The 56,644-nt window shown below is 58.3% G+C and carries 58 protein-coding genes and 1 pseudogene (1 of these 59 cut by a window edge); 40 read left to right on the forward strand and 19 right to left on the reverse strand.

Translation table 11 applies throughout. The features are described from left to right. Positions 1-202, reverse strand: a 202-nt coding sequence (locus tag PH547_RS27585; RefSeq protein ID WP_285169951.1) for a transposase, incomplete at its 3' end; no start/stop codon positions are given. A gap of 17 nt (positions 203-219) precedes the next feature. On the opposite strand from PH547_RS27585, the gene PH547_RS27590 reads away from it, so the two are divergent. The 3 genes from PH547_RS27590 to PH547_RS27600 all read left to right on the forward strand — a co-directional run bounded on the left by PH547_RS27590 (position 220) and on the right by PH547_RS27600 (position 2,138). Beyond that, positions 220-423: a hypothetical protein gene (locus tag PH547_RS27590; protein ID WP_285170020.1), complete on the forward strand. Its 204-nt coding sequence runs from the start codon at positions 220-222 to the stop codon at positions 421-423. 298 nt (positions 424-721) lie between these two features. Beyond that, a complete protein-coding gene (locus PH547_RS27595; protein ID WP_283053868.1) occupies positions 722-1,120 on the forward strand; it encodes a DUF1236 domain-containing protein in 399 nt (132 codons plus the stop codon). Between the two features lie 340 nt (positions 1,121-1,460). Further along, entirely contained in the window at positions 1,461-2,138 is a 678-nt protein-coding gene (locus tag PH547_RS27600) for a DUF1236 domain-containing protein (RefSeq protein ID WP_285169952.1), read from the forward strand. A gap of 83 nt (positions 2,139-2,221) precedes the next feature. Here the strand turns inward: PH547_RS27600 and PH547_RS27605 are convergent, their stop codons facing one another. Both PH547_RS27605 and PH547_RS27610 read right to left on the reverse strand, forming a co-directional pair. Next, on the reverse strand, positions 2,222-2,872 hold the full coding sequence (locus PH547_RS27605; protein WP_285169953.1) for a hypothetical protein: 651 nt from the start codon (positions 2,870-2,872) through the stop codon (positions 2,222-2,224). A gap of 339 nt (positions 2,873-3,211) precedes the next feature. Further along, positions 3,212-3,709: a sigma-70 family RNA polymerase sigma factor gene (locus tag PH547_RS27610; RefSeq protein WP_283053865.1), complete on the reverse strand. Its 498-nt coding sequence runs from the start codon at positions 3,707-3,709 to the stop codon at positions 3,212-3,214. A gap of 476 nt (positions 3,710-4,185) precedes the next feature. On the opposite strand from PH547_RS27610, the gene PH547_RS27615 reads away from it, so the two are divergent. The 3 genes from PH547_RS27615 to PH547_RS27625 all read left to right on the forward strand — a co-directional run bounded on the left by PH547_RS27615 (position 4,186) and on the right by PH547_RS27625 (position 9,323). Continuing rightward, on the forward strand, positions 4,186-5,241 hold the full coding sequence (locus PH547_RS27615) for a chemotaxis protein CheB (RefSeq protein WP_285169954.1): 1,056 nt from the start codon (positions 4,186-4,188) through the stop codon (positions 5,239-5,241). A gap of 39 nt (positions 5,242-5,280) precedes the next feature. Then, a complete protein-coding gene (locus PH547_RS27620; protein ID WP_285169955.1) occupies positions 5,281-8,877 on the forward strand; it encodes a CheR family methyltransferase in 3,597 nt (1,198 codons plus the stop codon). 62 nt (positions 8,878-8,939) lie between these two features. Continuing rightward, positions 8,940-9,323: a response regulator gene (locus tag PH547_RS27625; RefSeq protein ID WP_260304005.1), complete on the forward strand. Its 384-nt coding sequence runs from the start codon at positions 8,940-8,942 to the stop codon at positions 9,321-9,323. Positions 9,324-9,362: 39 nt separating this feature from the next. Here PH547_RS27625 and PH547_RS27630 read toward each other — a convergent pair whose 3' ends face one another. The 3 genes from PH547_RS27630 to PH547_RS27640 all read right to left on the reverse strand — a co-directional run bounded on the left by PH547_RS27630 (position 9,363) and on the right by PH547_RS27640 (position 10,404). Next, entirely contained in the window at positions 9,363-9,758 is a 396-nt protein-coding gene (locus PH547_RS27630; protein WP_285169956.1) for a response regulator, read from the reverse strand. Further along, positions 9,755-10,012: a hypothetical protein gene (locus PH547_RS27635; RefSeq protein WP_260304007.1), complete on the reverse strand. Its 258-nt coding sequence runs from the start codon at positions 10,010-10,012 to the stop codon at positions 9,755-9,757. The genes PH547_RS27630 and PH547_RS27635 overlap by 4 nt, the downstream gene beginning before the upstream one ends. 203 nt (positions 10,013-10,215) lie before the next feature. Next, the gene (locus PH547_RS27640) at positions 10,216-10,404 is read right to left on the reverse strand and encodes a sigma factor (protein WP_285169957.1); all 189 of its coding nucleotides are present in this window, start codon (positions 10,402-10,404) and stop codon (positions 10,216-10,218) included. Positions 10,405-10,742: 338 nt separating this feature from the next. Between PH547_RS27640 and PH547_RS27645 the strand changes: the two genes are divergently transcribed. From PH547_RS27645 to PH547_RS27665, 5 genes are all read left to right on the forward strand, one after another. Beyond that, on the forward strand, positions 10,743-11,168 hold the full coding sequence (locus PH547_RS27645; RefSeq protein WP_285169958.1) for an HD domain-containing protein: 426 nt from the start codon (positions 10,743-10,745) through the stop codon (positions 11,166-11,168). 37 nt (positions 11,169-11,205) lie between these two features. After that, positions 11,206-11,679, forward strand: coding sequence for a gamma-glutamylcyclotransferase family protein (locus tag PH547_RS27650; RefSeq protein ID WP_283053859.1), 474 nt, complete (start codon positions 11,206-11,208; stop codon positions 11,677-11,679). Positions 11,680-11,868: 189 nt separating this feature from the next. Continuing rightward, positions 11,869-13,533: an alpha-amylase family protein gene (locus tag PH547_RS27655; RefSeq protein ID WP_483315586.1), complete on the forward strand. Its 1,665-nt coding sequence runs from the start codon at positions 11,869-11,871 to the stop codon at positions 13,531-13,533. 145 nt (positions 13,534-13,678) lie between these two features. Continuing rightward, positions 13,679-15,328 (forward strand): glycoside hydrolase family 13 protein, encoded by a 1,650-nt coding sequence (locus tag PH547_RS27660; RefSeq protein ID WP_285169960.1) that lies wholly within the window; start codon positions 13,679-13,681, stop codon positions 15,326-15,328. Between the two features lie 254 nt (positions 15,329-15,582). After that, positions 15,583-15,792 (forward strand): hypothetical protein, encoded by a 210-nt coding sequence (locus tag PH547_RS27665; protein WP_285169961.1) that lies wholly within the window; start codon positions 15,583-15,585, stop codon positions 15,790-15,792. Positions 15,793-15,837: 45 nt separating this feature from the next. Here PH547_RS27665 and PH547_RS27670 read toward each other — a convergent pair whose 3' ends face one another. Continuing rightward, positions 15,838-16,572, reverse strand: coding sequence for an endonuclease/exonuclease/phosphatase family protein (locus PH547_RS27670; protein WP_285169962.1), 735 nt, complete (start codon positions 16,570-16,572; stop codon positions 15,838-15,840). A 77-nt stretch (positions 16,573-16,649) separates the two neighbouring features. Between PH547_RS27670 and PH547_RS27675 the strand changes: the two genes are divergently transcribed. Further along, positions 16,650-17,642: a lysylphosphatidylglycerol synthase domain-containing protein gene (locus tag PH547_RS27675; protein WP_285169963.1), complete on the forward strand. Its 993-nt coding sequence runs from the start codon at positions 16,650-16,652 to the stop codon at positions 17,640-17,642. Here PH547_RS27675 and PH547_RS27680 read toward each other — a convergent pair. After that, entirely contained in the window at positions 17,559-18,980 is a 1,422-nt protein-coding gene (locus PH547_RS27680) for a phospholipase D-like domain-containing protein (RefSeq protein ID WP_285169964.1), read from the reverse strand. The genes PH547_RS27675 and PH547_RS27680 overlap by 84 nt on opposite strands. 182 nt (positions 18,981-19,162) lie before the next feature. Here PH547_RS27680 and PH547_RS27685 point away from each other — a divergent pair, with 182 nt between their 5' ends. Together PH547_RS27685 and PH547_RS27690 are read left to right on the forward strand one after the other, a co-directional pair. Next, positions 19,163-20,083, forward strand: coding sequence for a DUF72 domain-containing protein (locus PH547_RS27685; protein ID WP_285169965.1), 921 nt, complete (start codon positions 19,163-19,165; stop codon positions 20,081-20,083). A gap of 91 nt (positions 20,084-20,174) precedes the next feature. Beyond that, positions 20,175-20,459, forward strand: coding sequence for a DUF1236 domain-containing protein (locus PH547_RS27690; protein WP_285169966.1), 285 nt, complete (start codon positions 20,175-20,177; stop codon positions 20,457-20,459). 126 nt (positions 20,460-20,585) lie between these two features. Here PH547_RS27690 and PH547_RS27695 read toward each other — a convergent pair whose 3' ends face one another. Together PH547_RS27695 and PH547_RS27700 are read right to left on the reverse strand one after the other, a co-directional pair. Further along, positions 20,586-20,831, reverse strand: coding sequence for a hypothetical protein (locus tag PH547_RS27695; RefSeq protein ID WP_285169967.1), 246 nt, complete (start codon positions 20,829-20,831; stop codon positions 20,586-20,588). 130 nt (positions 20,832-20,961) lie between these two features. Then, complete coding sequence (locus tag PH547_RS27700; RefSeq protein WP_285169968.1) at positions 20,962-21,819, reverse strand: SDR family oxidoreductase; 858 nt, start codon at positions 21,817-21,819, stop codon at positions 20,962-20,964. A 221-nt stretch (positions 21,820-22,040) separates the two neighbouring features. Here PH547_RS27700 and PH547_RS27705 point away from each other — a divergent pair, with 221 nt between their 5' ends. Further along, complete coding sequence (locus tag PH547_RS27705) at positions 22,041-22,478, forward strand: PPC domain-containing DNA-binding protein (protein ID WP_285169969.1); 438 nt, start codon at positions 22,041-22,043, stop codon at positions 22,476-22,478. Between the two features lie 110 nt (positions 22,479-22,588). On the opposite strand, the gene PH547_RS27710 is transcribed toward PH547_RS27705, so the two are convergent. The 5 genes from PH547_RS27710 to PH547_RS27730 all read right to left on the reverse strand — a co-directional run bounded on the left by PH547_RS27710 (position 22,589) and on the right by PH547_RS27730 (position 28,066). Further along, entirely contained in the window at positions 22,589-23,335 is a 747-nt protein-coding gene (locus PH547_RS27710; protein WP_285169970.1) for an ATP-binding cassette domain-containing protein, read from the reverse strand. Beyond that, positions 23,328-24,392, reverse strand: a complete 1,065-nt coding sequence (locus PH547_RS27715) for an ABC transporter permease subunit (RefSeq protein ID WP_260304021.1) — start codon at positions 24,390-24,392, stop codon at positions 23,328-23,330. The genes PH547_RS27710 and PH547_RS27715 overlap by 8 nt, the downstream gene beginning before the upstream one ends. A gap of 107 nt (positions 24,393-24,499) precedes the next feature. Further along, positions 24,500-25,489, reverse strand: coding sequence for an ABC transporter substrate-binding protein (locus PH547_RS27720; RefSeq protein WP_285169971.1), 990 nt, complete (start codon positions 25,487-25,489; stop codon positions 24,500-24,502). Positions 25,490-25,719: 230 nt separating this feature from the next. Beyond that, positions 25,720-27,132, reverse strand: a complete 1,413-nt coding sequence (locus PH547_RS27725; RefSeq protein ID WP_260304023.1) for an ROK family protein — start codon at positions 27,130-27,132, stop codon at positions 25,720-25,722. Then, the gene (locus PH547_RS27730) at positions 27,125-28,066 is read right to left on the reverse strand and encodes a tagatose-bisphosphate aldolase (RefSeq protein WP_260304024.1); all 942 of its coding nucleotides are present in this window, start codon (positions 28,064-28,066) and stop codon (positions 27,125-27,127) included. The genes PH547_RS27725 and PH547_RS27730 overlap by 8 nt, the downstream gene beginning before the upstream one ends. A gap of 227 nt (positions 28,067-28,293) precedes the next feature. Between PH547_RS27730 and PH547_RS27735 the strand changes: the two genes are divergently transcribed. Continuing rightward, positions 28,294-29,208, forward strand: coding sequence for a sugar-binding transcriptional regulator (locus PH547_RS27735; protein WP_285169972.1), 915 nt, complete (start codon positions 28,294-28,296; stop codon positions 29,206-29,208). 184 nt (positions 29,209-29,392) lie between these two features. Then, the gene (locus PH547_RS27740) at positions 29,393-30,427 is read left to right on the forward strand and encodes a LacI family DNA-binding transcriptional regulator (protein WP_285169973.1); all 1,035 of its coding nucleotides are present in this window, start codon (positions 29,393-29,395) and stop codon (positions 30,425-30,427) included. 18 nt (positions 30,428-30,445) lie between these two features. Here the strand turns inward: PH547_RS27740 and PH547_RS27745 are convergent, their stop codons facing one another. Both PH547_RS27745 and PH547_RS27750 read right to left on the reverse strand, forming a co-directional pair. After that, complete coding sequence (locus PH547_RS27745) at positions 30,446-31,399, reverse strand: alpha/beta hydrolase (protein ID WP_260304026.1); 954 nt, start codon at positions 31,397-31,399, stop codon at positions 30,446-30,448. 23 nt (positions 31,400-31,422) lie between these two features. After that, positions 31,423-32,571, reverse strand: coding sequence for a Gfo/Idh/MocA family protein (locus tag PH547_RS27750; protein WP_285169974.1), 1,149 nt, complete (start codon positions 32,569-32,571; stop codon positions 31,423-31,425). A gap of 179 nt (positions 32,572-32,750) precedes the next feature. On the opposite strand from PH547_RS27750, the gene PH547_RS27755 reads away from it, so the two are divergent. From PH547_RS27755 to PH547_RS27850, 20 genes and pseudogenes are all read left to right on the forward strand, one after another. Continuing rightward, entirely contained in the window at positions 32,751-34,085 is a 1,335-nt protein-coding gene (locus PH547_RS27755; RefSeq protein ID WP_283053841.1) for an ABC transporter substrate-binding protein, read from the forward strand. A 91-nt stretch (positions 34,086-34,176) separates the two neighbouring features. Then, on the forward strand, positions 34,177-35,019 hold the full coding sequence (locus PH547_RS27760; RefSeq protein ID WP_483315588.1) for a carbohydrate ABC transporter permease: 843 nt from the start codon (positions 34,177-34,179) through the stop codon (positions 35,017-35,019). Then, a complete protein-coding gene (locus tag PH547_RS27765; RefSeq protein WP_285169976.1) occupies positions 35,016-35,852 on the forward strand; it encodes a carbohydrate ABC transporter permease in 837 nt (278 codons plus the stop codon). Before PH547_RS27760 ends, PH547_RS27765 begins: the two co-directional genes overlap by 4 nt. Before the next feature lie 4 nt (positions 35,853-35,856). After that, complete coding sequence (locus tag PH547_RS27770; RefSeq protein ID WP_285169977.1) at positions 35,857-36,675, forward strand: sugar phosphate isomerase/epimerase family protein; 819 nt, start codon at positions 35,857-35,859, stop codon at positions 36,673-36,675. A 10-nt stretch (positions 36,676-36,685) separates the two neighbouring features. Beyond that, positions 36,686-37,762 carry a Gfo/Idh/MocA family protein gene (locus PH547_RS27775; RefSeq protein WP_285169978.1) on the forward strand — a complete coding sequence of 359 codons (1,077 nt, stop codon included), beginning with the start codon at positions 36,686-36,688 and terminating at the stop codon, positions 37,760-37,762. Further along, positions 37,762-38,580, forward strand: a complete 819-nt coding sequence (locus PH547_RS27780; protein WP_285169979.1) for a sugar phosphate isomerase/epimerase family protein — start codon at positions 37,762-37,764, stop codon at positions 38,578-38,580. Before PH547_RS27775 ends, PH547_RS27780 begins: the two co-directional genes overlap by 1 nt. After that, positions 38,580-39,407 carry an alpha/beta fold hydrolase gene (locus tag PH547_RS27785; protein WP_285169980.1) on the forward strand — a complete coding sequence of 276 codons (828 nt, stop codon included), beginning with the start codon at positions 38,580-38,582 and terminating at the stop codon, positions 39,405-39,407. Before PH547_RS27780 ends, PH547_RS27785 begins: the two co-directional genes overlap by 1 nt. Further along, a complete protein-coding gene (locus PH547_RS27790) occupies positions 39,404-40,129 on the forward strand; it encodes a ribulose-phosphate 3-epimerase (RefSeq protein ID WP_285169981.1) in 726 nt (241 codons plus the stop codon). Before PH547_RS27785 ends, PH547_RS27790 begins: the two co-directional genes overlap by 4 nt. Further along, positions 40,126-41,109, forward strand: a complete 984-nt coding sequence (locus PH547_RS27795; protein ID WP_283053833.1) for an ROK family protein — start codon at positions 40,126-40,128, stop codon at positions 41,107-41,109. The genes PH547_RS27790 and PH547_RS27795 overlap by 4 nt, the downstream gene beginning before the upstream one ends. Before the next feature lie 133 nt (positions 41,110-41,242). Next, positions 41,243-42,127, forward strand: coding sequence for a dihydrodipicolinate synthase family protein (locus PH547_RS27800; protein ID WP_285169982.1), 885 nt, complete (start codon positions 41,243-41,245; stop codon positions 42,125-42,127). Positions 42,128-42,154: 27 nt separating this feature from the next. Then, a pseudogene (locus PH547_RS27805) lies at positions 42,155-42,812 on the forward strand (GntR family transcriptional regulator). 50 nt (positions 42,813-42,862) lie between these two features. Further along, positions 42,863-44,194, forward strand: coding sequence for an ABC transporter substrate-binding protein (locus PH547_RS27810; protein ID WP_104826989.1), 1,332 nt, complete (start codon positions 42,863-42,865; stop codon positions 44,192-44,194). Then, positions 44,194-45,123, forward strand: coding sequence for a carbohydrate ABC transporter permease (locus tag PH547_RS27815; protein WP_285169983.1), 930 nt, complete (start codon positions 44,194-44,196; stop codon positions 45,121-45,123). Before PH547_RS27810 ends, PH547_RS27815 begins: the two co-directional genes overlap by 1 nt. Positions 45,124-45,131: 8 nt before the next feature. Then, the gene (locus tag PH547_RS27820; protein WP_285169984.1) at positions 45,132-45,953 is read left to right on the forward strand and encodes a carbohydrate ABC transporter permease; all 822 of its coding nucleotides are present in this window, start codon (positions 45,132-45,134) and stop codon (positions 45,951-45,953) included. Positions 45,954-46,133: 180 nt separating this feature from the next. Further along, positions 46,134-46,382, forward strand: a complete 249-nt coding sequence (locus PH547_RS27825; protein ID WP_285169985.1) for a hypothetical protein — start codon at positions 46,134-46,136, stop codon at positions 46,380-46,382. 194 nt (positions 46,383-46,576) lie between these two features. Next, positions 46,577-46,861 (forward strand): helix-turn-helix domain-containing protein, encoded by a 285-nt coding sequence (locus PH547_RS27830; protein WP_285170018.1) that lies wholly within the window; start codon positions 46,577-46,579, stop codon positions 46,859-46,861. Then, entirely contained in the window at positions 46,858-48,114 is a 1,257-nt protein-coding gene (locus PH547_RS27835) for a type II toxin-antitoxin system HipA family toxin (RefSeq protein ID WP_285169986.1), read from the forward strand. Before PH547_RS27830 ends, PH547_RS27835 begins: the two co-directional genes overlap by 4 nt. A gap of 341 nt (positions 48,115-48,455) precedes the next feature. Continuing rightward, positions 48,456-49,400, forward strand: a complete 945-nt coding sequence (locus PH547_RS27840; RefSeq protein WP_104826995.1) for a substrate-binding domain-containing protein — start codon at positions 48,456-48,458, stop codon at positions 49,398-49,400. 70 nt (positions 49,401-49,470) lie between these two features. Continuing rightward, positions 49,471-50,454, forward strand: a complete 984-nt coding sequence (locus PH547_RS27845) for an ABC transporter permease (RefSeq protein WP_285169987.1) — start codon at positions 49,471-49,473, stop codon at positions 50,452-50,454. A gap of 3 nt (positions 50,455-50,457) precedes the next feature. Next, positions 50,458-51,225, forward strand: coding sequence for an ATP-binding cassette domain-containing protein (locus PH547_RS27850; RefSeq protein WP_285169988.1), 768 nt, complete (start codon positions 50,458-50,460; stop codon positions 51,223-51,225). 63 nt (positions 51,226-51,288) lie between these two features. On the opposite strand, the gene PH547_RS27855 is transcribed toward PH547_RS27850, so the two are convergent. Together PH547_RS27855 and PH547_RS27860 are read right to left on the reverse strand one after the other, a co-directional pair. After that, positions 51,289-51,636, reverse strand: a complete 348-nt coding sequence (locus tag PH547_RS27855) for a helix-turn-helix domain-containing protein (protein ID WP_483315587.1) — start codon at positions 51,634-51,636, stop codon at positions 51,289-51,291. Between the two features lie 545 nt (positions 51,637-52,181). After that, a complete protein-coding gene (locus PH547_RS27860; protein WP_285169990.1) occupies positions 52,182-53,168 on the reverse strand; it encodes an AraC family transcriptional regulator in 987 nt (328 codons plus the stop codon). Between the two features lie 562 nt (positions 53,169-53,730). On the opposite strand from PH547_RS27860, the gene PH547_RS27865 reads away from it, so the two are divergent. The 3 genes in view from PH547_RS27865 to PH547_RS27875 are tightly spaced (at most 39 nt apart) and all read left to right on the forward strand, a layout consistent with a single transcriptional unit that may run on beyond the window. Next, on the forward strand, positions 53,731-55,227 hold the full coding sequence (locus tag PH547_RS27865; RefSeq protein ID WP_283053822.1) for a sugar ABC transporter ATP-binding protein: 1,497 nt from the start codon (positions 53,731-53,733) through the stop codon (positions 55,225-55,227). 16 nt (positions 55,228-55,243) lie between these two features. Next, the gene (locus tag PH547_RS27870) at positions 55,244-56,314 is read left to right on the forward strand and encodes an ABC transporter permease (protein WP_285169991.1); all 1,071 of its coding nucleotides are present in this window, start codon (positions 55,244-55,246) and stop codon (positions 56,312-56,314) included. A gap of 39 nt (positions 56,315-56,353) precedes the next feature. Then, a protein-coding gene (locus PH547_RS27875) for an ABC transporter substrate-binding protein (RefSeq protein ID WP_260304047.1) crosses the window boundary here: on the forward strand, positions 56,354-56,644 show its start. The gene runs 804 nt beyond the window's last position; the window shows 291 of its 1,095 coding nt (coding positions 1-291); its start codon is at positions 56,354-56,356; its stop codon lies off the right edge, out of view.

Raw genomic sequence — 56,644 nt, forward strand, 5'->3', positions numbered from 1 at the left:
CCCGTGTCTCCCAATCCCGGTCGCGATAGCCGTTACGCTGGGCCAGCCGGAAGCCATTCTTCTCGCCATAGGCCGCGCCGGTCTTCGTGCCGACCTCCAGCGCCATCAGCTTCTCGGCAGCAAAGCCGATCATCTCCCGCAGCAAATCGGCATCAGCGCTCTTCTCAACGAGTGAGCGCAGGTTCATCATGTCGTCGGTCATCGGTGGTGTCCCTCAGGTTGGCTCTAAGCAACCCGACCCTACCGGAAATCACCGATGGCTATGAAATCCAGCTACACCACTCCATGGGACACGATCACTTGCAGGACCTGATCGAACGAACGATCGGCTCCGGCTTCTCGCGTGAGGAGGTGTTGATCGCAATCAGCGAATTGGCGGCCGAGGATTTCGCCGCGGCCACAAAGATCCCGAGCGTCCACTGACCGCCGGCAATGCGGCGGCGAACGTCAGATCCCTATTCGCGGCGGAAGAGCTGCGACGACAGAGCGCTTTGCTGATCTCCAGGATCAGGTGACCGACTGCTTCCAGGAAAGCTCGCCTGCCGCATACAAGTCACGATAGCAGATGTTGAGCGTTTTGAGACCTTAGTCCGTACCCCCAGGGACCAAGGTCTGACCACGCCCCGACTGAAGCCTCAAAACAGGAACAGACGAGGTTCTCAATGGTTTTACCGAAAGCTCCGTTACCCGCGGACAAGTAGGAAAGACAAAGGAGAATCTGATGAAAACCAAAGTATTTAGTATAGCAGCCCTCTCCCTTGCATTGGCGAGCGGGTACGCCTTCGCACAGCAGTCGACCGTCAACGGCGCGGCAGGCGGGGCAGTCACGGGTGCCATCGTAGGTGGTCCAGTAGGTGCCGCAGTCGGTGGTGTTGCAGGCGCTATCGTCGGCACCGCTATCGATCCGCCGCCACAGAAGGTTGTTACCTATGTGCAAGAGCAGCCGATGCCCGAGGACACAGTTGTCGTTAGGGAGAAGGTCGTGATCGGCCAACCGCTGCCGAGAACCATCAGAATCAGAACGATTCCGGAAAATCCGAAATACGCCTATGCGGTGGTCAACCACGAGCGTGTGATCGTCGAGCCATCCTCACGGAAAGTGATCCAAGTGCTCCACTGATCGACCAGAGGAGAGCCTGACGGCTCTCCATCATCCCTCACAGTAAGACGCAGAACCACGGCGCCTTTGGCGCCGCGGCCGGCGTGTGCCCTGAATGGAGAACGAATGAAGACACTCCTTATCGCATATGCGCTCGGATTGGGCGCTTTGACAAGCAGTTCCGACCCACGCCCGGTCGGTTGCGATCACGACCAACGATAGCTCCGGCTATTACAACGAGGGCTATCACTCGGGATCGACGTATCGCGTCCGAGGCGATGTCCACCATCATGGCCGGCTCATCATGAAGCAACAGTGCTTTTGCCGTTGATTGGCATCAGCGCACCAGAAGGAGTTCAAGATGACTCGCAATCTGTTCTACATTCTCTTGGCGTCCGCCGCCCTTAGCCTCTCCCCGGTGGCTCAATCCGTTGCGACCGCTCAAGATTCACAGGATACGACTATCCTACCGAAAACCGGCACCAAGAGCGGATCGGGTGAGACGCAGAAGCAAAAAACGCCCGACACAAAATCCATGACCAAGCAGAGCTCTGGGGAATCCGGATCGTCCGACACTCAGTCAACAGTCAAACCCCCGAAGGCCGAGACGACCCAAAAATCCGGATCGGGCACCGATACCCAGCAATCGACAACATCAAGCAAGACGCAGATGGACACGGATCAGTCCAAGTCCGCCACTGACACCAGCGGTACGGCGAAGACTGGCAGTCAGACGAACATGACCCAGGAAAACACCGCCAAGAGCTCAACCACGAATACCAACATCACCGTTGAGCAGCAAACGCAGGTGCGGCAGGTGATCAAGGAAGTTCACACCACGCCGGTGCGCGAGTCGGAAATCAAGACCGTCTCCGTAGGCGTCAGCATTCCACACTCGATTAGGCTCGAGCCACTTCCGCCGAGAATCGTCAAGATCATACCGCAATACAAGTCGTATCGGTTCTTCGTTCTTGCCGATGGTCGTATCGTAATCGTCGATCCCAATTCGTTTACGATCGTCTATGTCTTGGAGGCCTGATACGGCCAACAGCATCGAGAGTCATCGAACAAGCCACAGGCAAGAGCGATGACTCTTTCGCCATGTCTCATGAACTGCACCTGTTACCACTTGATGCGATAATCGACCCGCACATTGCCCGCCGGCGTCAGCAGCAGCGGATCGGTGAGTGACGCCGTAAGATTGAGATTGGGCGCGATCGCCTGGTTCAAGGCAAACGTACTTGAGAAGGTACCCTTGACGTCCGTCAGCTCTCCCCTCGCCGAGATCGACGTTCCGGTTGAGGGAAAGATCATCTTTACCGCCTGCGAGGCGGTGACAGAGGTTGGCGCGGTCTGCGCCGTAGTCACGTTCAACGATCGCAGCATCTGCATGTCGAGATCTTGTGAGACGATCCAGTTTCGCGAGCGGCCAAGATACAACATTCCGCTTCCCCTCAGCGTATCCACCCGCACGGCGACCTCGCGCCGCGAATTGCTGGCAAAATTGCTGCGATCGTCTACCGCTCGTCCCCATAGCGTGGCGAGTTCGGAACCATTCAGGATCTTTCCACCGGCCGCGCCTGCGAGACCAAGATCGGCACCCGCGCTCATTTCCCAAGCCATGGGCAGCCGAAAGCCAATTGTCGTATGGTAGGTCCGCGGAGCAACCTTAACCGGCGTCCAGATCACCAGATCGCCGGCATAGGCCTTATGCGAGAGCGGCGCAGCACTTACGAGGACACTAAGAAAAATACCCGTTAAAACGAATCTCATTACAAAAGCCCAATTGCATTTGTATCAATGCCAGCGCGCTGAAACGCTGCATCGACAGCCGAACACCATGCGAAAACGCACGTTCAGCCTTGGATTGATTTGGTTGGTTAGAGCCGACCCTACAGTGCGCTGCCTGTTTTTTGGCCTTCGCACCGCCGTCACGCGAGACAAATACTTCGCGCGCCTCAAGCAACTCTCGATGACCAGAGTCCCATTCAAGGGATTGCTTGTAAACCCCTCGGGCCGAAGTTTTTCGCTGCGATGCACATGTGCCGCACCTCTGCCAACTGGCGCTTCGTTATTTTCTGCGTCCTGGGAAAGCAGCAACGGTTTCGGATGTCAGTCCTCGTCGAGCTGAGCGGCGAGCTGCTGGCGAGCCCGGTTGATCCGGCTCTTTACCGTGCCGATCGCACAGCCGAATTTTTCCGCCGCATCGTCGTAAGAGCGGCCCTCGATGACCACATATTCCAGCACCGCCCGATAAGGCTCTGGCAGCCGCTTGCAGGCTCGCTCCAGTTCCTTGGCGCGGATCGTCCATTCCTGCGGCGGCGCTTCCACGCCGAAGCCGGAGACGCATTTCTTGCTGCCGGGCGACTCGCGCTTGGCTATGCGGAACTTCGTGCAGAATGTGTTGCGCATGATGGTGAACAGCCAGGATTTCAGCCGTGTACCGGGGTCAAACTGGCCAAGATTGGCGAGTGCCTTTGTCAAGGTTTCCTGAACCAGGTCGTCGGCATCGGCCGAGTTCCTATGGAAGGTTCTGGCGAAGGCGCGAAGAGCCGGAATGAGATTTACGATTTCAGTCTCTAAATCGGTGGATCGGGACGTATCGTGCACAACGCTCTCCTGATAGCCGCGTCATCGGCGAAATTGATGCGATGTTTGCGTCGCCCCGTAATGCAAACGTCACGAGTACCGGCCCGGCCTCCGTGCGGATGCCGGCTGGATCTTTCCGATGATCTGTATTGAACGAGTTGCCGTGATGAAGCCTGAAGCCCTTCAGACAGACTTTCTCAAGCACTCTTCACATCCCCTAAAAAACGACTCCGTCTCGCGCTTGGTTCCGTGCAGACTCTTAAAATTCTTCGACATCGTCTCATGCAGGTTGTGAGACAGAGGTCATGAATAGCGATGTGAATACGGGCTTGTCACAGTGTCAGAGGAGGGTGGACCGCGCAGGTGGCGACAGGGCCTAGCAGGAAGGGACAAAATCCACGCGATCCAGCTTCCGAACTTACGGCCCGGCCTAAGGTTCCCGTGCGACCAATGGAACAAACTCTGCCCCCGCTGGTTCCTCTTTCATGTGAGGTGTGATGGCCAATCGCGACATCATCGTTATCGGCGGATCGGCGGGATCGTCCGATCCTCTGAGAACCATATTAGCCGCCCTGCCCCACAATCTCAGGGCAGCAGTGATCATCATTGTTCACATTCCCCCAAACAGCGCCGGAATATTAAGGTCAGTCACTTCCGCTTCCAGCAATTTGCCTGTGAAGAATGCTGAAGATGGCGAGGCCATTCTACCCGGCCAAGTCTACCTTGCTCCCTCCGATTACCATCTGCTGGTGATAAAGGACAGGCTGACCCTGGGAAACGGGCCTCGCGAAAATCTCGCGCGTCCCTCGATCGACTCCCTCTTCCGATCAGCCGCTCTTTCCTGTGGTCCAAGAACGATCGGAGTGCTTCTCAGCGGCAAGATGAACGACGGCGCATCCGGCCTGGCGACGATCAAGCAGGCCGGAGGCGTCGCCCTGGTTCAAGCGCCGGAGGATGCGGCGACGCCTGAAATGCCGATTTCGGCATTGGAAGCCACTCCCGTCGATCTCAACGCCACATCGGAAGAATTGGCACAGGCGATCATTCACTTCTCGGCGGAGCCGCCGGGACCAGCGCGGCCATTGCCGGCAGGCGTCAGGATTGAAGTGGAGATTGCGGCAGGCGGCCGCTCGGACACGTCTAAAATCAAGCAACTAGCTGACGCTTCCCCCTTGACATGCCCGGAATGCGGCGGTGTCTTATCGGAAGTGCGGGATTCGCAACCCCTGCGGTTTCGTTGCCAGATCGGGCACGCCTATACCGCCAAGGCATTGATTGCCGAACAGCGCGATTCAGTCGACGTTGCCATGCGCGTGGCGCTTCGAATCGTCGAGGAACGTGCTGCCCTAGTCGGTCGCATGGCCAAGGAAGCCACAAAGGCAAATCGCCCGGGTATGGCGGAAATGCATGAAGAGCGGGCCAGCGAATACCGAAAGCACGTAGATATCTTGCGCACCGCCATTCTTCAGGGCATGGAAGACAAGGCTCCTCACGAGAGCGGGTCGGAGGTCGTTGACCTGGAAATGCGTGCCGGAAGGAAGCCGAAATCGTAATGGGCCGTCTCGGCGGCCCAACACCATGGAACGCCAGACGTGACAAAGAAATCTCGGGTAAAAAAAAGCGACGAGCTTTTGACCGATGCTGGAGTTGAGATCAACGAAGGTGCTGCCTCGCGGTCGCCGATCATCGTGGGGATCGGAGCTTCCGCGGCGGAGACCGGCAGTCTCGAAATCTTCTTCGAGCAGATGCACTCTTCTCCAGGCGCCGCCTTTGTCATCGTGATGCAATATCGCGACGCTTTCGATCAGGAAGCATTCCAGGCCCGTTTGGCGGCGGTGAGCGGCCGCACCGTGCGGCTAGCCTCAAACGGGGAAACGATAGAATCCGAGCGCATCTATATCGTTCCGACCGGCGTGACCGCCACCTTGAAAAATGATCGGCTGCTGACCCATCATGCGTCCGACACATCGGGTGAACGCGGGACCATGGACAGCTTCCTGGTCTCCCTGGCCGAGCAGGAGCAAAAGCGGGCCATCGGGCTCGTCATGGGCGGCTGCGGGACCGACGGAACCCTCGGCATCATTGCCGTCAAGGAGCAAGGCGGGTTGGCGCTTGCCGAAATCAGCCAGGAATCCGTCGATATTTCCCATCCGTCATCGCAGCCCAAGAGCGCGGCTGCGGTGGCGGATCTGGTTTTGCCTGCCGAGGAGCTGGCGACCCGCATCAAGGCTCAGATCCGCAGCCTCCAACGCCAGACGCTGGCGCAGGATTTCGACGAATTGGTCGTCCAAGTCGGCCCGCAATTGACGCGGATCGCCGCCGTGCTTCGCAACAGGACGGGGCACGATTTTCATGGCTACAAGCCCAATACCTTCCTGAGAAGGGTGCAGCGCCGCATCCAGGTAACGCAGACCGATACCATCGAAAATTACCTCGAATATCTGCGTTCCGACGCCGACGAGGCAAATAACCTGTTCAACGACCTGCTGATCGGCGTGACGCATTTCTTCCGGGATACCAAGGAGTTCGAACACCTCGAACGGGAGGTCATTCCCAAGCTTTTCGAAGGCAAGGGCGCGAGCGATCACATCCGTGTCTGGGTGCTTGGCTGCGCCACGGGTGAAGAAGCCTATTCGATCGCCATCCTTTTGCGCGAACAGATGGCACGACTCGACATCGTGCCGCATATCCAGATCTTCGCGACCGATATCGACAATCGCGCGCTGGCGCAGGCGCGTGTCGGGCGATACGCCGCCTCCGCGATCAAGGATGTTACACCCGAGCGGTTGGCGCGCTGGTTCGTCAAAGAGGGCGAAACCTATTCCGTGGTCAAGGAACTGCGGGAAATGTGCTTGTTTTCGCAGCACAATCTCATCAAGGACGCGCCCTTCTCAAGGCTCGACATGGTGTCGTGCCGCAACCTTCTGATTTATCTGGGCGCAGAACTTCAGAACAGGGTCATTCCGCTCTTCCATTTCGCCCTCAGGCCGGGTGGTTATCTTTTCCTTGGCAATTCCGAGAATGTCAGCCGCCATGGGAAGCTTTTTACGCCCGTGGATCGCCGCTTCCGGATATTCCGGCAAATCGAAACCATGACGCGTCTGCTGCCGGATTTTCCATTGTCGGCTACCACCGAACGCAACGCGCCGCCCGGCATGCCGTCCGGAATACGTCCGTCCGTCAACAACGTGTCCGTGCTCACGAAACAGGCCGAGCGGATCATGGAGCGATATGCGCCCGCTTACATGATTGTCGACGAAAACCATGACGTGCTGCATTTTTCCGGGCGCACCGGCAAGTTCATCGATCCGCCATCGGGCCATGCCAGCCTGAATGTCTTCAACCTGATCCATCGTGATCTGCGCATAGATCTGCGCGCAGCGCTCCATAAGGCTGAGACCGACAAGGCAACCGTCAAGGTTAGTGGCTTGAAGGTGGGGCAGAACGGCAGCGCCTTGCTGGTGACCATGTCGATCGAACCGATCGACCCAGCGCCGGGACAGCCGCGTCGTTTCATGGTGATCCTCCAGGATGGTCAGGTGGTTGGCGAGGATGACGCTGGCACGGTCATTCCCTCCGCCGGTCAGGAGGAGCATGTCCGACGCCTGGAGGACGAGCTTCGCCAGGCGCGCGATCGGCTACAGGCAACAGTCGAAGAGCTGGAAAGCACCAATGAAGAGTTGAAGGCCTCGAACGAGGAGTACCAGTCCGTCAACGAAGAACTTCAATCGTCAAACGAGGAATTGGAGACCTCCAAGGAGGAGCTTCAGTCGCTCAACGAAGAGCTCCAGACGGTCAACGGCGAACTGGCTCATCGCGTGGAAGAGCTGGCACGGGCGAATTCCGATCTTAGAAATCTGCTCGACAGCACGCAGATTGCCGCCGTCTTTTTGGACAATGATCTGCGCATCAAGAGTTTCACGCCCGCAATCACCGACATATTCCACCTGATCGATACCGATCTAGGCAGGCCGATCCATCATATCGCCGCCAGAATTGCCTATGACGATCTCGAGCAGGATGCGCGGCGCGTTATCCGGACGCTGAGCAGCATGGAACGGGAGACGAAAAACCCGCAGACCGGCTCGCAGTATCTGATCCGCGTGCTCCCCTATCGCAGCGTCGACAACGTCATTGAGGGCGCCGTTTTGACCTTCATGGACGTAACCGCGCTCGTCCGAGCAGAGGAGCGCCTGCGGGATCGCGAAGCGCTTCTGCGCTCTGTTGTCGAAGGCATTCCGCAGCTTGTCTGGCGCGCGGCGGCGGAGGGCAATTGGACCTGGAGCAGCCCGCAATGGACGGCTTATACCGGCCAGACCGAGATTGCATCGCTGGGCAGAGGCTGGCTTGATCCCATACATCCCGATGATCGCAAGAAGGTCCTGGAAGCCTGGAAGGATGCCGAAAAAACCGGACTGCTCGAATTGGAGCATCGCCTCTTCAATGCCGAAACGAACGAATACAGGACCGTGCATCTTCGTGCCCGACCGGTGAAGAACGATGCCGGCAAGGTGGTCGAATGGTTTGGAACAGCGACCGATGTGCACGAAATGCAGCTTCTTCAGGAGCATCAGCAAATCTTGCTGCACGAGCTTCAGCACCGGGTCCGCAATACGCTTGCGATCGTCCGCTCGATTGCCGCCCATACCGCGGAAACGAGCGACACGGTCGCAGACTACGCCCGTCATCTGGAAGGCCGCATCAACGCAATGGCCAGAACGCAGACCTTGCTGACGAGCGCGCCCGATGCCGCCATGGACCTGAAAGACCTGATCAAAAGCGAAATATCCGCGCAGACCGGTAAAGATGAAAATCCGGTGACGATAACCGGCCCAAATGCGGCTTTGTTCGGCAAAGCGGCGGAGAACATGAGTCTCGCGATCCATGAATTGACAAGCAATGCCGTTAAATACGGCGCATTGTCGCAAGACGGCGGAGAATTGCACATCTCCTTCCATAATCACGGTGACGGCAAGAAGCCCTCTCTGAAGCTGGTCTGGCAAGAGACAGGGCTGACTGGATTGCCGAAGAGGCCGGCCCGGCGCGGATTTGGGTCCGAACTGATCGAAAATGTCGTGCCGTATCAGTTCGGTGGTAGCGGACGAATGGAGTTCACGCCGGAAGGATTGATCTGTACCATCGAACTTCCTCTTTCCGAAAAGATCAAACTGCATGAGCCAAGTCATTGAGAGTAATGCGCTGCAGAGGCCACACTCGCGAAACTTCCCCACCGTTTGTTCGGTCTGACGAGATGAGCCAGCGCTACAGCCACCTCTTTTCCGGCCGACGGATTTTGATCGTGGAAGATGAGTATCTTCTTGCAAACGAGGCGCGCCGCCAGTTGCTAAAGCTCGGGGCTATCGTCATCGGGCCAACGGCAAGGGTCGACCAGGCTCTCGAACTGATCCAGGATGAAGATGTCGATGCGGCGATCCTCGACGTCCACCTCGACGGTGAAATGGTGTTTCCCGTGGCGGAGAGACTGGATGAACTGAAGATCCCTTATGTCTTTGCGACCGGTTATGATCCGTCGATCATTCCCGCCCGTTTCACCGGTTTTGTTCTTTGCGAGAAGCCGATCGAAATCGAGCATATTGCACGAGGCCTTTTTGGCCCTCGGCAGCAGGATACGTGACGAACGTCTTGCCAGGCATTTCCCGAGAACCAGACCGCTTTACGCATGCCCGCGCTTGACGCAGTGATCATGCGCCAAAGTGGAGATTTCCGTCGTAAGGCGTTCGATATCGAGCGGCTTCGAATAGACCTCGATGTCCGTGAACTGTTCGCCAAAAACGGATTTTTCATAGCCGGTCGTAAATACGAACGGTATTCCTCGCTTCGAGAGCGCCTCGGCTACGGGAAAGACCATTTCACCTCTGATGCTGACATCGAGGATGGCGCAATCGATCTCATCGGTCGCAGCGATAAGAGACAAAGCCTGAGCGATTGTCGGCGCAGGCCCAAGAACAGCAAGATCGCGATCGCCGAGTGAAGCCGCAAGGTCGAAGGCGAGCAGATATTCATCCTCCACGACCAAAACGATTGGTTGCTCTGCCGGTTCTTTACTCATGAGATTCTGGACGTCCTAGATCGATTAACGATGGCCTTGGCCCAGGCTCGACGCGCCAGCTTTTCAAGACGTTCCGCGTCGATTTCATCTTCAATGATATGCAGGTGGCCTCTCATCAGATCCAGGGTGACGTTGAAGGTGTTCAACAATTCTACAGCCTGCGCACTCGGGTGACCGCCGGCCTCCAACCGGCCGATGAGCGCCTCTTGCTTCAGAACGCGTTTTTCACCGTCGCGAACATGGCCTACAGCCATTGCAAGTTCCTCGCGTCTGTGCACGGTCGCCTCCTCAAGGAGATTCCTGCACATCATGAACTCAGTTATGCCTCAAATCCAGCCACTTCCATTGTAGGAACGCTGGATACGCCATTCCGTCAGGTTCGAGGACGGAGTTTACTCAATCCTCCGAAGTTTGTGGGATCTCCTTCCTGCAAACGGCTTCTATTTCCTCCTGGATCTTACAGGGAAATGTCGAACTTTCGCCGATAGATGTCGTGCATATTCGCAAACATCCAAGATTCGAGTGACATCTCGTCGGTGAACTGATCGAGGCTTGCAACGGCCCTCGCCACGGTCTCCTGCACCAGATCGTCCGCATCGGCCGGGTTCCTGCAGAACGCTTCCGCCAATGATCGAAATGTCGGCATAAGTTCCTCCATTTCAGCCTGCAATCGGTGGTGTCGGGAAATATCAGTCACGATATTCTCTTTTCACTAACTCACGATTGTTCCGTCCATTTCCATTCGGAGGCATCCGCGCCTGTCCGATATTTTTTAACGGGTATGATCCTCGGCTTGTTCCTGATTGCCCCAAGAAATCTGGAGATCCTGCATCCTCCGCGACGTCGCGGCCACCGCAAACCTTCCAACAACCGAGCGACGCCACTGGCCGCGGCGGGAACTTCCGGCCGTCTCCACCGTTGGGCTTGATTATTCCAGATACGAACCGGCAATGCTCAATTTTGAGGTCGCCGACGAGGGCTCAGATGTCATCAATCGACCCGCAAAACCGTGCCATGGAAATTGCGACCGAAGCGCATGCGGACCAGACCGATAAACTCGGCAATCCCTATGTCGAGCATTGCCGTCGCGTAGCATCGGCGGTTTCGGGTGAGGATCAGAAAATTGTGGCATATCTGCATGATGTCGTGGAAAAAGGGCCCGGCTGGACCATCGAACGTCTCCGTCAGCAAGGCTTTTCTCGTTCAGTGCTCGCAGCCGTCGATGCCCTCACCAAACGCGTTGGCGAGGATGACGATGCCTTTGTCCGCCGCGCGATCGCAAATGCCATGGCAAGGCCGGTCAAGAAGGCAGATCTCGAAGACAATCTTTGGCAGCAGCAGCGGATTGGCGGTGACACCGGCAAGTATCGGCGTGGCCTCGATATCATGCGGGAACAAGATGATCGCTGAAGGTGGAATACTCTGACCGATTTCTGAAAGGACGACGATGTCGGCGACTATTCGTCTATTTGTATTCGGGACGCTGAAAAGGGGTTTTGCCTTGCATGAGCGGGGACTAGCGCGAGCGCACTACCGCGGTCTCTTCAAAACCCGCAAGCCCTATCCCATGCTGATCGCCGGTCGCTGGTTTGCACCCATGATGTTCGACGAGCCAGGAAACGGCACGACCGTGAAAGGCGAGCTCTATGAAGTCGACGATCGGACTCTGCGACATCTCGATCTGTTGGAATCGATCGGTAAGCCGGGACATTTCCGCGGATTGATCGAACTGGAACGGGTAGCCGGCGGCGATCCCTGCATTGCATTCGCCTATTTCAAGTCGCGAAGCTTAGCAAAGCCCATGCATTCGGACTATCTTTCCACATATGACGATCGCCGTTTCATCCCACCGGAACAACGCGTCGAAAGAGCGCCGGACCAGAGCCGCAGGACATATTCCAAAGATGCCGGGCTCCGATGAAGCCTTTCTGTTCCGACACGGACCAAACGATCGCTCTTCCGTAAGCTCCCCGGAACATTTGCCATTCGATACGGTTTACATCAACGACCTCAGCATATGCCGGCGGTCGAATGGCGCATAGCGCGACCAGCAATCCCGGGACCACGAGCGTGGTCAAAGAGAGCTGGCATCGGGTGCCCGCTCAGCGGCATGTTGCCCAATGTCGGACGCCCGAACGTGATTGATCTCTGGTACAAGAATTCTGTCATCTACAGCCTCAACGTCGGCACCTTCAAGGACAGTGACGGTGACGGAATTGGCGACTTCAAGGGCCTGACCGATCAGCTCGACTATATCGCACGGCTCGGCGTCACCTGCCTGTGGTTGCTGCCATTTTATCCCAGCCCGGGAATGGACTATGGCTACGATGTTACCGACTATTATAACATCGCTCCGGAGCTCGGAACGCTTGGCGATTTCGTGGAGTTCAGCCATCAGGCGCGGTTGCGCGGCCTGAAACTTATCATCGATCTGCCGATCAATCATACGTCCGAGCAGCATCCCTGGTTTCAACAGGCGCGGACCGATCCTCGCTCGCCCTTCCGCGACTACTACAACTGGTCGAGATCCAAGCCAGCAAACGTCAATCACGGCATGGCCTTTCCCGGCCACCAATCAAGCGTATGGACCTTTGATCCGCTGGCGACGGCCTGGTACTATCATCGCTTCTATCCGCATCAGCCGGACCTCAACATCAGCAACCCGGCGGTCCGGGAAGAGATTTTCAAGATCGTCGGCTTTTGGCTCGAGCTCGGCGTATCAGGATTCCGGATAGATGCAGCACCATTCCTGGTCGAGGAAATCAGCCCCAACCGCCCCTCGTCGCGGCACTATGAGTTTTTCGGCGAGTTGCGCGACTTTCTATCCTGGCGGCGCGGCGACGCCGTCCTAATCGCCGAAGCAAACGTGCCTCCAAAAGAGATGCCGCAGTTCTTCGGCGGCGGTTCCCGCCTTCACATGCTATTTGCCTTTCTTGCAAACCAGTATCTGTTTCTGGCGCTCGCCACCAATTCCGCCGCCCCCCTTGCGCGGGGTCTCGCCCGGCTTCCGAAATTGCCTCAGCTTTGCCAATGGGTGCAGTTCCTGCGCAATCACGATGAGCTCGATCTCGGCCGCCTGACGGAGAAGGAGCGGAATGAGGTCTACACGGTCTTTGCTCCCGACGCCGATATGCGCCTTTATGCCCGCGGCATTCGCCGCCGCCTTGCGCCGATGCTTGGCAACGAGCGCCGGAGGATCGAAATGGCATTCAGCCTGATTTTCAGCCTTCCGGGCATACCCGTCATTTACTATGGCGACGAACTCGGGCTGGGGGACGTGCTTTGCCTGCCGGAGCGCTGGCCGGTGCGCACCTGCATGCAATGGTCCGATGACGAAAATGCCGGCTTCTCCACCTGTGCGGAAGAATATCTAATCCACCCGGTCATCATGACTGGCGATCATGGAGCCGACAAGATCAACGCCGAGGCTCAGCAGCGCGATCCGGACTCGTTACTCAACTGGGTACGGCGGCTTGTCGACACACGACAGTCTTGCCCCGAGGTCGGCTGGGGCGAATGGCGCTCTATCGAAACGCATAACCCAGCGGTATTCGCCCAGAGGTTCGCCTGGGAGCAAGGCACGGTCCTGATCGCTCACAATCTTGCACCGCGAAACTGCTCCGTGAAGTTGGATCTCGATAAGGACGAGATGGAACAGCTTATCGGGTTGTTCGGCAACAGGGTGTATCCCGAGAAAAAGCGCAAGGGCACCACGATCGAGCTCGATGCCTACGGTTACCGTTGGTTTCGGAGCAATCTACCGGCCGCCTCATAGACAGCTCCCTTGAAAACGAGAAATGGCAAGCTCGGTACGGAACCTATGCGCGCGGCGGCGGTTGTGCCTAACCTATACCGCCGAAGGCGCCAGGATAACGCCAGAGAAAGGACGCGGCTTGCCGCGACAATCCGGAGAGGCTCCCATGACCGCCAAACCAGCCACCAGATGGTGGCATGCCAAGACGGCCTATCAGATCTATCCACGCAGCTTCTTCGACAGCAACGGAGACGGCATCGGCGACATTCCGGGCATAACCTCCAGGCTCGATTATCTCCTCTCCCTCGGCATTGGTTTGATCTGGCTCTCGCCGATCTACAAATCGCCCATGGACGACAACGGCTACGACATCTCGGACTATCAGGATATCGCGCCGGAGTTCGGAACGCTTGCGGATTTCGATGAGCTGCTTGTGGAAGCGAGCAAACGCGGGATCGGCATTATTCTCGATCTTGTCGTCAATCACACGTCCGATGAGCACCCCTGGTTCCTCGACGCCCGCGCGTCCAAGGACAGCCCATATCGCGACTTCTATATCTGGCGCTCCCCCAACGAGGATGGCAGCCTCCCGAACGACCTTCTCTCCGTATTCGGAGGGCCGGCCTGGACGTTCGAGGCCGCGACGGGCCAATATTATTTCCACCAATTCTCCCACCGGCAGCCGGATCTCAACTGGCACAATCCGAGCGTTCGCCACGAAATCTACAAGATGATGAATTGGTGGCTGGACCGCGGCATCGCCGGCTTCCGCATGGATGTCATCGACCGCATCGCCAAGGATGTCGATCGCGCGATCACCGCCGACGGCCCATGTCTTCACGACTACATTCAGGAGATGCATCGAGAAACACTGAAGGACCGCGATGTCGTCACCGTCGGCGAAGCCTGGAGCGCCACCCCGGGCTCGGCTCTCTTATATTCCGGCGCGCAGCGCGGGGAATTGTCCATGGTCTTCCAGTTCGAGCATGTCCTCCAACAGTGGGATAAGGTCTATGGCAAATGGCGGCCACAGCCGTTTGACCTCGTCGGCCTGAAGGCGGTGCTCAGCAAATGGCAATATGCGCTCTCGGATGATGGATGGAATTCTCTTTTCTGGGGCAACCACGATCTGCCGCGGGCTGTTTCGACTTATGGCGACGCTAAGGGTTACCATCGGGAATCCGCGACGATGCTGGCAACCGTCCTGCATCTCCTGAAAGGCACGCCCTTCGTCTATCAGGGCGAAGAAATCGGCATGACCAACGCAACCTTCACCTCCATCGATCAGTACAGAGATATCGAAACGCTGAATATGCATCGCCTGCATGTCGAGGCAGGGCTTTCGTCGGAGGAATTCATCGCTGTCGCCAATCGGAATGCGCGCGACAATGCCCGTACCCCCATGCAATGGAGCACGGCGCCGCATGGCGGCTTCACCACGGGCGTTCCGTGGATACAGACAAATCCCAATTTCAGCCGCATCAACGCGGCACAGAGCATGGGTGACGACCGCTCGATCTGGAACTACTACCGGCGGCTGATTGCGCTGCGTGCCATGCATCCGGTCATCGTCTACGGCACCTATCAATCCCATTTCGATCAACACCCGCAGGTTTTCGCCTATACAAGGACATTCGAGGACCAATGTGTGATCGTGCTCGCAAATTTCTCGGTGGAGACCGTAACACTGCCTCTGCCCGACGAATTGCAGGTGGAAGGTCGATGCCTTATTGCCAACTATCAGCCCGTAAGTCGTTTGCAAGGGACGGTCGAACTCAAGCCATACGAGACTTTGGCCATCCTTCATACGATCTAGATGCCCAAGGAAAATGTGGCCGAGGCTTCGGCCTGAGCGATGTTTACGGGCTCTTCGGCGATGCCGCGCTACCGACGCCGGAGCGGACGCTGCACCAAACCTCGCCTTCTCGATAATGCTCCAGCACGTGACACATGCCGGCGCGTCGCCGTGCATTTCTACGGGAACCGACATCAATATTCGCGAGTTTGAATTCCTGAGTGCAAGCGAAGCGGGGCGAGCAAACGCATGCCATTTCACGAAGGAGATTGGTCATGGTCACGAAGGCAAACGGCGACCCGCGCCACCACACACAGAAGATGCAGGCGCGGCTGAAAGAAACGATGAATCATTTGCGCGAGGACATCGAAAAGGTCGATGAGCCGCAACTCAAGGCGATGTTCGAAACCGCTGCAGAAGTGCTTGGGGGACTAAGAAAGGCCTTCAGCGATTACGAGAAGAAGAACGAAAGCGCCTGGCGATAGCGCGTCAGCACCAGTAGATCGAAAGATTGATACGGACCGGTCGCGTCAATCGCCAATGCCGATTTCGGCAATCAGTGGAAGATGGTCGGAAGCCAGGCTCGTCAGACGATTTCGCGGCACGCTCGTCCCAAGGACAGCAAGATCGGCGCTGACGAAAATATGATCCAGCCGCATCAGCGGATAGCGCGAGGGAAAGGTCGGTCTCGCCGGCTGATTGCCGGAAAGCTGGGCGTCCTTCAATGTGCGGACGGCGAGCCGGTAGGCTGCGGAGGCGGGAACGGCGTTGAAATCCCCGCAGAGAATGGTCGACGCAAGATCCTTGCCGCTACCCGGCAGCCATGCCGGCCCGAGAAGCGTCGTCATTTGCTGGACGCGATCGCGTCCCCGAAGGCCGAGATGGGTGTTGACGAGGTGCAACTGCCTGTTTCCCACCATGACTTCGACGGAAACTGCCCCACGCGGCTCGCCCAACGAAGGCAGCGGCCCGGCCTTGATCGCCTTTGTCGGCAGGCTCGTTATGAGCGCGTCTCCATATTGCTCCTCGGCTATCGTCTGGGCCGGATTGAAATGCGCTTCCATCTTCAGCAAGGAGGCGATCATGCTCGCCTGATCGACGCCGCCGGTTCTGTGGCGACGCACATCGATCTCCTGCAGCGCTACGATATCCGCTTGCGCCGCCGCGATCACAGCGGCGATCCGGCCGGGGTCGATCTTGCGATCCGTGCCAATGCAACTGTGCACGTTATAGGTCAGAATTCTGATCGTTCTTCCGCGGGACATGGCCGGGGAACACCGAACTCGCCCAATCGTTCCGCTTCATCGGGGCGGTATTCCCAGCCGATGCAGAAGGATAGCCGATGACCTTGAAAAGCCTGATTTGGAATGGTCTGCTCATCGCAGCGACATGCCTTGCATTCTGGCTCCTGTATCGCATCCTCCATCACTACAGCTTGGATGACATCAGGAACTCGCTGCTGAGCATCCCGCTCCGACATCTTTGCTTGGCGCTTCTCTGCGCGGCGGCCTCCTACCTTTGTCTCACCGGTTTCGATCTGCTTGCCATCTTGTCCCTCCGCAAGTCTTTGCCTTATCGCAAAATTGCGCTTGCCTCCTTCGTCAGCCTCTCGATAGGCCACAATATTGGCTTTGCCGGCCTCAGCAGCGGCGCCTTCCGATATCGCTTTTATTCACGCTGGGGCCTAAGCATCGAGGAAGTCACAAAGATAGTGCTTTTCTGCGGCGTCACGGTCGGCCTGGGGATGACCACGCTCGGCGGAATCGCGTTGCTGGTCGACCCTGCGGATGCCGCGGGCCTGCTGAGGTCGAATACCAGGGACATCCGAACGGCAGGTGTCATCCTTCTTGCCGTTCCGGCTCTCTATGCGTCGCTTACCATGATCCTGCGGCAAAGATTGACTTTATGGCGCTGGTCATTCGAGCTGCCGCGGCCCCACATAGCCTTGCTGCAAATCGTCATCGGTACTTTGGATTTCGTCTGCGTCTCGGCGTGCCTGCATCAGTTGCTTTCGGCCTTTGCGGATGTTGCATTGTTCCGATCAATCACCGCCTACGTGCTAGCCAATACGGCTGTCATGGCGACCCATGTTCCTGGCGGCTTGGGCGTGATCGAGACAACCGTCTCCTATATCGTGCCGAATGCGGCCTCCATCGGCGCCTTGATCGCCTTTCGCTGCATCTACTTCCTCATCCCCCTCATCCTGGGAACGACCCTTCTGATTGCCAGCGAACTGGTGTTTCGGCATCGCTCAGCTCGAACGAAGGATCCGGCGAAGGTGGCCGACAAGACGACGAGGACCCAGGCGCCCCAGCGGACGGGCAGGATCGAATAGCGCGGTCCCCGCAATCGGCCCTGTCTTTTGGCAGGTCGTTGCCAACGGCTTGAGGCATCGGGCTCCGACATTCAGCTCAGCGATTGCGTGGATTAGCGATCCGCTCCGTTGAAAGGCATTTCGAACGGCGCCGGCGGCGCAGCCGAGGTACTCCGCCACCAGCATATTGCGCAACTCATCGATCGCCAAACGGTGAGTGGGCTTATGTGCTTGGAAGAGAATATCGCATTCGGTGTCGAGTCCCTCGGACCGATGGTTGAGATTGGAGGAACCAATGCGGAGCAGATTGTCGTCGGCGATCAGCAGTTTCGAGTGAACGAGCAGTTCGACCTGCTTTTCGCCATCAGGGACCACCGGATAGAAGATGCGCAGCCGACCGTGACGATCCGCATCCATAAGACGTCGGACTATTCTGTCGCGGTTCTTTCCCATTATGAAGTTCTCGATCAAGCCATGGGATTTGCGCGTACAGATGATGACGACCTCCGGCCCGTCCTCTTCCCGCAGGCGAGCGGCAATGGCTTCCGCGACATTGAACGACGCAAGGTATTGCGTCTCGATGTAAAGCTGACGTCTCGCCTTGGCGATCACGTTCTTTGTCACGGCAATTCCCTGACGCAGACCGCGCTTGAAGAAGGTCACCGGTTCCGTTATCGCAAGCTTCACCGGCACATTTTCAAGCGATGCGCTGAGATCGTCTGGCCAGTCGATGGCAGTCTGCGCCGTCAAGACCCTGCACTCCTCTCCGGTAGCATCCATCCATCGTCGCCTCGCCACGGAGGCGATGAGCCTGGCCGCATCCCCCGTCACCATGGTTTGCAGGTCGTGAAGCGGTTCGTAAAACACGCCGTCCGGATCGCGCTTCAGCTTATCACGAACCCTGTGGACCCAGGTGTCCCAACGCCGCGACGTCAGATCGATTCCACCGATGAAGGCCACGGAATCGTCGATGCAGACAAGTTTCTGATGGTGACATCCGCGAATGGCGGGCTGCATGGCAAAGCGCAGGTCGATGCGAGAGTTCTTTGGAAAATTTATCTTGCGCAGGACCTTCAAGGATTTTTCGGAATAAAGCGGTCCCAAGGCCCAGATCAAAATTCGAACCTCAAGATCGGGATTGGCATCCACTAAGGCATGCAGAAGATCACCGAGCGTCTCCTTGGAGTTCTCAGGCTGCAGGCGGATATCGGGGTTGAAGTCCCATCCGACGATCCAGACCCGTCTCCGCGCACGGCGCAAAATGTGGGCCAATCGCGAGAAATAGGCGCTACCATTGATGAGGAAGGCCGTCCTTGCCGCAATACCTTCCAATCGCATATCTTCGGCTTTCAGCGACATGGCAGAACCATTTACACCTCTCTGTTTCCGACAGCCGATCGTGCCCCGACAGGTCCTTGTCGCTTGCCTCTTACGAGACGCAAACGCCTGAATTTTCCCAATGTTCCGCCGACGAACGCTTGATGTTGCGTGGCTCCGCGAAAGCGGGAGGAACAAGTCGCCAGCCGCGCAGTTCCTATGGAATGGCAAAGACAGGCACGATCCGCATCGGTATCTCGGGCTGGACCTACGCCCCTTGGCGCGGCGTCTTCTATCCGGGGGATGTGGCGCAGAAGCGCGAGTTGGCCTATGCCTCGCGGCAATTCCCTTCCATTGAAATCAACGGTACCTTCTACGGCCTGCAGCGCCCCGACGTCTTTGCCAGGTGGCGCGATGAGACGCCCGACGATTTCGTCTTTGCGGTAAAAGGCTCCCGTTACATCACCCATCTGCGCCGGCTTCGCGATGTCGAAACCCCGCTCGCCAATTTCATCGCCTCCGGGGTGCTACGCCTGGGAGCAAAGCTCGGACCAATCCTCTGGCAGTTTCCAGCGCGACAGCGTTTCGATCCCGATCTCTTTTCCGCTTTCATGAGAATGCTGCCGAAAGACACAGCCGCTGCAGCGAGGCTTGCCACGCGGCACGACGAACGGCTGAACGGTCGGGACTGGCTGAAGGCCGATGGCGAAAGACCTATCCGCCACGCATTCGAAATCCGCCACGAGAGCTTCGTCGACGCGGATTTCATCGACCTGCTTCGCGAGCATGAAATCGGGCTCGTTTGCGCCGACACGGTTGAGTGGCCGCTGCTGATGGATGTAACGGCCGACTTCATCTACTGCCGTCTCCATGGCTCCGAAGAGCTTTACGTCAGTGGCTATGACGATAAGGCAATGGATATCTGGGCGGAGAGGGTCGACGACTGGGCCCATGGTCGCGAGCCGGCAAATGCCAACCGCGTGCTCAAGCCGCTGAAGCCGGCGCGCAGTGGCCGTGACGTCTATGTTTATTTCGATAACGACGTGAAAGTACGAGCCCCCGCGGACGCACGGGCGCTTGCCGCACGGCTAGGATTGGCAAATCCCGCCACTGCCAAAAGACGCTCAAAATTGGCTGTGGCCTGATTTTAAGGCGGTTGCAACTGCCGACGCAGTTGCTGAGGAACCTTCACCCCCGGCGGCAGTTAGGAAGTCCATTGGACCAACGGAGGTTATGATGAAAAGGATTCTCGTTGCCGTGAGTGCGGCACTCTTCGCATCTGGAACAGCATTTGCTCAGAGCACGACGGTGGTTGTTCCCGGAGAGGTCAGGACGTATGTGACGGAACAAGACGTTCCATCGGTAGCTTATGAGGGCGACATCGTAGTCGGCAGCGAATTGCCAAGTTCGGTGGAAGTACACACCATTCCTAGCAACAGCGACTACGCCTATACGGTCGTCAATAAGAAGCGTGTGATCGTAAGCCAAAAGACTCATAAGATTATCGAAGTCGTGAAATAGCGAGGCACGAAGCCAGAATATGCCAGCCCTTCCTTTGTGGTTCTATCGTGGACGGGCGACCAACGTTACGCGCATCCTCAGCGGTGCGCGTATTTTTTGTTTCGAGTCAATTCCTGCCTCGGTCGGTCAAGCGCCAGAGACTTTACCTGGCGCCCCGTGAGCCGGACCTTCTTCCTTGACGTCACGCGGCGTGGGCGTGGTGATCGCGCCGTGGTCGGGGTCCTTTACATCCTGTCCCCTCGATCCGTCGGCGCCTGTCGCAAGTTCACGATCGCGGCTCTCCCGCCTGATGTCTCGCAAGGTCGTTGCTTCTTCGATCAGGGCGGTCAGTTCCTCTTCGGAAAGCTCTGAGAGATCAAAGGTCTTGGTCATAACAGTCTCCTGAATGGTCCAGTTTGTTCAGTGGCGAGAGGAAATCCCCCACACCCTCAATCGCGAGGATGCGGGCGCCGCGATCAAGGCCGGCAGAGGGGCATCCTTGCAATATGATCGAGACCCGCTCCTACAGGATCGGCTTGCCTCCCGTCACGGCGACCGTAGTCCCTGAGACGTAGCTCGACAGTGGATCGGCTAGCATGACGTAGGTCGTAGCAAGCTCGGCGGGCTGGCCGGGTCGCTTCATTGGCACCTGCTTCCCGAAATTCTCGACCGCCTCCTTGGGCATGGTCGATGGAATGAGCGGCGTCCAGATCGGGCCGGGCGCCACGGCATTGGCGCGAATTCCCTTCTCAGCAAGCAATTGCGCGAGACCCGCGGTAAAATTCTGGATGGCGCCCTTGGTTGTGGCATAGGCAAGCAAGGTGGGATTGGGGCTGTCCGAATTGATCGAGGCGGTATTGATGATGGCACTTCCCGGTTTCATATGCGGGACGGCGGCCTTGGTCAGATAAAACATGGCGTGAATATTGACCTTGAAGGTCAGTTCCCATTCCTGGTCGCTGATATCACCGATGTCGTGAAAGCTCGCCTGGTGAGCAGCATTGTTGACGAGAATATCGATCCCGCCGAGCTGCGCGACTGCCTTGTCCACGATTGCCCGGCAATGCTGCGGATCCTGGATGTCGCCGGGAACGAGAATGGCCTTGTGTCCCGCGTCTTCCACCCAGCGCCGGGTCTCCTCGGCGTCGTCGTCTTCATCCAGATAGGCAATGAGAACATCGGCACCTTCACGGGCAAAGGCGATTGCAACGGCACGGCCAATGCCGCTATCGCCGCCGGTGATGATCGCCTTCTTTCCGGTAAGCCGGCCCGATCCTCGGTAAGACTTTTCGCCATGATCCGGTACCGGCCGCATGGCCGCGGTATGGCCAGGCATCGGCTGCTGTTGCGATGGGAACGGGGGCGTGGGATGGGTGGCCATGGCTTCCTCCTTGGTATCGGTGGGCTCCCATTCTCAACCACGTGCCTCGCGCTTGGTTCCCGAAAAGAGCAAAATCAACAAGAAGCTGATGAAGATGACGCCACCATTTTCAAGGAACCTTCCCGCCCCGCTGCAGTTCTGAACTGGCACCAATATTCCAGTCGACGGAGGCATCTCCGCCTTCACCGGACAACCCGCACAGGGATAGTGAGGTCATTGCCATGAATTTCAAACAGATCAACGAAACGGACGGTCAGCGCACCTATATTGTCGTGCTCGATGCGAAGGAAGAAGCCTTCTCCACCCTCAGCAACTTCGCCACCACCTATGAAATGACCGCCGCCTCGGTCACCGCCATCGGCGCCTTCGAAAAGGCGACCGTCGGCTGGTTTGATTTCTCCGGCCGAAGCTACCGCAAGATTCCGGTCGAGGAGCAATGCGAAGTCCTTAGCCTTCTCGGCGATATCGCAACCGGCGACGACGGTAAGGCAAGCCTGCACCTTCACGCCGTTCTCGGCCTAAAAGACGGCTCCACGCGCGGCGGTCACTTCATCGACGGTATCGTACATCCCACTTTGGAAGTGACCATCATCGAGACCCCCGCCTACCTGCACCGCCGGCATCACAAAGATCTCGGAATCTCCCTTATCGAACTCTGAGCCAACAACCTTGTGCGCCGTCGCGGACGCCCGCCTTGGATAGAGGGCATCGACGTGCATAGAGCGGATCGAGTTCATTCAGACACAGAGCGGGCAAACCATAAAATCAGTTAACCGCCAATCATCAGCTTGACGACTTCCTCATGGGTCGTTTCGCTGATCTTGCGCTCTCCGGCAACGATACCGCGGCGAAGGACGACGATGCGGTCGGAGACGGCGAAAATATCCTGTAGATTGTGCGAGATGAAAATGACGCCGCGGCCCTGTGCCTTCAGCGATTTGATCAAGGCCACCACCTTGCGCTGTTCCGGTACGCCAAGTGCTGCGGTCGGCTCGTCCATGATCAGGATGCGAGCGTTCCAGTAGACCGCGCGCCCGATCGCGACCGCCTGGCGCTGGCCGCCGGAGAAGTTGCTGACCGGCGCATCGAGCCGTTTCACATGGAAATCGAGCTGCGCCATCGTGGCCCGCGCGGCTTCCGCCATGGCCTTCCGGTCGATCACGGGTAGAAAGCCGAAGAGCTTCTTCATCGGTTCGCGCCCAAGGAAGATGTTGGAGCCGATCGTCAGATTGTCGGCAAGCGCCAAATCCTGATAGATCGTCTCGATGCCCTTTTCCCGCGCATCCTGTGGGGAGGAGAAGGTGACGGGCTTTCCTTCAATCAAGATCTCGCCGGCCGTCGGCGGATAAACGCCCGAGATCGTCTTGATCATCGTCGTTTTGCCCGCACCATTGTCTCCCGCGAGCGCCACAACCTCGCCGGGGTGGACCACCATGGAGCAATTGTCCAAGGCTTGGACGGCACCGAAGTAGCGCGACAGGTTTCGGACTTCGAGAAGAGGCGCTGCGCTATTCATCCTGTTTTGCTCCGCTGAACCGGCGCTGCGCCTGGTCGATGAGCACCGAAATGATGATGACAATACCGACGGCGATGAACTGCCAGAACGGCTCGACATTCATGAAAACCAAGCCGTACTGAATGACGGCGATAACCAGCGCGCCGGCAATGGTGCCGATGATCGTGCCCGAGCCGCCAAACAGGCTGGCGCCGCCGATGACGACTGCGGCCACGCTGTCGAGCAGCAGCGGTTCGCCGGCCTGGGCAGCACCGGCGGTGAAGCGGGCGGCATAGAGAGCGCCGCCGAGACCGGCGCAGACCGCCGAAAGCATGTAGAGCCGCAGGAGATGGGATTTTAGATCGATGCCGGCCCGCCTTGCTGCCTGCGCATTGGCGCCGATTGCATAATTGTGCTGGCCAAAGCGGGTCTGGCTCAGCAGGTAATGCATGATCACCACGAAAATCAGCGTGACGATGACGAGATAGGGCACGCCATAGAAACGGCCGTTGCCGAGCTCGGCGAAATAGGAATTTTTAACCGGCACGGTCGTACCGCCGGCGAGAAGAAATGCGGTACCGCGTGCGACGCCGAACATGCCGAGCGTGCCGATGAAGGGCGGAACCTTGAGCCGGGAAATCAAAAGGCCGTTGATGCAGCCGGGCACCGTGGCCGCGAGCATCGCGACGAGTATTCCGAACACCATGGCTATCGGCAGCGGCATGTAAAGCCCGACCATATTGGTGACATGCGCGGCTACGACCGCAGCGAGACCCATGATGAAGCCTGTCGAAAGGTCGATACCGCCGGATATGATGACGAAGGTCTGGCCGATGGCAAGCAGCAGCGGCGCCACGGCAAAAACGGCGACCGACTGCCAGTTGAAGGCTGAGCCGACAAAGGTGCCGCCGAAATCGACACGCGCCCAGACCTCGAAAATTACGATCAGCGCGGCAAGGAAGAGCCATGCGCGCAACTGGGCGATGCGGTTGACGATGGTTTTTGCTTGATCGCCGTGGTCCGCCTCCGGCGCTACATGCTGGTCCGCCTGGCGGGCCTCGATATTGTCGATGCTCATGAATCAACCCGAACTTGAGCGAGAACGCACGCAAGTCGTCACGCCAGTCCCTCTACTATGATCAAAGATGCGCCTCGCCCTTGAGCGAGGCGCCAGACTTCATCCGATCAATCGGAGTAGATAAATTTCGCGACGTTCTTATCGGCGACATTCGATTTGTCGATGACGGTGAAACCGGTACCGATAGCGGTCGGGATCGAGTTGCCGGTCAGATGCGCATAGGCTGCCATCACGCCGAAGTAGCCAATTTCGGCCGGATGCTGGGCAATCGCGAGATCAACGAGGCCGGAATTGATATTGTCGACGATTGTCGTCGGTGCATCAAAGGCGACAACGCGGATTTTGCCTGTCTGGCCCGCCTGCTGCACGCCGTTTGCGGCGCCGAGAGCGGAGAAGAGGTTGGCACCGAAAACGCCGTCAAGATCCGAATTACGGGCATAGACGGCCTGAAGCTGCGACGCTGCCTTATTCGCATCGTCGTCGTTGTATTGTGTTTCCAGAACAGTGATGTTTGGATATTTCTTCATCTCGTCCTTGAACCCCTGCTCGCGCTGGTCCGTCGTCGAGATACCTGGCTTGACGTTTGAAACGTAGACCTTGCCTTTTTCGCTGACGGCCTTTGCAAGTGCGCGCGCAGCAATGGCCCCACCGAGCAGGTTGTCCGAGGCAATGTAAGACAGCGGAAAATCGGCGTCGCCACTGCCCGTTTGATAAACCCCGGTACCGATGAACGTATCGACGGTGATGACCGGGATACCCGCATCGACAGCCTTCTTCAGCGGCTGGACCAACTGATCCTTGTCGGTCGGTGCAATCAGGATCGCATCCGGTTTCTTGGCAATGACGGCATCGAGAACCGGAACCTGTGTGACCGGATTGAAGTCGGATGCGCCCTGGAACATGAGCTGAGCACCCACCGCCTTGGCGGCAGCTTCAGCGCCCTTGCGCATGGTGATATAGAAGGCATCCGTCGTCAGGCCTGGAATAAGTGCAATCGTAAACTTCTTGTCTGCGGCTTTGGTGGTGCCGGCAACAGCCGAAACACCGGTGGCAAGCGTTGCCACAGCGGTGGCCTTAAGAAATGAACGGCGCTCCATAATTTCCTCCTCTTGAAACCAGACCTCCCCTGTCCGGCGCAATGGATAATCAGCGGCTTACAGCGGGCCGTCAAGTAATTTTTTTCTGTAACGAATTTCCACTATCTATTTGAAATAGCTAACCAATCAATGCGATTGGCAAAGCGACGCACCCTGCCGCCGACGGAGTGTCGCGCTGCGGTTTGAAGTCGGGATCTCGCTTTTGTCTGCCGCCTGGGAGGCGGGTATTTTCAAGCCCGGCCGAACACCGTCGAAATCCAGGCCGTTACTTCGTCCATGTCCGGTTCCTTTGTTTGGTCAACTGTCATCGATGGACCACATTCCATGGGTTCGGCACGATCGGCGAGCGCCACCAGTTCCGGGATATAGTCCGCTCCCGGATGGCCGGGCAGCCTGTCTCTCAAGCGATGGGCATAGCGTTCCCCGGCAACGACACCGGGCACCTTGCACCAAAGTTCTGCGACGCGATCGACGCCTGCATCTTTGATGTAGGCTTCGAGCACGGTTTTTGGCTGAAAGCCGAACCACGCGTCCACGATGAACGTGGAGCCGGCCGGAGCCTCGCGAATGGCCGACCAAATCGCCTGGTAGCTCGCCTTTCCGAGTGTCCGATTGAACTCCCGGTCGACGCCGCCAATGTGCTCCAGGAACGGGTTCTTGATGCCGTCGAGGGAAAGGACCGGCCATCCCGTGCGTTGCGACAGCAATTTGGCGAGGCGGCTTTTTCCCGAGGCCGGCACGCCATTGACCAGCACGACACGCTTTTCGACACAGCGGAAGGCGTCTGAAAACGTCGCCAGGCCGGCACCGACTATCCCGGCGTCATCTCCGAGCTTGGCCGGCAGGATCGCCGGACGAAACCATGGCGCCACCGCGGGGAGATCTGCGAGAGCTCGCGCCGCATCGGAACCGAGGCCCCCTCCCAATATGATGATTTCCGGATCCATCGTTGCAGCGATGTTGTCGAGCGCTGTACGCAAAGGTGCCGCCCAGGCGTGTAACACCGCCCTAGCCGTCGCATCTCCGTTTGAGGCCATTTCAAAAACATCGGCAATGGATGCTGCCGATAGACCCGCTTCGTTTATGTGCCGGCGCAGCGCCGTTCCCGAGCTGAAGGTTTCCACGCAACCGCGTCTTCCGCACGCGCATTCCGGACCATCATGTCGGACGCAGATATGGCCCAACTGCCCGGCAGTTCTGTGGCCATGATAGATCCTGCCGTCGTGGGCAACTGCGCCGCCGATCCCCGTTCCGATGGTCAGCATGGCAACGCTTTGAAAACCTCTTGCAGCACCGATACTCATTTCGGCTATGAGCGCCATGCTGCAATCATTTTCGATGACGACCCGCTTGCCGAGACTTGCCTCCAGTTGATCGACGAGGTCCATGCCGGCCAAATTCAAGATGCCGCCGGATAGGACCGAACGATTTGCAATGTCGACACGGCCAGGAATGCCTACGCCGAGCCCAACAACGCCAGCCGCACCGAGTTCTCTTGCCATCACCTTGACGCGCTCGAAGACCTGCCGGGGGTCGCTCGGTGTCCGCTCCGACAGTTTTTTGAGGATTTCGCCTCGTTTGGAGACGAGAGCCGCACGAATATTCGTGCCGCCAATGTCCACGCCAATGGCTAATTCAGACATCTGCTTTCTGTCCTTGGCCGAGACCTTCAGACTTGACGCCTTTGAAATGTGCCGCGATCACCGCTTGAATTTCGCGAAGCCGCGGAACAGCGACGGTTTCCAATCGGTCCTTCGTGACGGAACGGTCGAGCGAGATGCAGTCTTTCCATAGAGACCGGCCCGCGATGACACCGGATGCGCCGTTGCGCATGGCGTCTTCGACCTGCCGCAAGAACGTCGAATGGTCGACGCCGGCCGACAGCACCGCCCACGGCACGTCCCCCGCCAGCCGCGTGACCTCCGCACAGGCCTCAGCAGTGCCAGGATAGGGAATCTTTAGAACCTTCGATCCGCAGTCCAGGCAAATCTTGCTTCCTCCAACGACCAGCGACGGCAGCTTCGACTTGTAGTCCGCCTCATCTTCGTCCTCAAATCTGTATGTCAGGAATTCGACGACCAGCAGCAGGTCTTCGCGCGCGAAGTCCTCGATGCATTGGCGCAGGATGTCGATGTTGTGCCTGTTCGCTTCATCCCGGTCGGAGCGGAGATAGACCATGATCTTGCCGCCGGTGGCACCAAGCTGACGGACGCGACGGGCCGAAATGCCAGGCACCAGCTTGGAAAGGCGATATCCTTCCGGCGAGGTGTCCCAACCCGATGCGTCGAGGCCAATCAGAAGTGCGGTATCGCGCCTGATAATGCGGTCGTCCACCAATGCCGGAACAGCACAGATTGGATCGACGAGAACACAGGATGCCTTGCTTGCAAGAAACATGGCGATATCCGCCTTCGTGTCGCCGAGGGTCTTGTCGGAGATGGCGGCCTGCTCCTGCGGGTCGCTTGCAAGCAGACTGCGCATGCCGCCGCGCTGATCGCAGGCGATAACCATCATGGCGCCGTCGTGACCGCAAATCTGCTGGTAACCTCGCATTTCGGCTGTCGTCAATCTCGACATTTGCTCCTCCCTTTAGCCCGTCCCAAACCGGATGCTGAAAGTGCGCCCACCCCAAACTTCTGAGGGATGGCCGACGAAACATTGAGAGCGCTCGTGAGCCTGCATAATCGTTGCGAAACCGGCCGTTTTGAGCGATAACTCCTCACACGCCGAATGTGTAACACATTGCAGAAAGGAATTTCAATCTGAATTCGTCTCAGTCTCAGGACTCTGCAACGAACCGTGCCTTGCTGCATACGGTTGCGAAGCTGCATTACCAATCCGATATGTCGCAGGTTGATATCGCTAAAAAGCTAGGATTATCAACGGCTACAGTCTCGCGGCTGCTTCAGAAGGCACGCTCGGCCGGGATCGTTCGGATCGAGGTGATCGATCTTTCCCCCTCGGAAGATTTGGGGTCGGCCTTGGTTGACGGCCTGAAACTGCGCAACGCCATCGTGATCGATACACCGTCGTCGAACGTCCTCAGTGCCCTCGCCCCGCCGGTCGGATCCATGCTGCAGCAAGCGGGACTGCGATCGGGCTCGACGCTCGGCATCGGCTGGGGACGGGCGGTTCGCGAAGTTACCTTTGCGGGCTTGCCGCAGTTGCCGGGCATCGCAACCATTGCCCTCAACGGGGGAATGCAGCAGGCGGCTCCGCATTTTCAAATCAACGAGTTCGTGCGGCAGGCTGCAGAGCAAATGGGGGGAATTCCGCATTTTCTGCATGCCCCCTACATTTCATCTTCGGAATTGCGCGATGCTTTCCTCGCCGATCCCACCGTTCAGCAGGTCACGTCGCTGTGGAACAAGCTGGATGCCGCGATCGTCGGCGTCGGCTTGACGCATGTCGCAAGTCCCTCCGAAGCGACGGCGGCCCTCCCGGGAGAAAAAGCCTTAAGTCATGCGGCAGGGGATGTTTTGCGCCATTACGTGACCGAGGCCGGCGAACTCCTTCATTGGGATGGTGAGGAGCGCATGATCGCTGCCTCCCCACAGCAACTGCAACGAATTCCCTTGTGCATTGCGGTTGCTGCAACACCAGCCAAGGCGTCCGGCATCATCGGGGCGGCACGATCGGGCATGATCAATGCTCTCGTGACAGATGCCAATACGGCGCAGGCCATTCTCGATCGCTTGTCCGCCGCCGATAAATCTTGAGAAAAATCTCTTGTGGTGGTCGACCAGGCAATTTTTGCGTCAATTAATAAAATTTACACACGTAACGTTCTGAGGTTACACAAGATCGGAAAAACTTGCTCGGAACTTACGTTTGCCCGTTGCGCCTCTTTTTGCGTCGACGCATCATGGACGGGCATAGCGGTTTGAAAACGGTCGACTTTCGATGGAAAAATTGACACATAAGACGATGGAGGATTTTGCGAAATCCTGCGGCGTCTCCCGCCCAACCCTTTCCAAATATTTTGATGACCCGACAAGCGTGAAGCCGGCGACACGTGCGCTGATCGAAGCCGCACTTCGCGCATCGGACTACCAGCCAAATCTTTACGCACGGAACCTCAATCGAAAGAGGACCCGGAATGTCGGTATTCTCGTTCCGGCGCTGACCGACCCCTTTTACGCCGAAATGGTCAACCGCCTGGAATTGCGATTGCGCGATGAAGGCTATTGGCCAATCGTGTTTTCCTCGCACGGTCTGCCGGAGCTGGAGGCCGAGGCCGTCAGCACGATGCTATCGTTGAAAGTGGCGGGCGCGATCGCCGCACCACTTGGGCAGAAATCCGATCCGCGCGCGTTTGAAAAACTCACGCAGAATGTTCCCCTCGTCTATTTCGATACCTACATCGAGGGCAACACGCCGTTCATCGGCAACAATAACTACCAGAGCGTAGCGACCATCGTGGAATATCTCTGCCGCTCTGGAGAGGCGCCGGTCTATCTCGACATTCCCCACGTCAATCACAATTCCCCGGAGAGATTGGCGAGCTATATTGCCACGATGGAGGCTTCGGGCCAGGAGCCCGTGGTGATCAAGACCATTGCCGCCTATACATGGGATTTCGAGCGCGTCGGCTACGAGCAGATGGACGCGATGCTCAAAGCCAAGAAGCTGTCATTCAAGACCCTCCTCTGCGCCAATGACCGTCTTGCCTTTGGTGTGATGGCTGCCGCTTTCGCGCATCGGCTAAAGGTCGGACGCAAGAAGGGCGACGACCTGCGCATAGCGGCCCATGACGACCATCCATTGAGCCGCTACACTTGCCCGCCACTGACGACGATGGCGCAGGATTTTGCCTCCATGACTGCAAACAGCGTCGACACGCTGCTGACGCTTCTCGGCGATACGGGTGCGCCGGCTCGCACGATCGCGGGCAAAGTTAGCCTCGATGGGACGTTGGTCATGCGCCAATCGGCATAAAACGGGTCGCAGTCTCGCTTAATCGGGAATTCCTTCAAAGCCGCGCCACGCCGCGACTGCGTCCTCCACCGCCTGCCGCGCGGCCGGTATGAATCTTCCCATCGAGACAAACCCGTGAATCTGCCCTGGCCAATCGCGCTGGACCACGTGAACTCCATCCTCCTGCAACCGCTTGGCATAGGCCATGCCTTCGTCAACGAGAATGTCGTGCCCGGCCGTGGCAATGAATGCCAGCGGTGCCCCTGCAACAGTTTCGGCCAGCGCGGGTGAGACCTTCCAATCCACGATATCGGCTGCGGTGCGAACATAATGGTCTCGAAACCATTTCATCGTCGCGGCGGTCAAACCGAAGCCTTCACCGTACCGGCGATAGCTGTCCGCCGTCTGCGTGGCGTCCGTGTTGGGGTAGATGAGCAGTTGAGCCGCAAGCCGCGGGGCGTCGCCTGAACGCGACATCAACGCCAGCACGGCCGCAAGATTGCCGCCGGCGCTGTCGCCGGCCACCGCAATTCGTTCGGGGTCGACGCCGATCTCCACGGCGGCCTGCGCCATGAATGCCAGCGTCGCAGCGCAATCCATCAGTCCGGCGGGAAATTTGTGTTCCGGCGCAAGGCGGTAATCCGGGCAGACCACCGTGCATTCGGCGAGGTTGGCAAACCATCGGCAAATCTCGTCGTGAGAGTCGAGATTGCCGATCACCCAGCCGCCGCCATGGAGATAGAGAAGACCCCGCCCCTCTTTGGAAGGCGCTCCGATGCCGCGATAGATGCGAAGGGTGATCGGGCCGTTGGGGCCGCTGATCCGGCGGTCCTCCACCGAAGCAACCGCCTCGCGAGCGCCCTGAAGCGCCGGGCTGCCAGCATTGTAGGCGATACGGGCCTCCAAGGGCGTGCCAGCTTCAAGCGGTCGCAGCTTCGCCGCCTTGCTGACATCGAGAACCCATTGCGCACCTTCGTCAAAGTATTCGGTCACGTCGCTTCTCCCCGTGCGGCGGTTTAGGCCAGAAAACTGCGCGCTTCGTCTTCGCCAAGAAGCGGCGGTCGCGCCAGGTCACCGGCGATGCTGACCGATTGCCCGCTCTGGCCGGAGGCGAGAATAGCCTCCATGATTTCGAGCACATGGAGAGCGAGTTCCCCCGATGCACGTGGCGGCCGGTTTTCCGCAAGTGCACGCGCTAGGTCGGCAACACCGAGCATACGGTAGTTCGCCCGATCCGGCGCGGCAAACGGCCAGTTTCGTTCGCCGTAGAGCTCCCCATCACTTTCGAAATTCCGCCACTCGGCACCCCGCTCGGACAGAGAGACCGTACCACCGAATGTATCGGGATCCGGCAGCCGCAGCGAGCCTTCGGTGCCGTGCAGCTCAATTGGGTGATTGGAATGGCGGAACACATCCCAGGACGCGCCGAAGTTGATGGTCGCACCGGATTGGAATTCGAGCAGCGACAGAACGTTGGTTGGCGTACCGACCTTGAACGTCGTATTCTTGAATGGCCCTTCCGCGGTGATGAGACGTTCGTCCTGACCTTTCGTCGCCATCGCCATGACGCGCACGACCGGACCGAGCAAATTCACCATCATGGTCAAGTAGTAAGGCCCCATATCGAAGACAGGGCCGCCGCCGGGCTGATAGTAGAATTGCGGATTGGGGTGCCAGTGCTCCATGCCGCGTCCCATCATGAAGGCGGTGCCGCTGACGGGGCGACCTATCGCACCCTCCTCCATCAGGCGACGCGCCCGCCGGCCCGCAGCGCCAAGGAAGGTATCCGGCGCGGAGCCGAGCAACAAAGCCCGGCTCTTCGCCTCCGCCACCAAAATCCGACCGTCGGCAGCCGATGTTGCAAGCGGCTTTTCCGTGAAGACGTGCTTGCCAGCGGACAAGGCCGACATGGTGATCTCGAAATGAACCGCCGGCACGGTCAGGTTAAGAACGAGATCGACTTCGGGATCTGCAAGTAGCTGATCGACGCTGACGCTGCGAATGCCGAACTCCTTTCCGCGCAGAGCCGCCGCATCAGCCGAAATATCGGCACAGGCGTGCACCTCAATACCGGCAAACAGCGAGGCATTACGCAGATAGGTCATCGATATGTTGCCGCAGCCGATGATCCCGATGCCAAGCGTTCCCTTTGTTTTTTCAACCATATTTCTCAAACCTCCCCGGATTGGATAACCAACGCCTCCTCGACGGACGGCCTGGGCCGACGCGTTTCAAAGTGATTTAAAGCATCTTATTTCTTGACGCGCGACAATTTTTTATCGAACATATGCCAATGCTGGCGCGGAGATTTTTGGAGGACGCCAGTCTTTCCTGGGAGGGAAACATGACCGATTTCAAGAAAGCGCCGACCGCTTCGAATGTGGCTGCAGATTCCGCAATGCTTGACCGTCGTCACTTCCTGCTCGGAGCCGCGGGTGCGGCTACCCTCGGCATCGCATCGGGTCTTGGAATGCGCACAGCGCGCGCTGCCGATCGCACGGAGATCAGCTTTGCCAGTGCCAGCTTCTTCGGCAAGGAAGGTATCGGCGATCTCGTTAAGGCCTATAACGAGTCGCAGGACCGGATCATGGTCAAATTCATCGAACTTCCGCCGCCAAGTTCGTCGACCGAAGTCTATCAGGGCCTGATCCAGCAGCTCGCGCGCCGCAACGGAACGCCCGATGTCTTCAGCCAGGACGTGATCTGGATCGCCGGCTTTGCGGCGGCAGGCTGGGCGCTACCGCTCGATGAATATTTCCCGAAGGAGAAGCGCGCGGATTATTTCCCCGGAACGGTCGCCGCCTGCACTTACAACGAAAAGCTGACCGCGCTTCCATGGTTCGTCGATTCCGGCATGTTCTACTACCGCAAGGATCTCGTGGAAAAGCATGGCGGCAAGGTTCCCGAAACCTGGGACGACATGGCAACCATGGCGGCTGCGGCCCAGAAGGCCGGCGACGCCAAGTTCGGCTATCTCTGGCAAGGCAAGCAGGCCGAGGTTCTGATCTGCGATGCCGTGGAAGTCATCACCTCGAACGGCGGCTCCATCCTGGCAGCCGACGGCAAATCGTCTGTTATCGGCGAGAAGGCCGCTGTCGAGGCGATCCAGTTCCTCTACGACACGATCAACAAGACTAAGATCAGCCCGCAGAACGTTCTCTCTTGGGATGAAGAGCCTTCCCGTCAGCCCTTCACATCGGGCGAAGCGATGTTCATGCGCAACTGGTCCTATGTTTATCCGATCGCGCAGGATCCGAAAGCTTCGCACGTCGTCGACAAGGTTGCCGTTGCGCCGTTGCCGCATTTTGCCGGCGGGAAAAGTGCTGCGTGCCTCGGCGGCTATCAGCTTGGCGTCAACGCCAATTCCAAGAAGCGGGAAGCGGCGATCGAGTTCCTGACCTGGATGTCGTCTCCGGAAACCCAGACCCGTCTCGCCCTGAATTTCGGCCTCGCACCGTCACGCCCCGCAATCTTCGAAAATGCGAAGCTGAAGGCCGAGCAGCCGTTCATGGCAAGCCTGCAAAACGTCTTCACCGGCGCCACACCCCGGCCGATCACGCCGCAATATGCCAAGGTGACGCTGGCGCTACAGTCGAGCATTTCCAAGGCCCTGGTCAGCGGCAACGTCCAGGCTGAGCTCAAGGCTGCCGCCGAACAGATCAACAAGATCGTTGCCTGATATGGTCGCTGCATTGACGGCCCCCGCCGACAGCAGGATGCAAAGGTCAATGGGGGCGCTTCCGAGCGCCCTCTGGCCCTGGCTCCTGCTGTTGCCGGCCTTCCTGTCACTTGCATCGGTTTCCTTCTATCCGATCATCAATGGCGTCTATCTTTCCTTCACCAACCGTTCCCTGATTACGCAGGACAACGATTTCGTCGGATTTGCCAATTATCTGCAACTCTTGGCGGATCCGCCGTTCTGGAATGCCTGGTGGCATACGATCTGGTTCACCGCCGCCTCGACCGGGCTCGAGACCCTGATCGGCCTCGCCATGGCGCTGATCCTTTGCGAGACTTTCAGCGGTCGAGGCATGGTCCGCGCGGCGATGCTGGTTCCCTGGGCAATGCCAACCGTCGTCACCTCGAAAATGTTTGGATGGCTGTTCGACGGCCAGCACGGCATCATCAATTTCATCCTGCTTCAGCTCGGTTTGATCGATCAGAATGTGAACTGGTATGGTTCGCCACAAACCGCACTGACGACGATTATCCTTGCCGACGTCTGGAAAACGACACCGTTCATGGCGCTGCTCCTGCTCACCGGTCTTCAGACTGTTCCGAAATCGTTGATTGAGGCTGCCCGCATGGATGGCGCTGGCGCCTGGACGATCTTCTGGAATATCCGTCTGCCTCTGCTGCTGCCGACCCTGCTCATTGCCGGTCTTTTCAGGGCGCTGGATGCATTTCGCGTTTTCGATCTGGTCTATGTGCTCACCGGCGGCGGCCCGGCCGATTCCACCGAAACGCTTTCGACGCTGTCCTACAAGGTGCTCTTCTCGACGCTTCAGTTCGGTTACGGTTCGGCCGTTTCGACCGCGATGTTCATAACCGAAGGGGTGATCGCCCTGGTGTTCTGCCTCTTCCTCGTCAGGCAGCTAAGGAAGACGACATGAACGGCACCCGCTCCGCCTTTCAGAGCGTCATGATCTATGTTGGCGCGCTTCTCATTCTCGTCTGGTCCGCAGGCCCGTTTCTGTGGCAGTTCTCCACCTCGTTCCAGCTTGATAAGGCACTGACGGAAGGCACGCCGTCGCTCATCCCGAACCCATTCACGCTGGAGCATTATTACAATGCCTTCGTGGAAAAAGGCCTGCACCATTACGTCCTGAACTCGCTCATCGTATCGCTCTCGACGACCGCTCTCTGCCTGATTGTCGGTTCGCTTGCCGCCTTTGCGCTATCACGCCTTGATGTGAAGGGGCGGTTTGGAATTCTCATGGTCATCCTGTCGGTCTCGATGTTTCCGCAGATCGCGCTCGTCGGACCGCTCTACCTGATCGCGTCCGAGCTTGGACTTCTGGACACCTACAGAGCCTTGATCATCACCTATCTGGCGCTTGGGCTGCCGCTCGTGACCTGGGTTTTGTTCGGCTATTTCGAAACGCTCCCGCGCGAAATCGACGAAGCGGCGCGCATGGACGGCGTGGGGGTGATCGGACTGCTTTGGCATATCATCCTGCCGATGTCGCTTCCAAGTCTCGTGACCACCGGCTTGCTTGCCTTCATCACCGCCTGGAATGAGTTTCTGTTCGCACTGGCATTCACGTCGGACAGTGACAGCCAGACGATCCCGGTGGGCATCGCCAATTTCACCAACCAATACTACGTGCCCTGGGGAGACATTGCCGCCGCTTCAGCGTTCGTCACCGTGCCGTTAATTGTTTTGGTCCTGTTTTTCCAACGCCACATTATCGAAGGCCTGACGCAAGGCGGAATCAAGGAATGATGACATGACTAGGGATTTGAAGGTCGGCTGCCAGACGTTCACATGGGAAATGCTCGGTGAAGCCTGGACAGGCACGCCGGACGACCTGCTCTTCGCGATTTCCGCCGGCGGTTATGCGGGCATCGAAATTACCGACACGATGATCGGCCACTACGGCACAAAGCCCGCCGAATTCGCTGGGGCACTGAGGGATAAGGGGTTGCAACTCGTATCCTTCGCCTTCGGCTCCAAAAGCGGTTTCACGGTCGCCGACGCGATAGAACGTGATCTGGCTACGGCGCAGCGCTGGATCGACTACGCCGCAGAGTTTCCGGGCGCGCTCGTCTCGATCGGCTCGGCAACCATCGTCTCGGAAGGGCCGCGGGAGGACAAGTTCGCAATCGCCGCCGAGTTCTACAGTCGCGCCGGCGCGCTCGGCAAGGCATCGGGCGTTGAAGTCGCCGTACATCCGAGTTCGCATCACAATACCCTGTTGTTCAACCGAGCCGACTACGATCAGATCTTCGCGCGGCTTGATCCCGAACTGGTCGGGTGGGTTCCGGATACGGGCCACATCCTGCGTGGACATGACGATATCCTAGACACGATGCGCACCTACCGGGATCGCATCCGCTATCTGCATCTGAAGGATGTCGATACACATGGCCGATGGGCGATGCTGGGCAAAGGCGTTCTCGATACGTCGGCAGTGATCGATCTCGTTTCACAGGCGCCGCGCTTCAACGGGTGGCTGGTGCTGGAAGAAGAATCCGAGACGGCAGCGGCCGATCCGGCCGCAGCCATAAAGGCCAACCGCGAGACGATGCGCACCCACGGCATTTAAGGAAAAGACCATGATCGAAAAAGAAAATCGCCGTCTTCGCGTCGGTGTCCTGGGTTGCGGGCCGATCGCGCAGTTCGCGCATCTGGAATCCTGTGTGAAGGCCAGGAATGCCGATCTCTACGCGATCTGTGACGCAGCACCCGATCTGCTCGCGCGCATGGGCGCCACCTATGAGCCGCGGAAAATGTTCAGCGACTACGACGCCATGCTGGCCGACCCCGATTTGGAGGCGGTCATCGTCGCCACCTCGGACGCCTATCATGTGCCGATGTCCATAAAGGCGCTCGAAGCCGGCAAACACGTACTGTGCGAAAAGCCGATCGGCGTCTCGGTCGAGGAAGGCGAGGAGCTTGCCGACGCCGTCAAACGCTCAGGCAAGATCCTGCAGGTCGGGCACATGAAGCGTTTTGATCCGGCGCTTCAGGCCGCGCGTGACTTCGTTCACAACGATATCGGCCAGATCCTTGCGCTGAAGGCATGGTATTGCGATTCAACCCACCGCTACACCAACACCGATGCCGTGCAGCCGCTTCCCATCACCAGCAAGCTTGCGCGCAAACCGGCCGGCAATCCGAAAGCCGATCTCAGGCAATATTTCATGCTCGCGCATGGTTCGCATCTGGTCGACACCGCCCGCTTCTTCTGCGGCGATATCGTCGCCGTGCGCGCGCGCCTGCTGGAACGCGCCGGTGCCTATTGCTGGTTCGTGGAAACCGAATTCGCCAATGGCGCCCTCGGCCATCTGGACCTCACGGTTGCCGTTCGCATGGATTGGCACGAGGGTTTCCAGCTCTATGGCGAAAACGGCTCAGTCCTCGCAAAGACCTTCAATCCCTGGTACTTCCGCTCCAGCGAAGTCGAGATCTTTCATGAGAAAGACGCAACGAGCAGGAAACCGCTTGGTGCGGACGGTCACTTCTTCCGCCGGCAGCTCGAAGGTCTCGCCGATACCGCCCTAAATGGCGCACCGATGCGAGGCGCCAATGTCGAGGACGGTATCGCCTCCATCCGCGCGATGGTGGCGATCGCGCGGTCGGTGGAGACTGGCGAGCGCGTCAAGCTCGCGGCCGTGACGGGAGCCGTCTGATGCAGGTCGGGATCTTCGCCAAGACCTTTCCCGGAACCGATGCTCTCAGCGTGCTGTCCGCAGTGCGCGACAGCGGCTATGCGACCACGCAGTTCAATCTCGCCTGCTGCGGGCTGCCATCCATGCCCGACACCGTTCCCGAGCCGGTCGTAGCAACTATCCGCGCTGCCTCGGAAACGGCGGGCGTCTCGCTTGCCGCCTTGTCGGGAACCTACAACATGGCGCATCCTGACATATCGATACGGCAAAAAGGCCTCAGCCAGCTCGCCGTCATCATCGAGACGGCGGCAGCACTTTCGATCCCGCTCGTCACGCTCTGCACCGGCACGCGTCATCCGAGCGATCAGTGGGCGCACCATCCAGAAAACCGCGATCCCACGGCCTGGGCCGACATGGCTACGGAGATGTCGAAGGCGCTGGCGCTGGCGGAAGACCATGGCGTCGATCTCGGCATCGAACCCGAACAGGCGAATATCGTAACCTCGGCGGCGGACGCCAAGCGACTGATCGCGGAGATGGGATCGGAAAGGCTGCGTATCGTCCTCGATCCGGCCAATCTTTTCGAAAGCGCCACGCCATTGGAAGCACGCGCCATTGTCGAGCGCGCGGTCGAGACTGCCGCCGGACACATCGCCATGGCACATGCCAAGGATCGTTATGCCGACGGACGTTTTGCCACGGCCGGCCAGGGCATCGTGGATTTTCCCGATTTTATCGCGCGGCTGAAAGCCGTCGGCTTCCATGGTCCCCTCGTCACGCATGGACTTTCGGCAGCGGAGGCACCGCACGTTGCGGCCTTTCTCAAGGAATTGGTTTGATGGGAGCAAGCGCGGCGTTCATGCATGGCGATGCCGGCTTGGCCGTTTTCGATAGCGGACAAGGGCTGCCGGTCCTCTTTCAGCACGGCTTGGGCGGCGATGAAGCACAGGTTGCGCAAACCTTTCCAATCGGAAAGGCGCGGCGCATCACCGTCGAATGTCGCGGACATGGTTCGTCGTCGCTCGGCGACATCAGGCCTTTTTCACTACGAATGTTTGCCGAGGATGTGCTGGCAGCGGCGACAGATCGCGGGTTCGAACGCTTTGTCGCCGGCGGCATTTCCATGGGGGCGGCAATTGCCCTCCACCTCGCTCACCACTATCCGGATCGCGTCGCGGCCCTCGTTCTCGTCCGTCCCGCCTGGGCCTTTACAGCCGCACCCGACAATCTGGAGCCGGTCCGCATGGTCGCGGCCTTGCTCGGTTCGCATCCGGTCGCGGAAGCCAGGGAGCGCTTCGCCGGTTCGGAGATCGGCATGCGCATACGCGCGAACGCGCCCGATAATTTTGCCTCCCTGCTCGGCTATTTCGACCGGCCGAATGCGGTCGCTTTCGCATCCGTGCTGGCCGACATCGCGGCTGACGGCACGGGCGTGACTGAGGCAGAGACCGCTGCCCTCACAATTCCTACCCTCGTCATCGGCAACGAACAGGACGCGATCCATCCGCTCGCCTGCGCGCGAACGCTCGCTGATACCATCCCCGGCGCCAGCTTTGTCGAAGTCACCCCCAAGGCGGCCGACAAGGCTCGGCATTTCGCCGAAGTTCAAGACGCTATCGCTACCTTCCTCGCATCCAAGACCATCCGGAGCCTCTTTCCATCATGACACTCAAGACCCTTTCTGGCCCCGCGGCCATAGCAGCGCTCCCCCGCAACCGGCTATTGGGCGAATTCTCGCTGTGGTCGGCCGATCTTGCCAACATGGAGGCCGATCTCCGGCGCATTGAACCCTATGCCGACCTGCATCATATAGACGTCGCCGATGCGCGCTTTACGCCGGGATTCCTGTTCTTTCCGGATTTCGTCGCGCGCATCGCGAAGGCAACCGCCAGGCCGATCCATGTTCATCTTATGGTCGAGGCCGAAATCGTCGAGGAGCAAACGCGCCAATTCATTGAAGCGGGTGCGGATCTTATCAGCGTTCATGCCGAAAACGGCGAAGCGGGTTTACGCGCCATTGCGCTGGCAAAGAAACTGGGCGCCGAAGCCGGCGTCGTCCTGCGATTGGAGACCCCCGTTTCAGCGATCCGCCCGTTCATCGACCATGTCGCCTTCGTGACCCTGCTTGGCACATCGATCGGCGTCAAAGGCCAAAACCTCTCCGAGAAGGCCTGCGACCGGCTGATCGAGGCGCGCTCACTGCTGAAACAGTCCGGCCGGGAGGATCAGGTGATCTTGGCGGCCGATGGCGGCATTCGCGAACAGACCGTGCCGCTCCTGCGTGCCGCCGGAGCACAAACGGTCGTCCTCGGATCGCTGGCCTTCGGTGACAAGAACCTGGGCGACCGGATGGCTTGGCTCCATGGATTGGAGAGCCGCGTTTCGTGAAAAAGGTTGCCCTTGCATTTGATCTCGGTGGAACGGAGCTTCGCGCTGCGCTGGTGGATAGTCAGGGGAGCCTCCTGTCATTCTCCGCGGTGCCGACGCATGCGGCGGGAGGACCGGCCGCGGTCATCCAGCAGATCGAGCTACTGGCAGCCACGGCGCTGGCGGAAACGCCTGATCTCCTTCCCGTTGGGATCGGGATCGGCGCCCCCGGCCCTCTCGATCCGGAAGCCGGCATCGTCATTGCTCCGCCGACGCTCGCTGGGTGGTACGAGGTTCCACTAGCAGACATTCTCTCTAGCCGGTTTCAACTGCCGGTCCGGCTTGAAAATGATGCGAACGCGGCCGCACTTGGCGAATGGCGGTACGGCGCCGGACGCGGCGCGCGTTCGATGGTCTTCGTCACCGTGTCGACCGGCATCGGCGGCGGCGTGATCGTTGACGGGCGAACCTTGCATGGCAGGCGCGGCCTGGCGGGGGAAATCGGCCACATGACGATCACCAGCGAAGGGGAGCGGTGCTTTTGCGGTGCGATCGGTTGTTTTGAAGCCGTAGCCTCGGGGACGGCCCTTGGCAGGCGGGCAACGGCGCGGACCCGGCAATCCGACGGCTCGATGCTGCGCAAGCTATCGGCCGATGCTGAAGTGACCGGGCGCCACGTTGTTGACGCCGCGCGAAATGGCGACGCACTTGCGCTGGAACTGCTGAGTGCGGAGGCTCGCTGGCTGGGGATCGGTTTCACCAATCTGCTCCATCTCTACTCCCCCGACATTCTGGTGATGGGCGGCGGGATATCTCACGGTTTCGATCTCCTGCACGACACCATTGCGGCGACGGTTCACGATCGCGCCATGCCGGCCTATCGCGACGTGCCGATCGTCCCCGCGCAACTCGGGCGTCACGCAGGCCTGATCGGAGCGGCCAGCCTCATCCTGGGAGATGATGCGAAAACCGACCCTGCGCCATCGGCTAGCGAGAGCTGATCTCAAGCTCCGCGGTGCCTGCCTCACCAGTCATCACAGATTTTTTCATGAGCCAATATGGCGCGCGCGATTCTGACTATACAACTAACATGTTAGTCGGTATGTACTGACAACACATCTGGAGGAATGGAACTTGTCTCGCAAATTCGGTCTGTCAGTCGCGCTTACGACGCCCTTCGATACCAACGGCGATATCGCGATCGGCCCCATGATCAAGCAGGCCGAGACAAGCCTTGCGTCGGGATGCTCGAGCGTCACGCTGTTCGGTACCACCGGCGAGGGCTCCTCCATCGGGACGCAGGAGCGCGAAGAGGTGCTCGACGCTTTCCTGGATGTGGGGATTGCGCCGAACCAGATTATCGTGGGCGTCATGGCGGATTCGGTCGAAAATGCCGCCGCGCAAGCATCATTTGCGCTCACGAAAGGCGTGCGCAATATCCTGCTAGCGCCACCTTTCTATTTCAAGAATGTCAGCGACGAAGGACTGTTTCGCTGGTTCTCGGCCGTATTCGCTCGGCTAGGCGACAGAGCGCGCGACATCATCGTCTACAACATTCCTTCCATTACCATGGTGCCGCTCTCGGTGGCGCTGATAGGCAGGCTGCGCAGCGCCTTTCCCGGCATTGTCGTTGGCGTCAAGGACTCCTCCGGCGATTGGCCGTTCACGGAGTCGCTATTGAAGGCGCATGGCGATCTCATCATCCTGATCGGCGACGAACGGCACCTCGCCAGGGGCGTTCGGTTGGGCGGCCAGGGGGCGATTTCCGGGATGGCAAATTTCGTGCCCCGTGAAATCCGGCTGATGGCTGAGGAGGGAAAGGATGATCCGCGCGTCGAGGATTTTGTTCCGGAGCTGCTGAAATTTCCGGTGACTGCGGCCGTCAAAGTTATGGTAGCACAACTCTCCGGGGATGAAATCTGGCTTGCTGTTCGCCCGCCGCTCGTTTCAATATCCGACGAGGGACAGAAACATCTTGCCGGCGCGTTCAATGCGCTTTTCAGATCCAAGGCGGCTTAAGCGGACCGGAGAGGGAGAGAGGGACGAATGGACGGCGTGAACGAGCAGCCGACCTTACGGGAAAAAGCCTATGCTAGCTTTACCCACCATCTGCTTGCTCGCGATGTGCGGCCGGGCGAATTCGTCTCGCAGCGCAGGCTCGTGGAACTCACAGGCTTGCCGCTTGGCGCCATCCGTGAGCTGATCCCGCGGCTGGAAGCCGAAGGCTTGATCAAGACGGTGCCGCAACGCGGTCTCCAGATTGCCCATATCGATCTCAACCTGATCCGCGAGGCGTTTCAGCTACGCATCTTTCTGGAAAAGGAAGCGGTTGCACTCTTCACCCATACGGCTTCCGACGAAACGATTGCCAAACTCTTGAAACAGCATCGCGATATCGCCGCCGCCATCCAGTCTGGCGATGCCTCGCAGGAGCTTGAGGTCCATGCGCAATCGGTGGACTGGGGCATGCACGATGCCTTCATCGACGCACTCGGTAACACGATCATTTCGAACGCCTATCGCGTCAATTCGATCAAGATGCGCCTGATCAGTCAGGATCGTTTCCGCATCAACGGCCATGTCGGGCCGGTCATGAACGAGCACCTGCAGGTGCTGGAGGCGATCGAAAGACGATCCGCGGAGGATGCCGGCATCTCTCGTTTCGCACATCAACGGAGCAAGGGACCGCGCATTGAAGATTTGAATGAAACAGGCCGCAAATGAGGAGATTTCGGCCAAAGGAGGAGGAACAGCATGTCATCGTCATTCATCAATCCCACACGCCGCCGCTTCATGGCGGGCACGGCAGCCTTGGGCGCGGCAAGCATGCTCGGCATGCGCACGGCATCGGCGTCGGTGGACTGGAAGCGGTTTTCCGGAACCACGTTGGAAGTCAACCTGGTCAAAAGCCCGCGCAGCGAAACCATCCTCAAATATCTCAGCGAGTTCGAGGCGCTGACCGGCATCAAGGTGAATGCCGAGGCGACACCCGAGCAGCAGCAGCGTCAGAAGACGACGATTGAGCTCAGCTCCGGAAAGCCGAGCTTCGACGTCGTGCACCTCAGCTATCACGTGCAGAAGCGGCAGTTCGAAAAGGGCGGCTGGCTCGCCGACATCAGCGGTTTCCTGAAGGATCCGTCCCTGACGGACCCATCGCTGGTCGAAAGCGATTTTGCCGAGGCAGGCTTGAAGTTCGCCAAGGATTCCAATGGCGTCCTGCGCTCCCTGCCCTTCTCGGTGGATTACTGGATCGTCTATTGGAACAAGGCGCTCTTCGAGAAGAAGGGGCTTACCTATCCGCAAACCTTTGACGACATGGCCAATGCCGCCGAAGCGCTCACGGATAAATCGACCAATACCTACGGCTTCGTCGCCCGCGGTCTCAAGAATGCCAACACGCCGGTCTGGACAGCGTTAATGCTCGGCTACGGCATGACGCCGCTTTCCCCCGACGGCAAATTGCGCACCACCTCGCCCGAAGCTGTCGAGGCTGCCAAGCTCTATCAGCGCCTGATGACCAAGGCCGCACCTCCGGGCGTTTCCGGCTTCAACTGGGCCGAGTCTCAATCCGCGTTCCTGCAGGGCAAGATCGGCATGTGGCTCGACGGCGTCGGCTTTGCGCCGCCGATCGAAAATCCGGAAAAATCCCGCGTTGTCGGCCAGGTCGGCTATAGCGTCATTCCCAAGGGGCCTTCTGCACAAGCGGCCGCCACCTTTGGCGACGGTATCGGCGTGACGGCGGCGAGCCAAAAGAAGGAAGCCGCCTATCTCTTCTGCCAATGGGTGATCTCGCATGACATGGGCGCGCGGCTGCTACAGGCCGGCGCCGGCGTGCCCTTCCGCCAATCCGTCCTCGAGGATCAGAAGGTCCGTGAAGGCGTCAAGATGCCTGGGGCCTGGCTCGATGCCGTGGTCGGCTCCGGCAAAGTCTCCGCACTCGGCCTGCCGGTTATCATCCCCGTCACCGAGTTCCGCGACATCTACGGCGTGGCGCTCACCAACATGATCGGCGGTGCGGATCCCGCAAGCGAGCTGAAGAACGCAACCGCGCAGTTCGAGCCGGTGCTGGCCCGAAGCGAGGGGTGATGGTGTCCGTGCGCATCGAAGATACCACGGCGAGCAGCGTCAAGGAGAAGAGCAAGCCGACAAATCGGCTTGCTCCCAACTATTGGCCCTTCGTCATTCCGGCCCTGGTGGTCATTGCCGCGGTCATCGTTTTTCCATGGGTCTTTACCCTATGGATGAGCGTGAATAGCTGGACGCTTGGGCAATCCCAAACCTTTGCGGGCTTTGCCAACTACCTTCGCCTGGCGACCGACGCCCGGTTCTGGGAGGCGCTGTGGCACACGGTTCTCTATACAGGGCTCTCGGTCGTCGCGCCGGTTTTCCTGGGCACACTCGCCGCCCTGATCTTCGATGCGCAATTCCCCTTCCGCGGCTTTCTGCGCGGCATTTTCGTCATGCCGATGATGGCGACGCCCGTCGCCATCGCGCTCGTCTGGACCATGATGTTTCATCCGCAGCTCGGAGTGCTCAACTATCTTTTGTCCTTCATAGGCATCGGTCCGCAGGAATGGATCTACAATCAATTCAGCGTCATCCCGTCGCTGGTCGTGGTCGAGACCTGGCAATGGACACCGCTCGTCATGTTGATCGTGCTCGGCGGCCTCGCCGCCGTTCCGCGCGAACCCTATGAAAGCGCCGAGATCGACGGCGCCAATGCATGGCAGAAGTTCCGTTACCTTACCCTGCCGATGATCGCGCCCTTCCTGATGATCGCCGTGATTATTCGCAGCATCGATGCGATCAAGAGCTTCGACATCATCTATGCGATGACACAGGGCGGACCGGGCACGGCCTCCGAGACGATCAACATCTATCTCTACAACACCGCCTTCTCCTACTATGACATCGGCTACGGCTCGGCCATGGCGGTCATCTTCTTCATCCTCATCGTCGTGCTCTCCTTCGTCCTCTTGATGGCGAGACAGCGCGCGAACTGGTCGGATAGGTAGGCACTTCGATGAAACGCAAGACGCTCGACCGGATCGGTCTTCTCTTCGTGGCGCTGGTGATGATTTCGCCGGTGGTCCTATTCTTCCTGTGGATGATCTCGCTCTCGTTGAAATACGAAATCGATAACGGCGCCTATCCGCCGATCTTCATTCCAGAGCGCTTCGCCTGGTCGAACTACCTCAAGGTATTCGAGGAGAACAACTTCTTCCTCTATTTCTGGAACTCCATTCTGGTGACCGGATCCGCGACGTTGCTCGCGCTGCTGATCGGCGTTCCGGCCGGCTACGGCATCGCACGCCTCAAGGCGGAGAAGTCGGCGATCGTGATCATGATCGCGCGAATGACGCCCGGCCTTTCCTTCCTCATTCCGCTGTTTCTGCTCTTCCAATGGCTGAACCTTTTGGGAACGCTTTGGCCGCAGATCATCATACATCTGGTCGTGACGGTCCCGATCGTCGTCTGGATCATGATCGGCTATTTCGAGACGACACCGATGGAGCTGGAGGAAGCGGCCGCTATCGACGGCGCAACGCCGTGGCAGATCTTCCGGCTGGTGGCCCTGCCGATCGCCAAGCCGGGGATCGTCGTTGCCTTCATCCTCTCGGTCATCTTCTCATGGAACAATTTCGTCTTCGGCATCGTGCTCGCCAGCCGCGAGACGCGCACCTTGCCGGTCGCCGTCTACAACATGTTGTCATTCGAGCAGGTGAGCTGGGGACCCCTTGCGGCGGCAGCGCTGATCGTGACGCTGCCGGTGCTCGTTCTGACGATATTTGCCCAGAAGCAGATCGTTGCCGGCCTGACCGCGGGCGCCGTGAAGGGCGGTTGATCGCAAAGCCCTCTTTCGCCGCGCCGGTCGGAAGTCGCCGATCGGCGAATGTCTTCCAATACGCATGATGAAGCTCAGATTAACGTAACCGTCAGCTTTCGTTCACGCCGCCGGGACTATCTTTGAACCAACGTCACAAAGCGACGTTGTCGGATAGTAAGATGTAACCGGAGGAAACTCATGAGCAAGTTCTTCATCGTGTCTGCAATCGCCCTTGCTTCGCTTGCAGCCACAAGTCTCCCATCCCAGGCAGCTTCGGTAGTCGTTACGACGGACGGCGGCGGTCCCTATTATCATCATAGTCGGCACTACTACCAAGACCGCGACGACTGGCACTATCGCCATCATCGCCACCACTGCTTTACCAGGGTGGTAAAGGAATGGCACCACGGGCACAGGGTTGTCACGGAAGAGCGGATCTGCCGCTAATCGCCTTTGTGCCGGCCCGGCCTCGTGCCGGGCCCATGTGAACTTGGATCGGCTTTATTCCAGCGAACTTGTTTATCCAGCCAGCGGACATATTCGCGTAATCGATTTTGCGTCGTTGAAGTTCAACTTAATTGCTATTATATTGGCATTTATGTTCCTAGTAGACGATAACTGCTAAAATGTTCGCATTTAATATGACATCCCCCTCGGAAGTGATCAGGGGACTCTCAGAAAGAGTCAAGCGACGACGGATTGATGTCGGTCTCACCCAAAGGGACCTGGCCGCACGGGCGGGTATCTCGTATGGGTCTCTCAGGCTGTTCGAGGAAACGGGAAAGATTTCGCTCGAAGCCCTTGTGAAGGTTGCGTTTATCCTTGAGTGCGAAGCCGAATTCGAGCAATTGTTTCCGCCTCGGCCGCTGAAGACAATCGACGATGTTGTCGACCGTCCTGTTAGGCAGAGGGTGCGTCGGAAATGAAGTTCAAGCCTATCCGAAAAATGAGCGTCATCCTCGACCTGGAGGGAAGCCAGAGGACTCTGGGGACCCTCGCATGGAGTAGCACCGAACGCCGGGCATATTTTGAGTACGCGGCAGAATTTCTCGCGGCACCTTTGCCGGTGTCCCCTTTCAACGTGAAAACAAATCCGGGCTTAATCGCAGCACCGCGCGATCCGTTTGACGGACTGCATGGACTATTTAACGACAGTCTGCCTGACGGATGGGGCCGGCTTCTGCTTGATCGCCGTCTTCAAAAGGCCGGCATCGATTATCACCTGCTGACCCCTCTGGATCGCCTCTCTGCGGTTGGAAAGACCGGAATGGGAGCATTGGCATACATTCCCGAACTATCCGACGGCGAAAGGAGGCTCGCCGAAGACATCGATTTGGACTGGTTCGTCGACCAGGTCAATCTTGTCCAAGCTGAGATGGATGTTGCCGATATCGACACTCTGCAGGGCGCGCAGGGTGGCTCCGCGGGTGCTCGCCCAAAAATCATGATAGGGTTCAATCAGGCCGAGAATACGTTCGTTCTGGACTATGGGCAGGACATGGAACCTGGTTTCGAACGATGGATGGTAAAGGCACGCAGCGCTGCCGACCCGGTCGAAGTTGGCGCCGAGGAAAAAGCCTATGCTTTGATGGCCGAGACCGCGGGATTGGAGATGACCGACACGCGGATATTCGACACTAAAAAGGGCAATCGTCTCTTCGCCACGAAACGCTTCGACCGCACACCTGTCGGCCGATTGCACATGCATACCGCCAGTGGCGTCTTAAACGCCAGCCATCGCGAGGCTTCGTTGAGCTACGAACAGCTTCATAAGCTGACGTTTATGATGACGCGCGACAGTTCCGAAGTGCTGCGGATGTTTCGAAACATGGTCTTCAACGTCTATGCTCGGAACCGCGACGACCACGCTAAGAACCACGCCTTCCTGATGAAAGCAGACGGAAGATGGGCACTCTCTCCTGCTTACGATCTTACCTTCTCTTCAGGACCCGGAGGAGAACACAGCGCGGATGTCGCGGGTGAAGGGAGAAACCCAGGTATGCAACACCTGCTAACCATTTCCAGGGGAGCGTCGATCCCCGATCGAGACGCGAAGGATATCATTGAGCAGGTTCGAACGGCGATAGGCCGCTGGCCACAGTTTGCTCAAAAGGTGGAACTGTCCAAGTCCCGAACAACCGAACTTGATCGAATCCTGAACGACACAAGACAAGCTTAGATACTACGCCGACATAATGATATGACATCGTGGTTTCCAGCGCACCGTCGGTAACAATCGTCGGCTCGCTCTCATGGCGATCAGCTCCTCCCCTTCCGCTCGACAATTGCGAATCACCATGGCCGATTACTTTCAAAGTAATGGCTTAGTTCATTCCCGACTTTGTATTCTGCTCCGCCGGCTCGGATTCGCGACCGGATTCACTTGACATCTCCCGCTACCTCCGGCTGGCTTTTAAGTATCAAAATGAACGCAGGATGCGAAGCATTTTGATGTTGACTGAGGAGGTCAGCAAATCAAGCCGACCGGTCAACCAACCGGACCAAGGGAGGAGTTTTCACATGCTAAGGAAAGCTATTACCTTACTCGCGGCGATCTTCATCGCCGCAGGAGCGGGTTTCATTTCGACAGCCTATGCACAGGGCAAAACCTATTACTGGATCTCGCACGGCTCTCCGGCGGATCCTGTGTGGACCTATTTTCTGGCAGGAGCCAAGCTCTGGGCTGAAGACACCGGCAACAAGGTCAACACATCGTTCCACAACGGTGATGTTCCGGCGCAACAGGAGGCCGTGAGGGCTGCAATTTCGGCAGGAGCTGCCGGCATTGTGACCACCAGCCCGGATCCGGGCAGCCTCGTCCAAGTCGTCAAAGAAGCCAACGCTGCCAAGATCCCGATCATCAACTTCAACACGCCTGATCCCCAAGCGAGCTTCAATGCCTATGTCGGAGGCGACAACAAGAGCTTCGGCCATAACTGGGCGCAATATCTTGTCGACAAGAAGCTAGTAAAATCCGGTGATTTCGTCTGGATGCCGGTGGAAGTTCCCGGTGCGACCTATGGCGTGCAGGAAGAAGAGGGAATAGCCAGCGTCTTCAAACCACTGAATATCACCTGGGAAATCACAGACTCCACATTGGACCAGGCTGAAATCATTACCCGCATGTCGGACTACCTCACCGCCAATCGCTCGAAGATCAAGGCGATCATCGGACTTGGCGACCTCGTCACCGGAAGCATCAAGCGCGTATTTGATCAGGTCGGCGTAAAGCCGGGCGAAATTCCCGTCGTCGGCTGGGGCAACTCGCCCGATACGACGCAGGAAGTGCTGACGGGTTACGTGAATGCCGCTCAATGGCAGGACCCGCAAGCAACCAGCTACATGGCTCTATCAATCGCAGCCATGGCCGCCAGCAAGATCCCGCCCGGCTTTAACATCATTACCGGCGCTCTTTATGAAAAGGACAAAGCCGAGATCTACGACAAAATTCTCTCGGGCAAATAACGTCGTCGAAAGTCGTACTGGCTGCGCCACCCGGTTCAAACCGGGTGGCCGTCCCAATCGGTGAGCGCCCATGCAACAATCTTTTGTTCAACGCTTCGTTTCGAAACCCGAATTCGGCCCGCTCGTCCTGCTGGTCCTTGAGCTTGTGGTTTTCTGGTCCTTCAACTCGGACTTTCTCTCGCTTCCAAACATCAGCAACACGCTCTCGTTTACAGTCGAACTCGGGCTGATCGCGTTGGCGATGACCTTGCTGATGACCGCGGGTGAATTCGATTTGTCGGTGGGATCGGTGTTCGGCTTTTCCGCCGTTTTGATGTGGACGGTGTTCAACGGCAATCTGATGCCGCTTGGCGCCGCCTTCCTCGTCACGCTCGCACTCAGCCTGTTCATTGGCTTTGTGAACGGGTGGTTCGTCACAAAGCTGAACATTCCGTCCTTTCTGGTGACGCTCGGTATGCTCCTGGTGGTGCGAGGCACTGCCCTTTACGTCACCGACGGCTTTCCCCAGCACACCTGGACTGCCGGAAACAATTGGTTTGCCAACCTCTTGGCTGGCAGCTTCTTCATCGGCAGCTTCCGAATGTACATGTCGGTGCTGTGGTTCGCGCTAGCGGCATTCGCCGCCCACTTTGTACTCACTCAGACGAAAATCGGCAATTGGATACAGGCTTGTGGCGGCAATCCCAACGCGGCCCGTGCCCGCGGCGTCAATGTCAGCCGAACTAAGATTTATTTGTTCATGACATCTTCGGCCATGGCCTCGCTTGCAGGGGTGATTAGCTCGATCCGCACGTCGGCGGCAAATCCAAATAGCGGAACGGGTTACGAGCTGGAGGTGATCGCGATGGTCGTCATCGGTGGAACAGTGCTGACTGGCGGGCGGGGGACCATCATCGGAACAGTGCTTGGCATCTTCATTCTGCGCATCATGCGAAACGGCATCGTGATGGTGGGGGTGCCCGGGCTTGCCTATAATATTTTCATCGGAGCAATCATCCTCGGCATGATGGCGCTTCATTCATGGCTTGAACGTCGACATAGCGCGGGAGTGTAGACGATGGCCGAAGACCTCGTTCGGATGGAGAAAATCAACAAGTTCTACGGCCGCATCCATGCGCTTCGCGACGTCAGCCTTTCCGTCAAAACGCACGAAGTGGTGGGCTTGCTCGGTGACAATGGTGCGGGAAAATCAACCCTGATCAAGGTTTTATCCGGCGCTGTACCGCTGACGAGCGGGGAGATCATAATCAAAGGGAAAAAGGTCGAACTCAAAAATACGGCCGAGGCGATTGCGCATGGAATCGAAACGATTTTTCAAGATTCCGCCCTCGTTCCGCAGCTATCGATCGCCCGAAATCTCTTTCTTGGGCGGGAGCCCATCAAGGGAAGCCGCTTTTTTGGCCGATTGGACCAATCCGCAATGAATGCGTCCGCTCGAGACTTGTTGAAGCGGGTCGGGATTACGAAGGATATTCCGCCAGAGACCGCAATCTCCGCGCTATCGGGGGGCGAACGCCAGGCAGTCGCAATCGCCCGCGCCATGCAGTTTGATAGCGATCTGATCATCCTGGATGAGCCTACCAACAATCTGGGCGTTGCCGAAACGCAAGGGGTTCTCCGTTTCGTTCGCGAAGCGCGCGATACCGGACACTCCTGCATCTTCATCGCCCACAATATCCACCATGTGTTTCAGGTGGTCGACCGCATCATCGTGATGCGCGGCGGAAGGGCTGTCGCAGACGACATAGATCCGAAACAGACGACGATCGCTCAGGTCGAAAGGATTATCACCGGCGAGGAAATGCTCAACGCCATCACAAGCTGATCGCGTCCGCCGCGCCAAATTCTGGTCCTCCTGATCCTTGTGAAGGCATCAGGATGCTCGTTGTCAGCTATAGGGGCCGACCAGCGATTTAACCAGGCTTACGACCTTAAGCCGCATCCTTGCGTCCTTGATCTTGGCGAAGGCGCGGTTTAGCTCGATGCCCTCTCCTGAAGCCAGGAATCCCGCTAAGTCACTGCCGGAGGTAAAAATTTCTTCTCCAGCACTTTCTGATAACTCGGATACGCCCTCGAAGAAAAACGAAACCGGCACGTCGAGACAATCTGCTACGCTTTGCAGCCGGCTGGCGCCGACCCGGTTTTTGCCTTTTTCATATTTCTGGACTTGCTGGAACGTCACATTCAGCCCTTCGGCGAGCGTCGTCTGACTCATGCCCAATATGCGGCGTCGCATTCGGATGCGTCTCCCGACCTCGACATCAATCGGGCTCGGATCCTTTTGGTTTGGCCCCTTATGCACGGTTCTCTCTTTCTGGCAGACAGTGCCTCGCGCTTAACGACCTAGCAATCTTCATGGGAAAATGACGGGTCGCACGAGCCGACCTGTTGAGTTCCCGCTTTACCGCCAACAATGTTGAAATTGTTGACTCCATCCCGGCGAAGCTTGCTCAATCGAAAGTCTGAATGGACAAAAGACCGCCCATCGAACCTGGGGAGCCGATGGGCGGGGGGCTGCTCCGGAACCTACTCGCATCATGCTCGCAAGTCCCACCACCATGACTGCCGTGTCAAATCGCAAACTTCAATGCGTTAGCGTCATGCGATGAACGTACGTTCTGTTTTCCTGCGTATTCGGGATAATAGTTGCGTTATGCGAATATACCGCGTCAGCCAACACGCCGGATGTCAGTCGATATCCACAGGCACAGCCGATCGACGACCGTAGCGCCGACGCCATGGCTTCGATTGCTGTCCAAACGGCGCTGCAGACGAATGCGTTTACTTGCCCTCGCCTCGACGCAGTTTCGCTGCGTTAGACGGCATTTCGCCAAAGGATTGCTGATAGAGCGCTGCGAAACGTCCCATATGGGAGAATCCCCAGCTCCGCGCGACTTCGGCAACCGAGAGAGAGGTGGCCGGGTCCGTCAGCGCTTTGCGCACGCCTTCCAGGCGGATTATCCGCAGATAGTTTAGAGGCGTCATGTCCTTGAACTGCTGAAAAGCCGCCTGCAAGGCTCGCACGCTTGTGCCGGCCGCCTCGGCGATATCGGCGATACTCATCGGAGACGAAACATTGGCATGCATGTATTCGATCGCTCTCTTCAGGCGCTTTGGTATTGCAGGGGACGTCGGTTTTGCCAGCCGTACGGAGTAATTATTCGGGACAGTTTCCAAAAGCGTGATCATCATCGCCTGCAACAGGCGCTCGACGAAGGTCGACGAGGACTGATGCTCATCTTCGACGTCCAGGCAATTCCAGATAAGATTTCCGAGGGTAGTTATCCGCGATCCTTTTACGGTTGCCAAATCGACGGTGTCAGCGAAATCGATGTCGCCGTCGACCGGCGCATCAAGCAGTTCACTCAGTTGACGGATCATTGCGGATTTTTCGAACGCGATGCCGATATGACTGCGGTCTTCGTGAAGGACCAGCTTGTCGAAGCGCGACATATCACCCAAGAGGCCTGCCGCCGGCTCCGATATGAGCTGCTTTCGACCCGAGTCGATTGCCATCACGCCCGAGGATGGCAGGTAAAGAGCGTACGCGTCTGGTCCGCTGGGAAGGGTAACCCTCATCCCGGAATGGCACCTTCCATTCCAGACGCTGAAACGCCCAACGGCGTAATGCCGGTCTTCCACCGAGATCAGCGAGCCTCGGTGAAGCGGCTCGACCGTCGCGGGCGACAATGTCCTTGCATAATGTTCCGTCATTTCGTCGGCATCGGCATCAACGATCTTGAAGACGGAATGAGTGACGTACCTCATTATTTTCCCCAAATGAGCGATCCCGAGACGCTCTCAAGGGCCACCCAAATCCCAAGAAAGCAGACGTAGATCGTATTATTACCTACTAATACTGAGCAAACCGCAACGCGACTGCATCCCCTGCAGAAACACTATCCAAGACGCGCATTTTACTACTTAAAATAAGTAATACGCCGAACGACATCTGCGCGTCTCGGTTGCGCATGAAAACTCCACTTCCTGCGCGCATATCGCTGATTCCATTGAGTTTTATGAACATCCCTTAAGCGCTCTGACTCATGCTGCTGAAGCGTCGCTCCCTTTCGTTGCATGAATATTCAGATAATGAAAGCTAGAAAGAAGTTAAATAATGTAAATGCCATGCGGCTCTCGCAAATGTATTTTAAGTATTAAATAATGCCGTTCATATCTGCGCTCCACTTAGCCGGGCATGACTTAGCTGTCCTGAATATGGCGGCTCGGCGCCATCCACAGCCCGAATCCGCGATGACAACGACGAGGCTCTTGACGGAATGTTATCGATAACATAGCCTCTTCTCACCTGAACTTTGGGAGGAGCAGGATGGACGACGGAAAGCTGCTCGAATTTTGCGACATCACCAAAGAATTTGGTGGAACGCGCGCATTGTCGAATGTCTCGCTGGATCTGAAACCGGGAGAAATTCTGGCTCTTCTTGGTGAGAACGGCGCGGGAAAGTCGACCCTCATCAAGACGCTGGCGGGCATCTACAGACCGGATGGCGGACAAATTCTGTTTCGCGGCAAACCATATCATCACCGCCCGCCGCGGCCAAACCAGCGCCAGCCGATCGCCTTCATTCATCAGGATCTCGGACTGATCGAATGGATGACGGTTGGCGAAAATGTTGGTCTCGCACAGGGCTATTCGCTGCGCGGCCGGCTGATCGACTGGCGCGCGACCGAACGCCGTACGGCGGAGGCCCTGAAGCTTGTGGGCTGCGACTTCGATCCGTCGACACGGATTCAAGAACTGACCCGAACCGAAAAGTCGCTTGTCGCGATAGCGCGTGCTCTCGCCGTCGAGGCAGACGTTCTCGTTCTCGACGAGCCGACGGCAAGCCTGCCCGCCGATGAAGTCGAAAAGCTGTTTGCCGCCATTCGTCCGCTCAAGGAGCGTGGTGTTGCGATGATCTATGTCTCGCACAGGCTAGATGAGATCTTCAGGATCGCCGATCGCGTTGCGGTGCTTCGCGATGGCCAACTGGTCGGGCAAAAACCAGTTTCCGACACGTCGCCGGACGAGCTGATCCGAATGATCGTCGGACGCAAGGCCGACCAGCTCTTCGTCAAGGCCGAACGGACCGCAGGGCCCGCCATTGTTTCGGTCAGGGATCTTGCCTGCCGCGGCGCAGGACCGGTGTCCTTCGACATTCGCCAAGGAGAGCTTCTCGGTCTCGTCGGACTGAGAGGCGCGGGCCAGGAATTGATCGGGCGCGCACTCTTCGGATGCGAGCCCGCCAGCGGAGCGGTCCTGCTGAACGGTGCCCGACCCGATCTTTCCAGCCCCGTCTCAGCCATGGCTTCGGGTATCGGCTTGATTGCCAGGGACCGAACCGAAGAGTCCGTCGCCATGTCCCTCAGCCTGAGGGAAAACACCTTTCTCAATCCCGGCGCATCCGGACGGGGCATGATGTCCTTCCTGCCGCCGCAGCGCGAGGCCGAAATGGCCTATTCGCTCGGCAGCCGCGTTGGCCTTAGACCCAATGATCAGAACCTGGCGATCGAAGCCCTATCCGGCGGAAACCAGCAGAAGGTGGTCGTGGGCCGGTGGCTCGCGACAGGCCGGAAGCTGTTGATCGCCGAAGATCCGACAGCCGGCGTGGATGTTGGCGCCAAGGCGGACATCTATAAGCTGATCGCCGAGGCCGTCGAGGAAGGGCTGGCTGTGCTCGTCGTCTCCACCGACTTCGAAGAAATCGCTCATATCTGCCATCGCGCCCTGGTGTTTTCTCGCGGTCAAATCGTGCGGGAACTGAGCGGCGCCGACTTAACAACACCGGCGGTCATCGCCGCAGCATCCGCATCCGAAGCGGCCTGATCCAGGGAGGAACCTCATGCAATCGATCGAATCCAATGCGCTCGAACCGACCACCGCCGAGCTGGCGGGAATGAGCTTTGGCCAGAAAATCCAGCGCCTACTGCCGGTCTATGGCCTCGTTATTCTCACAGCCCTTCTGATCCTGCTGTTTTCCATTCTGCTGCCGCAGACCTTTCCGACGCTGCTCAATCTGCGTTCGATCATCTCTGACAAGACGATCATCGCCATTCTGTCGCTTGCCGCAATGATCCCGATGGCGGCAGGACGCATCGACCTGACGATCGGTTACGGCATCGTGCTCTGGCACGTTCTGGCGATTAGCTTGCAGACGATGTTCGGCCTGCCCTGGCCGGTGGCTGTGCTCATCGTCATCCTGCTCGGCGCGCTGACCGGCTTCCTGAACGGGCTGCTGGTGGAAATCGCCAAGATCGACAGCTTCATCGCGACGCTCGGCACGGGCACCGTGCTTTATGCCATTGCTCTTTGGCATACCGGCGGGCGACAGGTGGTCGGCATGCTTCCCCAGGGCTTTTATGCGCTCAACGGCACGATGGTCTTCGGGCTGCCGATCACAGGGATCTATGTGCTTGGCCTCGCCTTCGTCATGTGGATCGTGCTCGAATATCTGCCGATCGGCCGTTACATCTATGCCATCGGCGCCAATCCGAAGGCGGCCGCATTGAACGGCATCCCCGTCCGTCGCTTCGTCATCGGCGCCTTCGTGACGTCAGGCACCCTCGCCGCCATCGCAGGCGTACTGCTCGCCTCCAAGCTGCGCATCGGCCAGGCCAGCGTCGGGCTGGAATATCTTCTGCCGGCACTCGTCGGGGCCTTCCTGGGTTCCACGACCATCAAGCCCGGTCGCGTCAACGTGTGGGGCACCATGATTGGCGTCATCATCCTGGCGGTCGGCATCGCAGGCATCCAGCAGTTCGGGGGCTCGTTCTACGTGGAGCCGCTTTTCAACGGTGTGACCCTGCTCGTCGCCATCGGCATCGCTGGCTATGCGCAGCGCCGGCGGAGCCATGCCGGACGCATGGCTCCAGTACAAAAGCCGCAGCTATCAGCTAAGGCGACCGACAACTGAAGATCATTTTGGTTTAATTTTCAAAGGGAGGAGAATGAAATGAAACGCAGATTTTTCCTGCAGGCGACCACAGGCTTGTTGATGCTGTGTGCAAGCCACGCCTATGCCGATCCGATGGCGGATGCAAAAGCCGTCGTCGACAAATATGCGACGCCGGTCACCAAATGGGACGGCCCGACCACCGGTCCGAAGGCACAGGCGGGCAAGACCATCGTCGTATTGGCCGGCGACCTTAAGAATGGCGGCATTCTCGGCGTCAGCAACGGTGTCGAGGAAGCAGCAAAGGCGATTGGCTGGCAGGTAAAGGTTCTCGATGGCGCGGGCTCCATC

The organism is Rhizobium cerradonense (assembly GCF_030182455.1).
Taxonomy (GTDB): Bacteria; Pseudomonadota; Alphaproteobacteria; order Rhizobiales; family Rhizobiaceae; genus Rhizobium.

What these genes read in the sequence shown, in the direction of transcription:
- PH547_RS27740 (WP_285169973.1), top strand. Translation starts at nt 29,393, where the DNA reads ATGGAAAAATTGACACATAAGACGATGGAGGATTTTGCGAAATCCTGC.
- PH547_RS27595 (WP_283053868.1), top strand. Translation starts at nt 722, where the DNA reads ATGAAAACCAAAGTATTTAGTATAGCAGCCCTCTCCCTTGCATTGGCG.
- PH547_RS27825 (WP_285169985.1), top strand. Translation starts at nt 46,134, where the DNA reads ATGAGCAAGTTCTTCATCGTGTCTGCAATCGCCCTTGCTTCGCTTGCA.
- PH547_RS27870 (WP_285169991.1), top strand. Translation starts at nt 55,244, where the DNA reads ATGCAATCGATCGAATCCAATGCGCTCGAACCGACCACCGCCGAGCTG.
- PH547_RS27755 (WP_283053841.1), top strand. Translation starts at nt 32,751, where the DNA reads ATGACCGATTTCAAGAAAGCGCCGACCGCTTCGAATGTGGCTGCAGAT.
- PH547_RS27780 (WP_285169979.1), top strand. Translation starts at nt 37,762, where the DNA reads ATGCAGGTCGGGATCTTCGCCAAGACCTTTCCCGGAACCGATGCTCTC.
- PH547_RS27820 (WP_285169984.1), top strand. Translation starts at nt 45,132, where the DNA reads ATGAAACGCAAGACGCTCGACCGGATCGGTCTTCTCTTCGTGGCGCTG.
- PH547_RS27720 (WP_285169971.1), bottom strand. Translation starts at nt 25,489, where the DNA reads ATGGAGCGCCGTTCATTTCTTAAGGCCACCGCTGTGGCAACGCTTGCC.
- PH547_RS27775 (WP_285169978.1), top strand. Translation starts at nt 36,686, where the DNA reads ATGATCGAAAAAGAAAATCGCCGTCTTCGCGTCGGTGTCCTGGGTTGC.
- PH547_RS27690 (WP_285169966.1), top strand. Translation starts at nt 20,175, where the DNA reads ATGAAAAGGATTCTCGTTGCCGTGAGTGCGGCACTCTTCGCATCTGGA.
- PH547_RS27790 (WP_285169981.1), top strand. Translation starts at nt 39,404, where the DNA reads ATGACACTCAAGACCCTTTCTGGCCCCGCGGCCATAGCAGCGCTCCCC.
- PH547_RS27680 (WP_285169964.1), bottom strand. Translation starts at nt 18,980, where the DNA reads ATGTCGCTGAAAGCCGAAGATATGCGATTGGAAGGTATTGCGGCAAGG.
- PH547_RS27700 (WP_285169968.1), bottom strand. Translation starts at nt 21,819, where the DNA reads ATGGCCACCCATCCCACGCCCCCGTTCCCATCGCAACAGCAGCCGATG.
- PH547_RS27860 (WP_285169990.1), bottom strand. Translation starts at nt 53,168, where the DNA reads ATGAGGTACGTCACTCATTCCGTCTTCAAGATCGTTGATGCCGATGCC.
- PH547_RS27675 (WP_285169963.1), top strand. Translation starts at nt 16,650, where the DNA reads ATGACCTTGAAAAGCCTGATTTGGAATGGTCTGCTCATCGCAGCGACA.
- PH547_RS27835 (WP_285169986.1), top strand. Translation starts at nt 46,858, where the DNA reads ATGAAGTTCAAGCCTATCCGAAAAATGAGCGTCATCCTCGACCTGGAG.
- PH547_RS27815 (WP_285169983.1), top strand. Translation starts at nt 44,194, where the DNA reads ATGGTGTCCGTGCGCATCGAAGATACCACGGCGAGCAGCGTCAAGGAG.
- PH547_RS27765 (WP_285169976.1), top strand. Translation starts at nt 35,016, where the DNA reads ATGAACGGCACCCGCTCCGCCTTTCAGAGCGTCATGATCTATGTTGGC.
- PH547_RS27600 (WP_285169952.1), top strand. Translation starts at nt 1,461, where the DNA reads ATGACTCGCAATCTGTTCTACATTCTCTTGGCGTCCGCCGCCCTTAGC.
- PH547_RS27705 (WP_285169969.1), top strand. Translation starts at nt 22,041, where the DNA reads ATGAATTTCAAACAGATCAACGAAACGGACGGTCAGCGCACCTATATT.
- PH547_RS27685 (WP_285169965.1), top strand. Translation starts at nt 19,163, where the DNA reads ATGGCAAAGACAGGCACGATCCGCATCGGTATCTCGGGCTGGACCTAC.
- PH547_RS27850 (WP_285169988.1), top strand. Translation starts at nt 50,458, where the DNA reads ATGGCCGAAGACCTCGTTCGGATGGAGAAAATCAACAAGTTCTACGGC.
- PH547_RS27750 (WP_285169974.1), bottom strand. Translation starts at nt 32,571, where the DNA reads ATGGTTGAAAAAACAAAGGGAACGCTTGGCATCGGGATCATCGGCTGC.
- PH547_RS27725 (WP_260304023.1), bottom strand. Translation starts at nt 27,132, where the DNA reads ATGTCTGAATTAGCCATTGGCGTGGACATTGGCGGCACGAATATTCGT.
- PH547_RS27810 (WP_104826989.1), top strand. Translation starts at nt 42,863, where the DNA reads ATGTCATCGTCATTCATCAATCCCACACGCCGCCGCTTCATGGCGGGC.
- PH547_RS27625 (WP_260304005.1), top strand. Translation starts at nt 8,940, where the DNA reads ATGAGCCAGCGCTACAGCCACCTCTTTTCCGGCCGACGGATTTTGATC.
- PH547_RS27695 (WP_285169967.1), bottom strand. Translation starts at nt 20,831, where the DNA reads ATGACCAAGACCTTTGATCTCTCAGAGCTTTCCGAAGAGGAACTGACC.
- PH547_RS27635 (WP_260304007.1), bottom strand. Translation starts at nt 10,012, where the DNA reads ATGGCTGTAGGCCATGTTCGCGACGGTGAAAAACGCGTTCTGAAGCAA.
- PH547_RS27605 (WP_285169953.1), bottom strand. Translation starts at nt 2,872, where the DNA reads ATGAGATTCGTTTTAACGGGTATTTTTCTTAGTGTCCTCGTAAGTGCT.
- PH547_RS27715 (WP_260304021.1), bottom strand. Translation starts at nt 24,392, where the DNA reads ATGAGCATCGACAATATCGAGGCCCGCCAGGCGGACCAGCATGTAGCG.
- PH547_RS27665 (WP_285169961.1), top strand. Translation starts at nt 15,583, where the DNA reads ATGGTCACGAAGGCAAACGGCGACCCGCGCCACCACACACAGAAGATG.
- PH547_RS27845 (WP_285169987.1), top strand. Translation starts at nt 49,471, where the DNA reads ATGCAACAATCTTTTGTTCAACGCTTCGTTTCGAAACCCGAATTCGGC.
- PH547_RS27840 (WP_104826995.1), top strand. Translation starts at nt 48,456, where the DNA reads ATGCTAAGGAAAGCTATTACCTTACTCGCGGCGATCTTCATCGCCGCA.
- PH547_RS27865 (WP_283053822.1), top strand. Translation starts at nt 53,731, where the DNA reads ATGGACGACGGAAAGCTGCTCGAATTTTGCGACATCACCAAAGAATTT.
- PH547_RS27830 (WP_285170018.1), top strand. Translation starts at nt 46,577, where the DNA reads ATGACATCCCCCTCGGAAGTGATCAGGGGACTCTCAGAAAGAGTCAAG.
- PH547_RS27785 (WP_285169980.1), top strand. Translation starts at nt 38,580, where the DNA reads ATGGGAGCAAGCGCGGCGTTCATGCATGGCGATGCCGGCTTGGCCGTT.
- PH547_RS27655 (WP_483315586.1), top strand. Translation starts at nt 11,869, where the DNA reads ATGTTGCCCAATGTCGGACGCCCGAACGTGATTGATCTCTGGTACAAG.
- PH547_RS27660 (WP_285169960.1), top strand. Translation starts at nt 13,679, where the DNA reads ATGACCGCCAAACCAGCCACCAGATGGTGGCATGCCAAGACGGCCTAT.
- PH547_RS27670 (WP_285169962.1), bottom strand. Translation starts at nt 16,572, where the DNA reads ATGTCCCGCGGAAGAACGATCAGAATTCTGACCTATAACGTGCACAGT.
- PH547_RS27710 (WP_285169970.1), bottom strand. Translation starts at nt 23,335, where the DNA reads ATGAATAGCGCAGCGCCTCTTCTCGAAGTCCGAAACCTGTCGCGCTAC.
- PH547_RS27630 (WP_285169956.1), bottom strand. Translation starts at nt 9,758, where the DNA reads ATGAGTAAAGAACCGGCAGAGCAACCAATCGTTTTGGTCGTGGAGGAT.
- PH547_RS27855 (WP_483315587.1), bottom strand. Translation starts at nt 51,636, where the DNA reads ATGCGACGCCGCATATTGGGCATGAGTCAGACGACGCTCGCCGAAGGG.
- PH547_RS27730 (WP_260304024.1), bottom strand. Translation starts at nt 28,066, where the DNA reads ATGTCGAGATTGACGACAGCCGAAATGCGAGGTTACCAGCAGATTTGC.
- PH547_RS27650 (WP_283053859.1), top strand. Translation starts at nt 11,206, where the DNA reads ATGTCGGCGACTATTCGTCTATTTGTATTCGGGACGCTGAAAAGGGGT.
- PH547_RS27645 (WP_285169958.1), top strand. Translation starts at nt 10,743, where the DNA reads ATGTCATCAATCGACCCGCAAAACCGTGCCATGGAAATTGCGACCGAA.
- PH547_RS27770 (WP_285169977.1), top strand. Translation starts at nt 35,857, where the DNA reads ATGACTAGGGATTTGAAGGTCGGCTGCCAGACGTTCACATGGGAAATG.
- PH547_RS27615 (WP_285169954.1), top strand. Translation starts at nt 4,186, where the DNA reads ATGGCCAATCGCGACATCATCGTTATCGGCGGATCGGCGGGATCGTCC.
- PH547_RS27640 (WP_285169957.1), bottom strand. Translation starts at nt 10,404, where the DNA reads ATGCCGACATTTCGATCATTGGCGGAAGCGTTCTGCAGGAACCCGGCC.